We start from the raw sequence: 50,203 nt of genomic DNA on the forward strand, positions 1-50,203 counted from the left end.
AATAAGTATACCGTTAAGCAACTGGCTTATGATCTTGCTATTAGTGAGCGGCAGATGCGGCGGCGAGTGAAACAGCTATTAGGTGTCGGCCCAAGTCAATTTGTGCGGCAAGTGCGTTTGCATCATGCTCAACAATTGATTTTTAATCGCAAATACAAAACGATCACCCAGGTAGCACGCGAGGTAGGATATAAGGACGTCGATTCTTTTCGGAATAATTTTCTGTCTTTTTTTGGGGTTTGCCCCAAAGAATATCTACGGCGATAAACGCATAACAGTGTAATATTTTGAGGGTGTCCGTTTTACCGGTGTTTTTGTCTGTTTTACCGGGGNNTGGCAGTGTTTTTGTCTGTTTTGCCGAAAATGGTTGAATTATATTTGTTTTGATTGAAATTTGGTCAATTGTATATTATATATGATTGGGTTATTTATAATGTCTAAAATATTAAAATATGACACCTGAACAGGAAAAACAACTCCTAGAGAGTATCTATGATCGGCTATTTGATGCGATCACCTACACACCTACTACAGGGGCTGCAAGTAAAAACCCCTTTACGGCGGAGGAAACTTTCATCCATTTTATGAAAAATGGAGCAATCAATCCAGAGGACTTTGATGATGCACGTACCCCCTCAAATCCACAAGGTAGTCGTAGATCTACTGCTCAATTTTCTCTACTAGTTGACAAAGTATCTCCTATGTCGCTGGAGTGGGAAAATAGCGGCGCCAAACTCAGTGAGCATTATGCGAATGTATTAGAAGGGGCAAATTCAACTGCTGAGACTGACCCTAAGGCCGAGAAAATGTACGACAAGGCTTTCGATTTTCTCAATGTTTTAGTAAAAGACCCATTTGATGAGGATGCAGAACCAGAACCAGACCTTAGCCCTGCATACCAAAAGTACAAAGCAAACCTTCGCAAGTATACCGATGCGACTATGGCCTATACTGCGGCATATAATAGTTATCTTGAGGTTTTAGATTCTGGTGATGAAAAAGCGATTAAAGATGCTGAGCGTCAATGGCAGGTAAACTCCATGATGTTGAGTAACGCGATCAGTGGTGCACAAGATGATTTAGTGGCAGGAAATGGAAAACATGTGGAGCGTGCGCTTGAAATTCTTAGAACAACGACCAATTCTGGTATTCGCAAAGCTTTGACTCGTGCGCAGGATGCCTTGAAAAAGTCGAAGCAGATTGATAATGCAGATCTTGGCGATTACTATACTACTTATGCTGTGCCTTCTAACTGGGCAGAAGGCGGGCCTAATTTTACCGAATTGAAAATCAGTGGCAGTGATACCAAAAAACGTTCTAGCTATAGCAGCAATAGCTTTTCTGTTGGAGGAGGTGTTAATTATGGTCTCTGGAAAGTGAAAGCTAGTGCAGAGGGTAAATTTGAAAAGGAAAATAGCAGTACCGATAAGAATAGTGTAGAGATTACTGCAAATATTGCCAAAGTGGATATTATTCGCCCTTGGTTTTCCGAGTCTATTTTTAGATTAGGTAATTGGTCTAATAATATTTCTCCTGATAAAGGCTCCATATCTAATGGAAAGATAGACTCCAGTAACGCAGGTGGGTATATTCCAATGTATCCTGTGGCCTTTATTGTGGCAAAAGATATTAGGATAAAAGCAGATTGGAGTCATGAAGATAAGGAAATCATCAGTCGGGCAGTTTCGGGTAAAGCTTCTGTTAGCTACGGGCCGTTCGCCACTGGAACTGCTTCCTACGATCATAAGAGTGGTTCTTCTGCATTCAACGCTGATTTTCAGAATGGGGAAATAAAAATACCCGGAATGCAAATCATTGGTTGGGTGAGCCGCCTAACGCCGTCTTCACCTAAATAGGCTAAATGGATTTAAAAAACAACTAACTCTCTTTAAGAAATTTATTAATAGAGGGTTAGTTGTTTTAATTAGTGTCTCATGAACATTTTTGCTTATGGATTTCATTAAGGCTTTTAGCAACCAAGTTTCTGATCAACTCTTGGTCACCAAACAAAATAAGGAAAATGAGCCTAGGCCTAGAGGCATGGCTATGGATGCTAGTGAACGCTCTGCTGGTCCTGTTCAAAGAGTTGAAACTTTTGTACAGTTTAATACCATCCCCAAAATAATAGAGCTTGAAGATTATGCAGATGCACATTCTTCTTCGAATCCAGGAGGAGGCTATCAAGCGGCCTACAAATTATTCGAGTTATCTGACCCCATACCTCAACTCAAGCCGACTTTTACAGATAGTAATGGAAGCTTAATGTCCCAATGGGATTTACTGGTAAATTCTGCATGGTCAGAAAATGAATTTACGACTAGAATGATCAGTAATGCTCAAAATAAGTTTGGAGTAGCAAAGCTTCAAGGAATGGGAGGTGTGCCTCAGGATTGGTATTTAATCAATGCAGTGCCTCAGAGTTGGACTGACTTGATTCAGGATTCCAGTAATTTAACAGAGATCACATTGGAAAAAGATGAGGAGTCAGAAAATGCATTTTTGACAATGGAGGGCGGTGGCCTAAATTGGGTTACTCTAGATGATAGAGGGCGCCCTATATTGGCGTCTAATTCTTCTGAAGAAAATAATTTGCAAAAAGTTACAATGCACTTGTTTAAATTAGATTTAGAGCGGCCGTGGTTAGATTTTGACCTTCTAAAACGGAAAGATTGGAAAATAAATGGGGTAGGCAGAACATATTTCAGTAATGGTAAACTTAAAAACAATCGGGGGGTACTGCCACTTATTATAACAAGCCTACTAATTACAGCTAAGACAAAGGTTATAGGAGCATTTGAGAAAGAAAAGATTGAACAATTAAAAAAAGATGAATACCAATCTGTTAACCTAGGACCAATTGCTTTGCGACATGGTGAAAATAGACCTGAAATTGAGCAAGAAGATAAGCATGGAAAAACAGCTATTACAAGTTCAGTGATTCAATTAGTAGGGTATATAAGTCATTTAACTCCCTTATCTCCGAGTTTGCCAAAAAAGAACCGACGAGATCAAGAAGTATAGGGTTATCGAAAAGAAACTTCCATAGCCTTTAGAATACAGTAATATTTTTTCTGCTATTGTAGAATAGTTTGCATTATCAGTTAAGCCCAAGTACAATAATTCTTTTGATATACGTCAGGCTAGCCACATACAATATTTAATATATTCGTTAATTTAAAGAAAACACACAAATTATTCCAGATCGTAATACGAAACGCCAACCCATTGACGTTATCCTCCCGAATCAGCTGCCCTTGCTGAATTCTTCACAACCCAAGCTTTGTTTTGCCTTCGTAGGCAGAAAACTACCCCACAGTTATTCTTTTTTCCCACTGAACGATCCTGGTCGGTACCACCGATTAGCAACTATTGCGTGAGATTTGTTTTAACGTCTTATTAGCAGCAACGTAAGCCGTATCATCGCGAAGCAGCTACGAAGTAAAATCTCACTTTACTAGGTAAAAGGTATATAGTACTTGGTAACACCACGCTAGGTTTATCAAAGCCCTTATACCCTGTACGAAATACCCAGTACGGTGAGGTATGCATAGGAGACGCATTACTTTTAGGTAATACATAAAAGCATAGCTCACGCATTTTCCCAAAAACGAGTGGATAAGCAATCTCCCCTGCTTGTCCCGTAAAAACCATTGCCCATGGATCGTAATACCGCGCTAGCTGGCCGCAGGGGGCGTCAGCAGCATTCAACGATCAACACTTTTTCTGCCGTCACGACGGATTTGGAGCCATACACTGGCGTTTGGGAGCAAGCTCAGGCTGCTCACCTGCTACGCCGGACTACCTTTGGTCCCAATAAAGCCACCCTTCAACAAGCCCAGGACCAGGGGCTGGATGCTACCATCCTCCAATTGTTTACCGATTTGCCCTTGCCGGAACCACCCCGCTATTATGATACAGAGGAAGGTGACGACCCCAATGTGCTACCGGAAGAAAGCTGGATAGATACGCCCTTGCCTGAGGAAGGCAACGTGCTGCCCAACCGCAGCCGCAGCCTGCAAGCCTGGACAATAGGATTGCTGCTGAACGAAGAAATATCGATCCGGGAGCAGTTGTGTTTGTTTTGGCACAATCACTTTGCGATCAATAATTCCGTTAATGATCCGCGCTTTTGGTACCGCTATATCACGACGATAAGAGGCCAGGCCTGGGGCAATTTTCGGCAACTGTGCAAAGACATCACCATCGACCCTTGCATGTTACGTTTCCTGAACGGCAACCAAAATGAAGCAGGGTCGCCCAACGAAAATTATGCTCGCGAGCTACTGGAATTGTACACGGTAGGGAAAGGCCCGTTTGCTGGCCCCGGTGATTATACCACCTTCACCGAGCAAGATGTAGAAGCGATGGCGCGCGTACTCACCGGCTGGACGGATACGGCTTACCAAACCACCGACCCGGAAGAGGAGTTGACTGCCGTTTTTCAGCCTGAACTCCATGATGTGCTGCCCAAGCAGCTTTCTGCGCGTTTTGGCGGGACAGTCATTACCGATTTGGGCGAGGAGGAATATGCTCACCTTATCGACATCATCTTTGCGCAAGCCGAGGTGGCTCGGCATATCTGCCGCAAGCTTTACCGCTGGTTTGTGTACTACAAGATTGATGAAATGACGGAGGCGCAGGTCATCTTGCCTTTGGCGCAGATGCTGATCGACAATGATTACGAGATCGCTCCGGTTTTGCAGGTCTTGCTGTGCAGCAACCACTTCTACAGCATTCTCAATCAGGGGCCAATGATCAAGCATCCCATCCAGTTTGTGCTCGGCCCGATTCGGCAGTGTGGCGTAGCCTTTCCGGAAGAATGGCAAGAACAGTACGTGCTCTGGCAGCAGCTGCATGAATTGACGGATAGGATGGATATGGCCTACTACGACATACCAGAAGTAGCGGGCTGGAAGGCTTATTATCAGCAACCCTTGTTTTACCGCAATTGGATCAACTCCATCAGCTTGCAACAACGCAGCGGCTACGTTCGCAACCTGGTTGTCAATGGCTACACACCAGGAGAGGTAACCTTGAGAATGGACCCACTGGCGTTTATCGCTACTCTGGAAGACCCGCTGGAGCCCAACGTGATGATCGCTGAAATAGCCACGTTGCTATTGCCCCAGCCTCTGGAACCTAGTCAACTGACGGCACTCAAGGAAATTTTGATCCCCGGTCTGCCCGATTTTGAATGGACGCTAGAGTACGGCAACTACCTCGGAAGTCCGGATGATGAAACCATTCGCCAAGCGGTAGAAAGCAAGCTCCAAGATTTATTCGTGGGGCTGTTTAATATGGCGGAGTTTCATTTATCCTAAAAACTATCTACAAAATGAAAAGGAGAAATTTCCTTCAAACAGCGGCAGCGGGTACTGCTGCCAGCTTGCCTTTTTTTCTGAATGGCATGCCTTTGCAGACAATGGCCAAGTCGGCTTTGTTTAGCAATGTTAATCCTGATAATGATAAAGTTTTGGTGTTGATTCAGCTCATTGGTGGCAATGATGGCTTGAATACGATTATCCCGCTCGACCAATATGCGGGGCTGGCCCAAGTGCGGGGCAATATTATGATTCCAGAGCAGAATGTGTTGTCGCTCACCGATACAGTAGGCGTACATCCGGGGCTGAGTGTCTTGCGCTCACTTTACGAAGAAGGCAAGGCCGGCGTAGTGCAAGCGGTGGGTTACCCCAACCAAAATCGCAGCCATTTTCGGAGTATGGATATCTGGAATTCGGGCTCGGGAGCCGAAGAAACGTGGTCGACAGGCTGGCTGGGCCGCTACCTCGATAGTTATTTTGATGGTTACCCGGAAGGTTACCCCAACGAAGAAAATCCGCATCCTTTTGCCATCACAATGGGCGGCAATGTATCCGAAACCTGCCAAGGTTGGGCGGCCAACTACAGCCTGACAGTCTTTGATCCATTCTCATTGAATCCACTGCTGGAAGGGGAAGGAGGCGCTTTACCCGATACGCCCTACGGTGATGAGTTGTCCTTTTTGCGGCATTCCATCGCGCAGACCAACGCCTATGGAGAGGTGATTACCGAGGCGGCTAATTTGGGCGCAAATACGGTGGTGTATCCAGAAACGAGCCGTTTAGCTCGGCAGCTAAAAAATGTGGCCTTACTCATCAGTGGAGGAATACAAACCAAGGTCTTTGTGGTAAGTATGGGTGGTTTTGATACCCATGCAAATCAGGTGTTGGAAGACGGCCCACTGGGTGGTGAGCATGCACAACTGCTCAAAGCGGTATCACAGGCTATGACTTCGTTTCAATTGGATCTGGCCAATCTAGGCTTGGAAGACCGCGTGCTGAGTATGACTTTTAGTGAGTTTGGCCGCCGGATTCGTTCCAATGCCAGCTTTGGTACTGACCACGGAACAGCTGCACCGCTGATGCTTTTTGGTGCCTGTGTGAACCCTCAGGTTTTGGGCGAAAATCCTGAAATTGATGGTCAGATCGGTAATTCAGAAGGTATCCCGATGCAGTATGATTTTCGCGATGTCTACGGCTCTATCCTGCTCGACTGGTTTGAGGTAGAGGAAAGCCAGGTGCGCAATTTGCTGTATGACGACTTTACCTATCTGCCTATTTTAAACAACTGTGAATCGGTGGTGAGTGCCGAAGAGCAGGACGTTCCCGGCTTGAACGTAGGGACGTTTCCCAATCCTTGCCAGGCAGGTTTCACACTGAGCTTTCAGTGCCAGCGGGAGCATGTTCGCATTACGTTATTTGATGCCGTTGGGGCGGTAGTCCGTCAGTTGGCGGCTCGAACACTACCGCCTGGCAGGCACCGAATGGAAGTAGATATGAGCAAGCAACCGTCCGGTGCCTACTTCGTGCGCCTGCAAATTGGGCAGCAAATACAGACGAAGCGGGTGGTGAAATTGGGGTAGTGTAGCTTATGATTTTGAACCATGTAAGGTCATTTAAGAGATTATAAGAAAAAACTTATATGTCCTTAATCTTATATGGTTCCCCCCACTTTCTCCTCTATATCAAACCCAGCGTCATCTATCGCCTCGATGATCGCTTCGCTGGTGGCTTGCCCTTCGACGGTCAGGATTTTCTCAGGATTATCCGTGTCAACGGTCCATTTTTCTATACCTGGCACTTCATTGAGGAAATTAGTCACGGAGCGCACACAGTTGCTACAGTTGATATTGGTCTTAAACTGTTTGGTCATCTTATCTTTGTTTTTTATTAGCTTAGCCAGAATGGCCCTCTTGAATAGAATTAAGAACAGCACGAAAATAAATGCAATTTGGCTACGCCGCTACTACGTGGTTAGTTTCCAAGTAGTTGACTAAAATGGTTCACTTTAAGTGTATCAACTATTTGGAAGGCTAAAGAAATCGCTATTTATTTTCTGCGCAATAATAACGCATGCAAAGGTACCTTCGTTTAATACTGTTACCGATTTTCGGAACAATGATCTTGATCACCCTTCAAGGACAAGAAGATTCGGTAATCTTGTTGGAGGGAAAGGTGATAGAGTATGAAACAGGAGAGGCCTTGCCTTTTGCGACTTTGGTGTTGGTCAAGGATACTCAGCAAGGTGTTGTAACGGATATTGACGGTAATTTTAGCTGGGAAGTACCTGCAAATACGCGTGCTGAAGTAGACGTTAAGTATCTCGGATTTGTTTCGCAGAGGCTTACGGTAGGAAGTATTCAGGAAAACAGTACGATAGCGTTATCTTCTGATGTTGCTCCTATTAATCCAATAATTGTACGTGCCAAAATCAACTATGATGAACTGTACTCGCCGACGGTGCAGCGTCTGGAGCAAGATGCGCTATGGGGAGAGGATGCCATTAATATTGCTCGCGCTTTTGATGGCTTACCTGGAGTGCAGATTCAGCAGGGTGCACTCAATACCCAACGGCTGAGCTTGCGTGGCATTGGTGCTCGGACGCCTTTTGCTACGGATCAAGTACGTCTCTACTGGAATGATATACCGCTTACCAACGGTGCAGGAGAGAGTGTCCTTGAGGATATCGAAAGCGGCTTTTTGGAGATGGCTTACGTGCAAACCGGCCCTGCCCCCGCCGCGCTGGGGGCCAACTTGGGTGGGAGTATCCAGCTGGTGAGCAAGCAATGGAATTTACTCAATTGGGCAACGAGCTTTGGCGTCTCCGCCGGTGACTTTGGACGCAACCGCGAATGGGTGAATTTACACAATAGAGCAGGAAAATGGGAGCAAGATCTCAGCGTTGTACGTAGCGCCAGCGACGGCTATCGGGACAATAATGATTATGAAAGAGTTTCGGGGACGATCATTGGGCGAGTGAGCAACTATACCAATGAAACCCTGTATTTGGTACATCTGCGGCAGTTGCAAGCGGAAATTCCTAGCTCTCTTAATGCCAATGACTTTGCTGAAAAGCCTACGGCTGCGGCCTTCAATTGGGCATCCGTCAATGGACGTGAAGATCAATTGACCTACCTGCTGGGACTACAACATACCCATGAAATCGGTAGCCTAAAAGGACTGGGCAGATTGATCAATCGCTCGTCGGTTTTCGGTGGTCGACGTACCAATGATGAGGTGCGCCCTTTCGATATCATCAACGAAGACAGCTATCAATATGGCCTACGTACCAATTTTATCTTTCGCGATGCTCCTGCCCTCAAAGGCAGTTTTCAGGTCGGGGGCGAGTTGTTTTTGGAAAATTACGATATCACGACTTTCCAGGTACTCGATGGCGGTGCCAAGGGCGATGAACTCGGTTCCCAAAATGAAAACCGCTTCTATTATTTTGCTTTCAGCCAGTGGACGGCCCTTTGGGGAAACAATTGGAAGACCGTGGTAGAGGGAAACCTCCGCCAGACCTTGTACAGTTGGCAAGCGGTTAATCTGGATCGTGAGTTTAATTTTGACCCTGTTTTTCTGCCTAGCCTGAGTGTCTTTTATCAGCCAGCGGATAAACGTTGGAGTATGCACGCCCGTGTAAATAGGGGCATCTCTCAACCCGATCCTTCTTCATCCATCGAAAACTCCTTCCTGAATGGTGAACCGTTAAGCCCTGCTACGGGCTGGAACCGGGAAGTTGGCGTGAAATGGTATGCCAATAATTTTTACCTGGAAATCACCGCGTTTCAAATGGATTTGGAAGATGCGCTGGTACAGCGACAGGATGGGATAGGGCGAGTACTGTTTTTTAATGGCGGTTCGGCGCGGCACCAAGGCATCGAGTTTCGTCTTGCCAAAGGTTGGTGGCTGAATGATCATTTCCTGCATTTTAAAACCAATTATACTTTGGCGGATTACCGATTTCGAGATTTTCAGGAATTAGATGGCGATTACTCCGGCAACGATATCCCCGGCGTGCATCCGCACCGCTGGCGCAGCGACTTTAGCTGGAAAGCCAACCGTTGGGGCGCTTCCCTCAGCTTGGATGTTGCTGCTAAACAATGGGTGGACGATGCCAATACGACTTCGGCAGATGGCTTTTCGGTGGTACATACTCGACTGTCCCATGATTTTCCTAACCTGGGACGTGGACTGAAAATATACGCAGGTTGTAATAATATTTTCGATCAGGCTTACGCCGGAATGGTACAAGTCAACGCCAGTGGATTTGGTAGTAATTTACCAAGGTATTTCTATCCGGCTTTGCCGAGGTACTTTTATCTTGGAGTGGATTATGGATTGTAATACAGCATAGCTGTTGGAAAGAATCTTACAGATGCCTTTCAACTTGGTTGTCATAAAAAACCGTGTCAATCTTGTTAAACCCGCTTGATCCGTGTTCTATCTTGTTAGACAGGATGGAACACGGATTATCACGGCCTTCTTTTTTTGGAAAATCTGCGTTGATCCGTCTGATCCGTTTAATCCGTGTTCCATCACGTAGACTTAGAGTTTGAAGTTTTGCTGCGTTTAAGCTATTGTTGAGTAGACTTCAAAACCTGAACGGTGTTTGAGTGTTATGAAGGATGAAAATGAATAATTATGGAGATTCGCCGGATACCTCGCGAAGAGATTGATAAAACCAAATGGAACAGTTGTGTTCACTATGCTACCAACGGTAACGTCTTTGGTTACATGTGGTACTTGGATGCGATGGCCCGTCAATGGGACGGCCTGGTAGAGGGCGATTACGAATCGGTGATGCCTTTGACTTATAAAGATATGAATTGGGGGCAGCAAGGTTTGGTGCAGCCACCGCTTGTGCGAGAATTAGCGATCTACAGTGTCAATCCTCCATCAACTAAGCGCAATGAGGCCTTTTGGGCTGCCTTGCCAGAGGAGTACAAGCAAGTAGATTTACAGCTGGATGCGTTTAGCCAACCCAGGGATGCTGGTTGGGTGACGGAAGAGACGAGTAATTATTTTCTCCCTTTGTCTGATGCCTACGAGGTACTCCGCGAACGCTATTCCCAAACCTTAATCGACCAATTAGAGACCGCTAGAGAAGCCGACCTCTATCCTGTTTCAAGCATCAAGCCCGAGAAGATAGCAGAATTGTTTCGCAAGATGAAAGGTAACCTCACGGAGCCTGAGTTTCATGGCCTCCAGCGGATCATGTACAATATCCTCCACCGTGGCTGGGGTTTTGCCTCCGGCATCATGAACCGCGAACAGGAAGTGCTGGCCGCTGAGTTTTTTATCTATAGCCACGGCCGTGTTATGAGTCTCGCTCCTGTAGAAACCGCCGCCGGTAGCAAAGTTTTTGCCAAAGCCTATCTCTACGACTTGATGATTCGCCAACAAGCCAATAAACCCCAGTCGCTAGACTTTAATACCAGTACCCAAGATGCTGATTTCGCTAGCCACTTCGGTGCTCTCAATTACGAATACTACCGCGTACAGCGCGAACGCCCCAAAGGCTGGCGTGGCTTGTTTTAAAGGCAGGAGGTCTTTCACCACATAAGTGTGGTATTAAAGAAAAACTATGTGTCTATGTGATGAAGAGTACTTGGTTTTTATCACATAGTCATATAGATGGGGTTAGGGGATTATAAATCTCTATGTCTATGTGTTAAAAATCATTGATGTCCTTTGGTGGTCCGAAACCCTACCGTCCAAATTCATCATAATACTCATCGTAGTACGTCTCGTATTCGTAGATCAGCTCAATGTTTGCAATTTCAGTGGTGGTAAGCTCCCGACGGATATCTGTTGTCACAGGCATATACCAATCCTGTTCTTCAAAGTAATAGCGCATATCTTTTATCTTAAAACTGTACCCGTGGCGCGCGTAAATCTCGTTGCGCATGAGGCGTAGTTCATCCGAGTTGTAATTCCATACATCTTCTTCGGTCAGTAGTCGTTGGGAAGCTTCCGGCCACTCGCCAACAGTGGGCTGGTAGCGGAAGTTCTTGGTTGTCAGTGTGTAGGTACGCGCCGTGTTGCCTTTAGCACGGAAGGGCTTCCACTCGCCTTGAAGTTGCTGCTTGGCCGGATAGATGGTAAAGGTGAAGGTGCCATCATAGGGATCATTTCCGGGTTCGGCGAGTTCACAGACGTAATATTCTCCTGACTTTTGTTCGGTGATGCGGCCAGTGAGTGGGCGATAGTTGCCTGCACATACACTGTAGCCTCGGAGTTCCTGTCCTTGCTGTTCAGCAAGAATAAGTGTGATTTGGTTGGGGCCAAAGGTGCCGGTGTAATAGCCCAGAAACTCGTTGTTGGTAATGGCTTGCCCTAGTTGCTGTAGGTCTTTCTGCATAAGCTCCTGGTTGGCCGTCATGGCAGGCCCGATGGCTTGGACATTGCTGGCAAAATGAGCGGAAGCAGAATTACTGGGTCGTTCTTTAGCCGGACGGGTCGCCTCGGGTGCGGCTGATTCTGTCTGTGGCGCAGTAGCAGTTGTATCCGCAGGTGGATTAGAAGGGCCTCCGCAGGAAAGTAGGGCGAGGCACAGTAATGCGAATAGAATTCTTAGGGTCATGATGGTGGGCGTTTTGCTGGTTTTACGAATAAAGCGGGTTGTTAAATCGTAAATATATGCGCTATGCTTTGAAAATTGTGAGCTACCGCATTAATTTAACGGATATGCCCCTTTTTTGAAGGAGCTAAATTGCGTAAGCGATGTGAAAGGGTGGCACGGTGACAACAGTGCCAGACAGCGATCCGATTTAATCGGGAGAGCTGGCCGAACGAACAGAGAGCCCTGTAACGTAGCGCCCCTGTAACGCAGAGAAAGGGGGACGCCCGAAATAGCTAAAACAAACAATGGCCAATAATAAAAATAGGACTCTTCTTAGAGGAGGAAAATACCTCCTCCTTGCTATTTTACTCTTCTTTACCTACCGGATGGCCTTGCTCAGTTGGCCCTACCTCGGGTTTGATGATCGGGTAGCATTTTTACGGATCAAGCAGTCGGTGATACATATCTCGTGGTGGAAGGTGGCTTTCTATGTGCATGTGTTTACGAGTATTTTACTGCTGCTTGCGGGCTTTACACAGTTTAGTGGCGAACTACTAAAACGGTATCCCGGCGTACATCGGGGTGCGGGTAAACTGTACGTTTTTGTGCTGCTTTTTCTTTCTGGGCCAGCAGGCTTATTGTTGGCTATTAAAGCAAATGGGGGCGTGTGGTCGCAGTTGGCTTTTACCACGCTAGCCGTGTTATGGTGGTGGTTTACCTGGCAGGCCTGGCGAAGCATTATTAAAGGCCAACTAAAAGCACATCAAGACTTTATGTGGCGAAGTTTTGCACTGACGCTTTCTGCCGTGACATTACGATCCTGGAAGTGGTTGGTTGTGTTGGTTTGGGCGCCGCCACCGATGGATACCTACCGATTGGTAGCCTGGCTAGGCTGGGTACCAAATCTATTATTGGTCGAATGGTGGATCAGAAGAAAAAAAACGTATTGAGTCATTTTCTCTGTAATAAGTACTGAAAATCAGTAAATCACTTCTTTTAAGGACTTTAAGTGAGGTTTTTTTTGAAAGTCGAACTTTTCTTTGAGTTAAATGTGTTATAATGGGAATAGTTTTACTATAAAAATATTCCTCTTGGCAATATCAAAAATTTTTAAACTCGATTTCTCTAATATCCGTGGCGACTTCTTTGGTGGCCTTACTGCGGGTATTGTCGCATTACCTCTGGCATTGGCTTTTGGTGCCCAAACAGAATTGGGGGCTATTGCAGGTCTCTATGGTGCGATAGCCTTGGCTGTTTTGGCAGCGTTTTTTGGCGGCACAGCGACCCAGGTAAGTGGCCCTACTGCTCCAATGACGGTTGTGTCGGCGGCGGTAATCGCAAGTTGTATCACTGAGTCAGGTGCTACGTCGGTAGCAGAGGCGATGCCACTGATCATAGCTACGTTCTTTTTGGCAGGAGCTTTGGAGGTTCTTTTCGGTGTCATTCGATTGGGGCGCTATATCCGTTATATACCCTATCCTGTGGTTTCGGGGTTTATGAGTGGTATTGGAGTAATCATTATCATCACGCAGATTTTTCCGTTGATAGGTTACAATCCTACACAAGACCTGCAGCTCGTTGAGCAACGTTTACCTCATGCGGAAGAGATTATTCTGGAGAAAATCTTACAGGAAGAAGAAGCTGAAGGCGTACTTAGTGGAGTGATGAGCAAGGAGGATCTGGAGGAAACGACCCGTCGAGCGCAAGAGGTAAGTGTGGAGGACATTCGCACTGAGGCAGTGAAGCAGGCCAAGAGAGAAGCTAGTGGCACAGTAGGCACCATTCAATACCTAAGCCGCCCCTTCAAAATTCCTAATGGAATCAACTGGATAAACTTTATAGTAGGGCTGTGTACTATTGTGATTATTTATGGGTTTAAACGAATAACCAAAGCGGTACCATCGTCATTAGTTGCACTGATATTGATGACACTGGTCGTCTATTTCTTTTTCCCAGGGCAAGTACCTGTAATTGGCGAAGTGGAGTCGGGCTTACCTTCCTTGCAGCTTGGCTTTTTAGGAGCATTTGGGAATTTAGGGATGCTCGGCACGATTTTTAAATTCGCCCTTACCCTAGCGGCATTGGGGGCTATCGATTCGCTGCTCACATCAGTAGTGGCGGACAATATTACCAAAACCAAGCACGATAGTGATCAGGAGTTGATCGGGCAAGGAATCGGTAATATGGGGGCTGCTTTGATTGGTGGACTTCCTGGTGCGGGAGCTACGATGCGGACGGTTATCAATGTAGATTCTGGTGGTAAGACCAAGCTTTCTGGAATGATTGCAGGCGTTTTTCTGCTGGCAGTTTTGCTGGGAGTAGGCCCAGTGGTATCTTATGTGCCCAATGCAGTTTTGGCAGGAATATTATTTACAGTAGGCGTAGGAATCATAGATTACAAAGCGTTACGTCACATCAAAACACTACCATTACCTGATACGATAATAATGGTAGTAGTATTATTATTGACCGTTTTTGTTGACTTGCTTACGGCGGTCGGTGTTGGTATGGTATTGGCTGCACTGTTATTTATGAAGAGCATTTCCGATGTAGTTGAACATAAAACACAAACGGCTTCTTCTTCTTTACGTGATTTCTCGAGGGAACAAGCTTGGGACGATGATGCAGAATTGATTGAGGAATATGGCGATCGTGTGTATATAAAGCACTTGGATGGACCTCTTTTCTTTGGTTTTGCCAGTCGTTTTCAGGAGATGGTACAAGCATTGCCCAATGTGTCTATTGTCATTATGCGTATGCAAAGGGTACCCTATGTGGATCAGTCCGGCCTATACGCAATGGAAGAAGCGGTAATGGAGCTTCATAACCAGGGGATTGCTGTTGTATTTACAGGGTTACACGGGCAACCATTAGATATGTTTAAGCGAATCAACCTTATCCCCGGATTGATTGATGAAAAGTACCTCTTTAAGAGTTTTCGCACTTGTTCCGCGTGGTTAATTGAAATCATGAAGGATGATCAAACACTTAATAATATTATAGCTGACCAGCTCGCTGATTCTATTAGAATAAGCGATGAAGTTGACGAAGTTTAAAAAAAGTTGAACAAGTCTTTGGGCTAAATGCTTTACAAAAAGTAAAGTGAAGCTATTTTTGTGGATAGGGATACTGCGAGAGGCGGTCACTCCCGCCAAAAAGAGACAACATGGCGATTAGAATACAGATGCAGTTGAACGAGAAATTATTTCTCCGAGACCCACAGGATACTAAACTTGGTCGGAATATTATTCGCTATAGTATTTTGTTAATTGATGATATCGGTTTTGAACAATTTACATTCAAGAAACTGGCGGAAAGGATTGAATCCACAGAAGCTTCCGTATACCGATATTTTGAAAACAAGCACCTCCTGTTGGTCTATTTGCTGTGTTGGTACTGGGAGTGGACAAAGTTTCAGCTGGATTTTAATACCAATAATATCGAAGATCCATGCCAGAAACTACGTATCGCTATTGCTACGATCGTCAATACCGCTAAGCGTAACGCAACGATTGAGTTTGTAGACGAAGACATCCTCCACAAAGTAGTGGTTGCCGAAGGCGTAAAAGGCTACCACAGCAAATCAGTAGATCAGGAAAACAAAGAAGGCTTCTTTGCTACATACAAGTCCCTGGCGGCTAAAATTGGGGGCTTTATTACCGAAATCAATCCCGGTTTTTCTTACCCACGTGCACTGGCGAGTACCCTCTTAGAAATGGCCAAAGACCACACCTACTTTGCCGAACACCTCCCTCGCCTGACAGACGTTGAGGTGGAAAACGGCGACCTTAGCCAGGTAGAGGAACTATTGCTTGACTTTGCTTTCCGGCTCATCAAACCGGAGGTGGTGAATGCCTGTTAACGTATTAACAATGCAGTAGGTGTTTTGAAATCATTGGGGTAAAGTGTATGTTTACTGGCACGCTAAAACCAATAACCGGTGATCCACAAAACCTTCCTCTTACTACTGTCTCTTCTCCTCATCAATTCTTGGTCGTGTAAAACCCAGCAGTTGGTGCAGCCTCCACTGCCTGATAATTATACCCAGCAAATCGAAGAATGGCGCTCAGCAAGAATGGCCGGTTTGTTAGCCCCCACCGGCTGGCTGAGCCTTATTGGTTTGCACTGGTTGCAGGAAGGCGTAAATGAATGTGGGAGCAAAGAGGGCGTCCGGGTGCCTTTGCCCGGCAATGCTCCGGCAGTAGCTGTCACTTATACTTTGAATGATGGGCAGGTGAGCTGCGACCCCAACACTTCAGCAGGCGTAACCATGCTGTCGGCTAATAACTGCCAGTTGGAATACCAATCCTTACAGTGGCAGCTCCTGGAGCGGGGAGGTCGGCATGGCGTACGTATCCGAGATACTTTACTCCCTTCCAGAATCAGGCTGGCACCTATCGAATATTTCCCCATCAACCCTGCTTATCGCGTTTACGCTGCCTGGGAACCCAGTAATGGCCCCGATTCCGTACTGATGCGCAATGTGCTGGACATGGAATATTATGTGCCCGTGGTCGGAAAGCTACGCTTCACCCTCGACGACCGCCTGCATGAACTAACAGCTCTGGATGGTGGCCCCAATGACCTGTTCCTGATTTTTGCCGATAAAACGACGGGCGAAACAACCTATGGTGGCGGTCGCTACCTTTATTGTTCACGCGCTGGAGCAGATGGCCGCACCATCATCGATTTCAACAAAGCCTACAATCCACCCTGTGCTTTCACCGAATTTGCGACCTGCTTGCTGCCGCGTGTCGAAAATACCTTGCCAATAACCATTCTGGCCGGAGAGAAGAATTACGGGGGTCATTAGCAAGACTTTTTTGGGCCCCGCCCACTGGTACCCAGGGGCGCCAGGCTATCCGCAAGCTCCTATCCTTGGTCCTTGCGGCCTCCGGCCCCCGAGCTACAGGCTCCGCCTTTCGCGCTGACTTAGTGGCTTGGGCTGAAGCCCTACGATTTGGGACACATTTATGTGTCTTGACCTCAGTAGAGGTCAAATATTGGTAAAACCATGTTTGTTGGAGTTAAAACGACCTCGGATGAGGTCGAATATCAATACGAATTGGAGGGCTCGTTAGGAAGAATCAAAATAGAGGGCGATATTTATCATGTGCGACCTCATCCGAGGTCGTTTCGTTATTTGTTTATCTTTTCTACCAATATTCCACCTCTCCGAGGTGTTTTGGGGTAGAAAAAGTGTTATTAGTACCGCGCTTGATCTTCTTTAAGTAGGCCTTCTGTCTGAGCGTTAAAAACAAAAAAAATGAATATTCCAAAAATAACCCTGGCCCTGTTTTTTGTTCTGATCACCGCACCATGCATCGGGCAAACTACCCAGAACACAGAGCGCACCACCACCTACCCTAAAGCCAAGGTGAGTTATGATGATTTTAAAGAACTGGTGGCAGAAGTAGAAAGCATCAGGTCAGAACGATTGGTCAGCCTGGATCAATTTTTAGCGTTACAGCAGGATACGAATACCGTTGTGTTAGATACGCGTTCCCGAGACAAGTACTTGGCTAAACACTTGAAAGGAGCCATAAATCTACCATTCACCGAATTTACCCAGGCAACACTCAGGAGGCTAATTCCTGATACGAGCACCACCATATTGATCTATTGTAACAATAATTTCTCTGGTGATGAGATACTTTTTCCGACTAAGAATTTCGTACCCGGCAGGGCCGGAGATAGACGTTTTTTGGCCGAGCGAAGACCCATTTCCCTCGCACTAAATGTCCCCACCTACATAAATCTCTATGGCTACGGTTACCGCAATATCTATGAACTAGACGAACTCGTCGATATCAAAGACCCTCGCGTTGAATTTGAAGGGGACAGCTTCTTTAAAGCCTTGATACCTGTAGATGAAAATTGATCGTCAAAACAACCCCCAAACCATCAAACCCCCAAACCTTTTCAAAGTGGAAGTGGGAAGTCAGCATTCGGAAGTATTAGATTGCCCTAATGGCTACGCGTTACTTCCGATTTCCCACTTCCGATTTTCGACTTCCTAACATCCTCCACCCTTGCACAGCCACTCAGCCGCATAGTCAGCTCAAAGTCAGCCCACAGGTTTTGCAGAACGGTACTTACACCAGCTTCACCGGCAATGGCCAGACCGTAGGTGTAAGGGCGACCAATACAAACGGCATTGGCCCCAAGCGCCAGGGCTTTAAACACATCGGCACCCGTTCGCACCCCACTGTCAAGCAGCAAGGGAAAATGATCACCTACGACCTGCTTAATGGCAGGCATCATCTCAATGGTACTCACGGCACCATCTACCTGGCGGCCACCGTGGTTACTGATGATGAGTCCGTCCACCCCGGCATCCATTGCGCGGCGGGCATCCTCCGGATGGTGAATGCCTTTCAGGATGATGGGTAGCTTGGTATGCTCCCGCAAGAAAGGCAGATCGTCCCAGTTTAGCGAAGGCTTGGTGTAAAGGTTGATAAACTGTCGAACAGCCCGCAATGGCCGTCCGGAACGTAAGTTGCCGAAAAAACTACCAGGGTAATTGTTCATCAATTGATAAACGGCCTGCAATGTCTTCAAGGTAATCCGCCGCTTTGGCGAAACCAGTCCTTCTTCTTCCGGCATGTCCAGCATTTGTTGAAAAACAGGATCACTGGTATACTGGGCAATCCCCTTGCCTCGTAAAAAAGGTAAATAGGCCATGTCCAAATCTCGCAAACGCCAACCTAGCATCGTGGTATCTAGTGTGACCACAATGGCTTCGCAACCGCTGGCTTCTGCGCGTTGTACCAAGCTGGCCACCAAGTCGTAAGATTTGCTCCAATACAACTGAAAGAAGCGTGGTCCAGCGCCCATCACTTTGCTCACCTCCTCCATCGGCACGCTAGCCTGATTACTGAAGATGAAGGGCAAGCCTAATTGAGCAGTAGCCCGCCCTACGGCCAAGTCTGCCTCTCGGTGACAAAGATCAAGCACACCCACAGGGGCCAGTAGAATAGGAGCGGGTAAACGTCGGCCAAATAGCTCAATGCTGGTGTCAAAGGAACTCACATCACGCAACATCCGTGGCTGAATATGCCATTTTTTGAAGGCCTCCCGGTTGCGTTGCACTGTCAGCTCGCGACCGGCACCGCCAGCTACGTAGGCGTAAGCTTCGGGGCTCATGCACTTTTGGGCAGCTCGTTCCAGGGCCAGTGGGTCACTAGGTACCAATGGCATCTGACCGCTAAGGCCCTGAAGGTAAATGTCGCGTTGGCGTTCTACGGCGGATACAGTGGGCATGGTTACGAATTGAGGGTGCTAAAAGAGGTGTGTCTGACTAAAAATAGTCAAAATGTATCTACTTGATAACCGCAATAAAAAATCTCTGCGGGCTCTGCGGCTTTGCGCGAACACTTAAATTTGAACATTCGCTAATTTTCTGCACTCCACCCCTGATAGCCACCTACCAGGTTGTAGACACTCTTAAAGCCCATCCCTTCCATCATGCTGCAAGCAGAAGAGCTACGCCCTCCACTGCGGCAATAAACCAGGTAGGTTTTGTCAGGATCAAGTTTTCCAAGCTGTTCTTGGAAATCGGGCGCACGAAAATCAAGTTCTTGCGCACCGGTAATCATCCCTTCGGCTGTTTCCTCTGGTGTGCGGACATCGAGAACTACAACGCCCCTTGTCTCCATCTTTTGCTTAAACTCAGCAACATTAAGATCCTGAAACCCTTCGTTGTTGGAGTCTGTGTTTGACGAAGACTGACAACTGGCCGTCATTAAGGCGAGAAGTAGATAGCTCAGTAAGCTTAGGTTTTTCCAGCTTGTTATCATTGCGTTAAAATTTGCGTTAAGACAAACGGTGGGGTCTTTTCCTCCGTCTATGCAGGGGTGGATTTATTGCGTACTTATCTAAATACTCAAAAATCCTGGGAATTTTCCATAAAACCAACTCTGTTGGGTAAAAATTGGAAATAGACAATTACTCATTAAAACTAAAACCTTTTTTATGCCTACACGCTACTTGACGGGGCTTGCCCTTCTGCTTTCCTTTTTTGCGAGGGGCCAGTCTTATACCATTAGCGGCTACCTGGAGGACGAAGCGACTGGCGAAAAGCTCATCGCTGCCAATGTCTACGACAGCTTCTCCGGGGCTGGTGCCGTTACCAATACGTATGGCTTTTTTAGCCTCACCTTGCCAGCCGATTCTGTGGGCCTTTCTTTTAGTTATATCGGTTATCAAAGCCAGGAAGAACGCTTTGTCCTTTCGGAAAACCGCACCCTCAATATCAGTTTGTCGCCTTACGTAGAACTGGCCACCGTGGAGGTAACCGCCGAACGTGGTGATCGCATTGAAGAACGAACCCAGATGAGTAGGGTAGAGGTGCCAATTGAACAGATTAAACGAATCCCGGCCCTCCTCGGCGAGGTCGATGTCCTCAAAGCTTTGCAGCTTCTGCCCGGAGTGCAATCTGGCGGTGAGGGACAAAATGGCCTCTATGTCCGCGGTGGAAGCCCTGACCAAAACCTGGTGTTGCTGGACGGTGTGCCGGTTTACAATGTGAGTCACCTGCTGGGGATTTTCTCGGTATTTAACGCGGATGCCATCAAGAATGTCACGCTTACCAAAGGCGGTTTTCCAGCTCGTTATGGCGGGCGCTTGTCCAGTGTACTGGAAATAAATATGAAGGAAGGCAACCTGCAAGAATGGCATGGCGAAGGGTCTATTGGCCTTATTTCCTCGAAACTTACCCTCCAGGGGCCTATCCAAAAAGGAAAAACAAGCTTCCTGATCTCAGGCCGACGCACTTATGCCGATTTGATATTCAAACCCATTATTAAAGCCAATACGCCTCCGGATGAGACGATTGATGTGGGGCTCTATTTCTACGACCTCAATGCCAAGATACAGCACAAAATCAACGACAAACACCGGGTATTCCTCAGTGCCTACACAGGTGCGGATGTGTTTACCAATCGCTATGCTGACGAATATGGCGCGTTCTCTGGTGGTATCGACTGGGGAAACCTGATTTCTGCGGCTCGTTGGAACTGGCAAATAAGCCCTAAAATGTTCGCCAATACCACGCTTACTTACAGCAAGTATGAGATCGATATCAGCGCAGGGAGCGAAAACTTCAATGAGAATGGCCCTGATGATAAATTTTCAGCCCTCTACGTTTCAGGTATCGAAGATATTGGTGGTAAAATCGACTTTGATTTTATTCCCAACCCCAATCATTACCTCCGTTTTGGTGCGGGTTGGACCAACCATACCTACCGCCCGGGTGCCCTCAATTTTGAGTTGACAGATGGCGAGGATTTTAACCTGGATACGCTGATCGGTTCACAAAATAGCTACAGCAACGAGTTGTTCCTTTATGTCGAAGATGATTTCACGTTGGGCCCGCTGAAAATCAACGCAGGTATTCACGCTTCAGCTTTTGCGGTAGAAGACGAGTTTTATACTTCCATACAGCCGCGTGTGGGACTTCGCTATCTGCTAGACAATGATTTGGCCATCAAGGCAGGCTTTAGTACCATGACCCAATACATTAACCTGCTCACCAGCGAAGCGCTTTCCCTGCCTTCGGATTTGTGGGTGCCCAGTACGGCAAAAATAAAACCGCAACAAAGCTGGCAGGTCGCTTTAGGCGTAGCCAAAACCATTAACGAAGACTATGAACTGAGTGTAGAGGGCTACTACAAAGAAATGCAAAACGTGATCTCCTTTAAAGAAGGCGCGAGTTTCTTGTTTGGCCTCGAAAATGATTGGCAAAGTAAAGTGACACAGGGCGACGGCGAGTCTTACGGGCTAGAGCTTTTCTTTCAAAAGAAACGTGGCCGTACCACAGGATGGATCGGATACACGCTGAGCTGGAATTACCGCCAATTCGATGAAATCAATAGCGGTCGGAAATTCCCGTTCCGTTATGATCGTCGCCATGATGTTTCTGTCGTAGTGAACCATGATTTTTCAGAAAAAATTGGTATTTCAGCGGCTTGGGTTTACGGAACAGGCAATGCCATTACGCTGAATACGATCACTTATCCCAATAATGTTTACGGTGGTGGCGGTGGTGGATCTCCTTTCTTCAGTGAGATTGAAACGGGTGGCGAAAAAAATGCCTTCCGCATGAGTGATTTTCACCGGCTGGACCTCAGCGTTGAGTTTCGTAAGCAAAAGCCTAAATGGGAGCGCAAATGGGTCATTGGTGTTTACAATGCTTATTACCACCGCAACCCCTACTACGTTATTGCTGATACGCAGTATGTGCGTGATGCGCAAGGCAATATCATTGATGAAAAGCGAGTGTTTAAGGAAATCAGCATTCTGCCCATTATTCCATCTGTTTCTTACCAGTTTAAATTTTAGAAGATGAAAAATATAAGCTACCTTTTTACAATAGCCGCCTTGGCGCTATTTCTCAATAGTTGCGATGGAGATTCTTTCTCCCAAGTTGTAGCCATCGATGTGCCAGAACATGATCCTCGGCCAGTACTTAACCTCCAGGTTGAAGCAGGGCAGGAGGGTATACTCAATACATTGGTGACCAATAGCAAAGGGATACTTGACCCTGAAAGCACCTACGAGCTACCCCCTGATGCTACGGTCACGCTTTACCGCAATGGGGATGTTTTTGCGACTTTCGATTTTTCAGAATTTGATCAGCGTTATTTGGCGGGCTTAAGCGATCCTTTTCCCAGTCAGGCTGGCGATACTTATCTCCTGGAAGCCAATATTCCTGGTTTCGAACTGGTGCAAGTTAGTCAGGAAATGCCAGTCATCCCCAAAGTTAAAAACGCCACTTACGAGGTAGAAGGAACCATTGATCCGGAAGGCTACAGGGTGGATGAGTTGATCGTAGATGTCATAGATCAAGAACCAGGAAAGACCAATTTTTATGGCCTGGATCTGTTTGAACTTTACTATGAAGTAGATCCTTTGACGGGAGATACGACGAATGTTTACCGCAGTAAAGTTGGTATCGACACCAATGACCCTTTGCTTTCTTACGGATCACGCTACAGCTTGATTTTTAATGATGAAAGTTTCTCTGGCGGCGAGTACCAGGCGCGTTGTTACACGTACTACAGCATTGGTGAAGGGGTTGGTTTAGAAGTTCACCTTTACCAACTTACGGAAGACGCCTTTCTGTATGCCCGTTCGTATGAGCAATACCAAAACGCGATAGACAACCCCTTCGCAGAACCGGTGACGGTACACAGCAACATCCCCAATGGCTACGGGATCTTTAGCCTCACGAATAAGGATGTGTATTTGATTGAGGATTAAGTTCTCAAATCTTGTCCCGTAACCAACTTAAAAAAAGTGGAGATTGAAACATTCCCTCACTATTATGACCAATGCCGGGTACGACGATCTTCTCCGATTGATGCGTAGCCGCGTAATTGGTTTCCATGAGTAAAAAGATGTTTTCTCCGCGGCGGAAACGATTTTCGCCCAGCAAAACGGCTTCACAATCGCTGGTGTTGAGGCTACCTGTAGTGACTACATCCTGGTCGCCTAGGAAATAGCTAATCTTTCGTTCGACGACCTGTTGGTCAACCGTCGTTTCAGGTACAGTGCTCAGGTAGGGCGGAGGAGAAACAAAACCAAGGGGCCACCGATTATAGGCTGCGCAGCCACTTACGGCTACAAATTCACCTGTCCCTTGATCATAACGCAGATCATCCGGATAGTAGAAGTACTGGCTATTGGCCACAACGTAGCGAAAGTTTAGCTCTGGATAAGTGTTTTCGCTCGTATTGGCGGCTGCATAGGCTTGGGTAAATAATGCACCCGAAGAGTGCCCGGCAATAATGATGGTCTCCAACACCGGAAAGCGATCCTGGTCTGCAAGTTGATCAATGATTTGATCAATTACTGTAAAGGAACTGATATTAACGGCCCCATCCGAATTTTGGCCTTCGCGCCAACCGGAATCTGACCAATAGATTTCTCCATTTTGAGCCGCTGAGGCATTCTTGAAGTAAGGAGCAATCAGAATGCTTTTGTCATCAAAATCTTCCTGGCGTAAGCTGCTCATCATGTAAGAGAAGTAATTGTCGGCATCCCTGTTGAGGCCGTGTACGACAATTACAGCACTAGTGAGTGCCTCCCAACGGGCGTTGGCCAAATCCAGTGGGTAACTATTATAAAAAGTAAACGTTCCTGATTGCCCGCCAGGGCCATTGATGATTTTGCTGCCTAGGCAATCATCACTGGCCGTAATACAAGGTGGTAAAGTGGTGATGACGCCTCCATCACGCGTGGTAAAGTTGCGTACCAGCGGCTGAGCGAGAGCCTCTTCGTTTTGGCCCAAAGCCGAAGTATTTACTTTTAACTCGTAAGTGGTAGATGAGGCAAGTGTTGTGCTAATAATCGCTTTTGAGGAAGCATTGGTATAGTTGATGTCTAGGTTGTTCACCACTCCTGATGCACTGCTCAGTGAAAAAGCAGCCGCAAATTTTGTAGGTGTCACCGCACTGGAAAAACTGATTTCAAAGGTGGCGTCTGTAGCTACGTTGATCGTTCCGTCTACCAGCGGAATGCCGTTGGCCGTGATGTTGAGTACCGATAAATTCGGGACGGTCATTTCTTCTTTGTCACAACTGCTTTGTAAGAGGACACTGAAAATCAGTATTAGTCCCAGGAAGTGGTATTTAGAGAAGGGAGTAGTCATTATATTCTGCTTAACAGTTTGATGAAATTGGTAGAAACCCCGATGGACGCATTTGGGCACAAACCCCAAACACGTCCATCTCGATAGTTGTTGTTTAAACTTTTCATATAGTTTGCCAATTTACCAACTTTGGGTTGGCAGACTATATTGAGGTGTTTGGGAGGTAGTAGCATCTAAAATTTACGATAATCGAAGTCCTTCTACCCTGTACCAAATACCTTGTGCCGTGAGGGTGCCTGGTTGAAAGATTGCTTTTAGGTAATCAACAATGGCAACTCACCTTAGAAAGAAGATCCATCCGTCTTCGTCCCAGGAGAAAACAGCAAGGCTGGGTTTGCAGTTGTGTGCAGCATGAAATCGCCGCTGATATCCGGCGAACGACTCACCGATTGGTCGGCTCCGAAATCAATACCTGCGCCTTCTCCTTGCGTATCAAAGGTAAGGAAGACTTCCCCCAGTAAATCTAGAATAGTAATGACATCGTCGCCATTGGAGAGGTTCATGTTGCCAGTCGTAGAAACCCCCACCTGAGCACCCCCAAATCCACCGCTTGGTATACCACCACCGAAGAGCACATAAACTCCTCCTGGAGGAATAATGGTGCCGGCAGGGAAGGTGTGCCGTGGTTCATTCAAATCGAGGTTGGTAGCATCAAAAAGGGTGAAGCCACTAAGGTCAACGGGCAAGTTTGAATCGTTGACGAATTCAATAAATTCATCCTCAGAAGCACTTCTTACACCGTCGCCATTGGCATCGCCAGGAAGGTCTGCTGGTGGATCAAACAAGACTTCATTGATGCGGAAGCCCAGGCCTGGTGTATCTCCTTCTGTACCCAGGTTCGTTCCGTCGGCTTGCTTGCCGGGAGAGAACAGCAGCGCCGCATTTGCCGTCGTATGCAAAGTGAAATCACCATTGATGTCTGGCGAACGGGTGACCGACTGATCGGCACCAAAGTCAATCCCTGCGCCTTCGCCCTGTGTGTCAAAAGTAAGGACAGTGTTGCCATCAGCATCCTGAAGGGTAATTACATCGTCACCATTAGTGAGGTTCATGTTGCCACTGGTGCTTACGCCCACCAGTGCGTTGCCAAAGTCACCTGATGGAGACCCGCCACCAAAGAGTACATAGACGCCACCAGCTGGTATAACAGTACCGTCCGGGAAGGTGTGGTTAGGTTCGCCACTTGCCAGATTGGTTGCATCATATAAGGTATAACCGCTAAGGTCAATCTCCTGGTCTGAATCGTTAACAAACTCTATGAACTCATCTTCGGAAGCACTACGGGTACCGTCGCCATTAGCGTCGCCTGGGTCGCCGCCGGGTGGATCAAATAGCACTTCGTTGATGATAAAGCCCTGGTCGGGAAATCCGTCTCCATTACTGTCTAGGTCGGCGTCCAAGAGGGTAATGGTCACAAGCTGAGGCGTAAGTTCTTCGGCATTGTCGACAGTAGCGATACTCACTTCAATAGTTTCAGTTCCTTCTAACACTCCGTCTGTTATTGCGGTAAGTACCACTTCGGTGGTTGTTTGGCCAGTGGCTATTACAAAAAGGCTGGCATTGGTTGTATAGTCAGTGCCTAGGGTAGCGGTGCCGTCAAATCGCAGCTCTACGGTTACACCTGATTCCGCTTCTTCGCTCAGGTTAATCGAAATAATTGCAGTTCCGTCGGTTTCACTCATAGCACCGACATTACTTGCCAAACTAACGTTGATCGGAATAAACGGTGCAGTCGTGAAGGTCAGGGAATAGCTTTCCTTGAGGGAGTTACTGTCTTCGCCGTAAATGCCTGCGGGTAATGCGAGCGTATAGGTCGTCTCATAATCCAAGGCCGTGCTGGGCGTAAGGGTGAGCGTGGAGTTGGTATTGCTGTAGGCCGCATCAAAAGCTACCGCCCCACCACTGCTGGATAAGCTTAATGCGGAAGTAACTTCTGATGTTTTGAGCGTATGTGAAAAAATGATCTCAATGCTGGGGTTTTGAGTAATGCCGTCTACGCCATTAATGGCGGCTTCCCCGTCGATCTTTTGCGAAAGAATTTGTAAACTGTCATCAAAAATGATGTCCTCGTCATTGCTACAGGCATTGGTCAGCATGATTGTGCAAACCAGTAACAGTGAGGGTATATATTTGAAAAGGTAGGAATTTCCCATTATGGTGATTTTTTAAAAATAAGAAATTTTATGAGGCTCCTATTTAAGGAACACAAGAAGGTATCTCACTTTTATTTATTGATATCAGTTGCTTCAAATAAGCCAGGAATAGGGTTGGGGACGTTGGCATTCCGGTCTATTTCTGTTTGTGGATACAGGAACCTGCCCGGAATTTCATTACCCGTATTTGGGGGGACTTGAACCTTTACGGTCGTTTCTCCCGCTGTACGCCTTACATCATTAAAGCCTTCTATTTGGCCAAAAAAGGTAACATAGCGTTCTTCCAGGATTTCCTTCAGTAAAGCATCGTCAGGGGATAGACCAGCAGGGTTTTCGAGGCCTCCATTGTTGAAGTCTTCACTGACGTAAGCATCATAACGAACTTGGTCAGGGTTGGCATTGACCAGGTAGCCGCCGTTGTTCATAAATGCGCGGTAGTCATTCAAATGCCCTAAGCCGGTATCAAAACCTTGGCTACGAAGTCCAGCTTCGGCCAGTATGAGCAGGTTCTCCTCGTAGGTAATGATCGGTGCATTAGCCGTTTGTGCGGCAAAGCCATCGGTCGTATTGGGTTGTACGCCCAAGCTATTGGTGCTGAAGTAAAAATTGAAGCGACCCGTCTCGTCGGTCTTGTCGTTGCCTCGGTAATTTTCAGGAATAGGGTTGGCGGCAGGGTTTGCCTGCAAAAGGCTGGTAATATAATCTGCCGTAATCACATCTGAACCTCGTACTTCTACCGCAAAGAAGAGATAGGTGAGGTTTGATTCTTCGATACCGGTACCATGGGGAGCGTAGAGGGCATTGGCCATACTGCTGATTCCATTACTAGCGGCGGCATAGGCGGCGGCATAATTCTTGGTCTGTAAGAACAAGCGCGCCTTTAACGAATAAGCAACTTCTATCCAGGGTGCAGCCGCACCGTCAAAATAGATGTCTGCACCACCAGCCGGACGATCGGTACCAGTTTGAAGATTGATGATCGCTTCGTCGAGCAAGGATTGTATACCTGCATAAACGCTGACCTGGTCCTCATAAACGGGATTTTCAACCTCAATTTGTCCGGCTTCTTTGAAGGGGATATCACCGTAGAGCGAGGCACCCACTCCGATGGAGAGCGCCTGCAAAATTTGGGTAATCCCCTTGGTGATGCCTGTAATCCCTTCTTCCGCAGCAGCGGATTCTGCTTCCACCGCATTTCGGTAGGTGTCTACATAAAGGTCATACCAGAGGCTGTTGAAATCACTCGTAGTCAGGGTGTAATTGTAAAAACCCTGATGTTGGCGATCAATGCCTTCGTAGTAGCCGCAGAAAATGCCAGCTCGGCGAGCAGTCTCACCAGTATTGAGAATGATATTGCCTACTTCTGATCCAGTCAAAATATTTTGATAAGAAGCAGATGTAGGGTTGTTGGGGTCTTGATTGATACCGTCGACGAGATCGCCGCAGGCTGTCAATAGTACCGCTATGGTTGTGAATAATAGTAATCGTTTCATTAGTACCTTTTTTAGGTTGCTGAAAAGTGAGTGTTATTAAAAATCAAGCAGGAGGCTAAAGACGTACGACTTGGTGCCTGGATTATTGAAGTACTCAATTCCCCGAGCAGCACTGATACCAGACAAGTTGGTGTCTGGATCGTTGCCTTCAAATTCTGTCCAAAGCACAAGGTTTCTACCAGTAGCGGATAGCTCCAATGAGCTGATGCCGATTTTTTGGTCAAGCCAGTTGGAGGTCAAACGGTAAGACAAAGTCAGTTCGCGCAGGCGGGTCCATGACCCATCTTCTATGTACAGTTCGTCATTACCATTGCTGAAAAATCCTCCGTCTCCATTGTACCAGGACTCCGTAAGGGCAACGGGACCAGCACCGAAATCTTGAACGTTCCCCCGGAAAGTTTCGCCAATATTGATAATGTTGCCATTGTATTCTACCAGGTTGCGGGTTGCCGTCACTTCGTTGCCGGTAGACTCCCAGAGACCTAAATCAGCGAGTACTGACTTTGTACCTGCGTAGATGTCAGCCCCTTGGTAGGTTTCAAAAAGGGCAGAAAGGCGGAAATTTTTAAAACGAATACCTGTAGATACCGCCCCCTGCCAATCTGGATTGGGATCACCAATGATTCCTTCGAGTTCATCTTGTACCGGGAAGCCGTTTTCGTCAAAGATGATATTGCCATTTTCATCACGTAGGCTGCGTGAGCCCCACAATACACCGAGCGGCTGGCCTTCAACAGCGCGAGAGTTAACCGCAGCAAGACCACCGAGTTCGATAGATTCTACACCGCGAAGGTCCAAAACCTTGTTTTTCACTTGCGTGAAATTGGCGGTGACATTCCACGAGAAATTTTTGCGTTCGATTAGCTCAATACCTAAGTCCAATTCGTAGCCGGTGTTTTCAATCTCTGCACCGTTGGTATAAACCTGGCTGTAACCACGCGAGTTGGCAACCGGGAAATCAAGCAATACATCTACTGTTTTATTAGAGAAGTAAGTACCACTAAGCGAGACTTTGTCTTCGAAGAAACGCAGGTCTGCTCCGATCTCCAGCTCTTTCTTACGCTCAGGCAAGAGCGAGGCGTTTCCCCGATTTGCACTGGGTACAAAACCACCATTGCCATAGAGTCCTAAATTGAGACTGCCTCCGTATTGGTCACCAATACTTGGCGATACAAAAACATTGGAAGTGTTGTATCGGGCAGGTTGCACACCTACTTCACCATACGATAAGCGAAGCTTACCAAACGAAAGGGTATTGCCATTCAGACCATCAATTTCTGTAAACTGCCAAGCCAAAGAAGCAGATGGAAACAGGAAGGTATTGTCAGCATCATCGCCAAAGGTAGAGGCAGATTCCGCCCGGATCGTTCCTGTAAAGTACAGCATGTCCCAGCCATTAAGCGAAAGCGCAGAATAGACACCAGCGGTACGCTCCTGTCCTTGAGAACTTTGCGTAGTAATGTTCTCAAGCAAGGCATTGTCTTTGTCGCGTACCACGCTGGCCACATCTACAAACTGGATGAAATTGACGGTGTTCACGCCGTTCACATCCCGAGTGCGGGCATTGTAGTTAAAACCTACCAGTAAGCTACCTCCAAAATTACGGTTGAATTTATGGTTGGCTTTAGCAATATAATCCATGTTGAAAATCGTATTCGCAGCGATGGATTGCTCGTACAAACCTGCCCGGTATTCCCCCGCTGCAGAACCAGGTGTGAAAAATTCGTTACGCTTTTCACTATAGTGATCAATACCTACTCGGCCAATTAAATTTAGCCAGGTTTTAGGCGTCGCTGTCAATTCCATGGAGGTGATGAAGCGGTCCACTTTAGCTAGGTTTTCCTGTTCGTAAATAGTCCACTGAGCATTGTTGTAAACAGGGCTGTCATCGGCACCTAGTGGTTCTCGGTAGGAACGGTGGCGGTTGGGGATAGGCGAACTGGTGCCACTGGCGTAGTAGTCTCCTCGGTAGCCGGAATTGTCAAAATCAACGGGGGTACGGAGTAAGCCAAGGTAAAGACCTGAAGAGGTGGCTCCTTTTTGGATTCGATTGGAGGCCGTACGAGAGTAATTCGTAGTAAGCTTCAACTTGAGCTGGTCCGAAAAAAGGTGGTTCACATTGAAACGTGCCGTCGTCCGGCGATAGTCAGAGCTGTTTTTGATAATCCCTTCCTGATTCATGTCGCCGAGACTAAAGAAAACAGCAGTGCTATTGTTACCTCCGGTAATACTCAGGTTGTTTTCCAAGAAATAACCATCCTGAAAAATCTGGTCAAAATTGGAATCATCGTAGAGCGTTTGTGAGTTCTTGTTCAGAATAGGATAGTAGGTACGGCCATCCTGATCAACGAAGAATTCGCCAGAGGTATCATACTCGTCAGGGCCACCAGGGCGATCAGCAATGCGGTCTCCCCACGAGTCACGGGCACGGGCATCAAAAATGCCATTGTCTCCCTGCCCGTAGCGGGTTTGCAACGGATAGCGCCGATTGATAATGTCCAGCGAATAGGTCGAACGTAGCGACACCTTGGTTTTGGTCGCAAATTTGCCACTCTTGGTTGTTATAAGGATCACGCCACCCAGGGCTTGTGTGCCATAAAGCGCAGCGGCAGAAGCTCCTTTCAAAACAGAAACACTCTCAATGTCATTGGGGTTGATGTCATTTAGGCGTGACTCCTGGCTTACGCCGGAACGGTCGCTGTTGCCGCGAACATCATTGCTAATGGGAATCCCATCTACAATAATCAGGGGCTGATTATCACGCGTAATGGTAGATAAGCCTCGGATTTGGATGTAAGCACCAGCTCCCGGATCACCAGAGTTGCGCGAAATTCTCACCCCCGAAGACTTGCCCGACAAGGAGTTGAGCACGGTGGCTTCACCGGATTTTACGAGGTCTTCTCCGCCAACATTGGAGCTGGCATAGCCAAGCTGATCCTTGTTTTCGGCAAAACCCAGGGCTGTGACGACCACTTCGTCGAGTAAGCCAGCTTCTTCCTCCAACACGAGGTTGAGTTCGGAAACCGCGCCTACAGGAACCGTCTTACTGGCAAAACCAATATAACGGAAGGTGAGTAGTGCGTTTTGATCCTTTACGGTAATCTCGTAAGTGCCGTCAAAAGAAGTGATGGTGCCATTGGTAGTACCATCTTCCATGATGGTTACCCCGATCAGTGGACCTCCTTCAGTGTCGGATACCAATCCGGTAACCGTTTTTTGGGCATAGCCACTTGTGCTAAAGAGGCAAAACAAGGCAAAGAGCAATAAATGTATTCGTTTTCCCATGATTGAAAATTATTAGTTGTTATTAATTTTTAGATAAATTGGCCGGAAAGCTGAATGGATCAAAATTCCATAAATAGGGGAGGAGTAAATAAACCATCACTGTGATAATGAGTATTGAAATGATATTCATCCAAATACCAGCCTTGGCCATGTCGATGATTTTTAGATAGCCGGAACCAAATACCACCGCGTTGGGTGGCGTAGCTACGGGAAGCATAAAAGCACAAGAGGCAGCTGTTGTAGCACCTACCATCAAGATGTAGGGATGAACGTTGATACCCAGTGCCAGTGGTGCCAAAATGGGCAGCATCATCGCAGTAGTCGCCAGGTTGGACGTGATTTCGGTCAGGAAATTAACTGCCGCAATAAGGATTAGTAAGAGGAATAACAGAGCGACCCCATCAAGCAAGGTCATTTGGCTCCCAATCCAATCTGCTAAACCGCTGAATTTAAACCCTTGCGCAAGTGCTAGCCCGCCGCCGAAAAGTAGCAGAATGCCCCAGGGGAGTTTCACCGCTTCTTCCCAGGTAATCAGCATACGTTTTTTATCTTTGGCAGCAGGTAGAAGAAACAGTACCAAGCCCGCAATCATTGCAATAATAGTATCGTCAAGGTCTGGAATAAAGCGCTGAAGTAGAAAAGAGCGACTGATCCAGGCAAAAGCCGTTAAGGCAAAAACAATCAGGACGCTTCTTTCTTCAAAACTGATCTTACCCATGGCTTGCAAGCGTTGCTGGATGGCTGGTCGCCCGCCTGGAAATGCCGTTACCTTGATTTTGAAAGCGTAGTTGGTGAGGTATTTCCAACAGATAAAGAGCAGGATAAGGGAAACAGGTAGCCCAAAACTGATCCACTGTGAGAAAGTGATTTCTACTCCATATTGCTCCTGAATGATCCCTGCTAATACCAAATTGGGCGGCGTACCTATCAAGGTGGCCATTCCGCCGATAGAGGCACTATAAGCGATAGCCAGCATCAGCATTTTTCCGAAAAGGGTGTTTTCGTTCTCCTCTGTGCTGGGGTCATCTTTGAGTTGAGAAACGATGGCCATGCCTATGGGAATCATCATTACCGCAGTAGCGGTATTGGAGATCCACATCGAAAGGAAAGCCGTTGCCACCATAAAGCCCAGCACGATCCGCTTCATATCAGTACCAATAAAGTTGATAATATTCAGCGCTATCCGGCGGTGTAGATTCCATCTTTCTATAGCAATAGCCAGAATAAACCCTCCAATATAAAGGAAGATGTACTTATGCCCGAACGAGGCCGTTGTTTCTGATAAACTCAGTGCTCCAGTGAGCGGAAAGAGAACAATGGTGAGCAACGAAGTCATCGCAATCGGAATGGCCTCGGTGATCCACCAAATCGCAATCCAGAAGGTGCAGGCCAGTACGGCATGCCCCTCTGTACTCAGCCCCTTCAGGTGCATGAAGTTATAGCTCAGTAGAAAAATAAGCGGGCCGGCAATCAGCCCAATACGTTGTGCATTCCAGGTAGAATTTTTCAAAATGGACCTATTTTTCTGGTGATTCAAAGGGTAGGCCCAAGATGTCGGCAGCTACTTTCTGACAAAAGAGGGCATCTTCTTTGGACTGAATATTGAGGTAGAGTTTTTCTCCCGCGTGATCGGTGCTGAGCAGGCGAATGGGCAGTCCTACGGGCGACTGTCCTGTGAAAACGCCATAAAAAACACAGGCGGTCAGGTAAGTACCTGTAGGAGAGGGATGACTCTGGTCAGGGTCGTACAACTCAATATCAGGGCGTAAGCTACGGGCGCGCTCCCAAGCAGGCCCAACGGGGACTACCGTTGCGCCGCACATGCGAGCCAGTTCTTCGTATTTGGAAGTGATAGTTGCCTGCATATAGGGGTCGAATGCTCTGGCCCAAGTCATGTACAAGAATACGCGAGCTCCTTTAGCTTTGGCTTCGTTGGCAAACTGTTGGCCATAGTGAAGCAAAGTGTCTGGTGCATTGAGGGCCTGCATGCTGAAATCCTGCAAAACGACGGCGTCGTATTCCCCTTCTCTGAGCAATTGCAGTGATTGGAGCTTCTTTTCTCCTCGCCAGTGCTGGGCCAGGGAAGTTCCCCCGCTGGTAGATTGTCGAGTAGTGATATTTATCTTCTGGCTTTCAGCCATTGCTGCGACCTGATGAGGTAGGTTCCAGAAGTAAGTGTAACTATTGCCAATAAAGAGAACCTTCTCCGGCGTTTGGGCGGATGCGCTTAAGCTAAATAAGAGAAATCCAACAGTGAGTAAGGTAGTGTGAAAGGCTTTTGTCATGATTAGAGATATTCGTTAGGGGGTTCTTTTATTACCAAATAAGAAGTTATCTTTAAGGAAGACGCCCAAAGTGTGCCCGCAAGATAGCAGGTGAAACCGGGTTTAAAAAGAATAATATTTTGTTTTATAAACTTTTTACAGTATTTTATACCATTTTACACTTTTTTACACACGTTTGAGCCTGCATGGAACAAAGTTTAAAGGATAAATTCATCACCAAACTGGAAGAGAAATATGGGGCTTGGAATAAGTCGACTTCCAAGTTCGGAGCCACGTCATTTGGTGTCATTTCACAGGATTTAAGTATTAGTGCTAGCCAGTTTACCAAACTTATTTATGGTACAGCCACAGAAGGAATGTACCAACGGTCGATAGAAAATATTAACCGATTACTCCAACGGGAATCGATTCGCATTGAATTAGCAGCAACCTTAGAGGAAAAGGAGGAATTGGAGCGCGCCTTGCTCAAAAGACAACAGCAGATGGCTGCCAACCGGAAAAAGCGCATCCCTTACGTCCTGGTTTCACTTTTGACAGGTGCTTTATTGGCTTATTTGGTGCTGCCTCAGCTAGGAGGCGATGAGGAGGTAATGGTTGCTGGTGACCACCCCCTGAGCATCTATTTTGACCAAGATTTTAATGCCAGCTTCAATTCTCCTTATCTGGATATTGCCGAGGTGCAGGATTTTTGCCCTTGCAGTGCTTACGAAGGTGAGTGGGGTTTGAGTAATCAGTATAAACTGCCGCTGCCAGGGTCTCGCAGACCAGGGCTTTATTATTTGGCAAAAAGTGCCGATGTGCGGATGAAGTGTTCTCGTTATGATACCACAGCCTTGGGGCAGGGTTATGTGTTGTCGGCCTATGAATACTTAATTAATGAAATTTGGTTGGATACCAAAATGACCCCACTAAGCCCTACTTACTTCAACCAGGAAATCTTATCCTTTACCCAGGAATTTGAAGAATTACAGTTTGAGGGCAATCCTCAGTTCCAAAAGGTCGCGACGATTCATTCTTTCTTTACCGACAAATTTGAAATTTACCAGGACTCCATCGTACGCAAAGGAGAACCCTGCGGCCGCTACGCATCGGATGTAAACCAGGAGCTAGCAGCTGAATACGAGATTGATATCAAATACATTCTCAAAAACGTCCTCGGCAACATGACGACTACCCGCTGCTCTTCCACCGTAAATCCTTTCTGTGATCCCAATGACCTGAAGGAAAAAGAGAGCACCATATTATTTGACTGTATCTACACCATTAATAATGAAAACTTGGGCATTGGTGGTGGCTATCCTTACCAAAAAGGCTACCTTCTGAAGAAGCAGAACTATGCCGATAACCTGATCTGTGCTTGCGAGTGAGTACTGTTTCCCTGATTGATGGTTTGGGGCCATGCCGGTAGGGGAGTTGCGTTGCAAACGCCCCTACGGCACCGGGCTGTTCGCTCTTACCTTCGGTACCGCTGCCATCCCCTTGTCCTTAGTCCCTCCGGGCCTCGCGCTTCAGCCCCCGGCTTGCGCACTTAACCCATTAGCAGTAGCAAATGTACCCTGCTGGCGGGGTCGATTCACAGAATCGGGGGTGGATTCTCTCCAGTCATAGTTGGGTTTGCCTGAGTCGAGGGGGATAACTCACGGCGAGTACAGCGAGCAATGTGCGACCTCTGCCGAGGTCAGGGCTAAAGATAAAAATGAGTCTCGCTCCTGTTAGTTTCCAAACTAACAGGTAGTATCCCGCTGGCCTCCGGACTAGCACTACCAGTACTCCTCACTAAACCCCACCACCTATTTTTACGTTTCATAGTCTCTATACCGATCTTAAAGCGGTTTGGGCTTTTGCCCAAACTACTTAGTTGTCGGAATATCTCCATTTGCGGATAGAATTCTGCTAAAAATCACCCCCTCTTTGGAATACCGATACAATCCCGAGCTCCCCATCATTCGCCCCAACTGGCAGGGCAACCCCTTTAAAGATGGCGCTTTTCAATACCTGCAAGATCCTTTCTTTCCGGAATGGAAGACCGTCCTGCGGATGCTCATGACCCCCAACCCGCAGCGCCGCGAAAAGAAGGCCGACCAGTGGCGACCAGCCATACTGCCATCTACAGATTGGATAGCCGATAAAGACCGCGACTTTTTGGTGTGGCTGGGCCATGCCTGCTTCGTGATACAACTGGGCGGCATTCGCTACATCACCGACCCTGTGCTGAATGGAATGCCCATGGTGCCGCGCCTCGTGCATCCGCCTTTCCCAACGCCGCAGATAACGGGCGTGGATTATATCCTGATTTCGCACGACCACCGCGATCATTGTGACCAAAAATCGGTACAGCAGCTCCTAAGCGCGAACCCACAGGCGAAAATCTTCACTTCCCTCGGCATGGAGCGCACCATCAGTAAGTGGATAGGCGATACTCCGATGCAAACGGCAGGCTGGTACCAGCAATTCAAAAGCCCCAGCCACGAACCCCAACTGACGTTCTTGCCCACCCGGCACTGGAGCCGCCGAGGCTTGTTTGACTTCAACCAAGTACTGTGGGGCGCATTCCTATTCGAGTACCAGGGCAAACGCCACTATTTTGGCGGCGACAGCGCCTACCACTGGCCCTTTGCTGATACCGGCGAGCACTTTCCCGATATCGACATCGCCATGCTGGGCATCGGCGCCTACGCCCCCGATTACATGATGCAAGGCGCCCACATGAACCCGGAAGAAGCCGTGCAAGCCTGGCAAGACCTTGGCGCCAAACGCTTGCTCCCCATGCACTACGGCACCTACGACCTGAGCAATGAACCCGCCAGCGAGCCCTACCGCCGCATCCAAAAAGCAATGGCCGAGCAAGAGCGGAGCCATGATTTGATCTTGCCAGGGGTGAATGAGGTGGTGTATTTGTAGGGTACTGTTAATCTATAGGTTAATAGCCCCTCCTTCAAAAGGGAGGGGTTGGGGTGGGTCGTGAATTCAAGCTGAAAAGCGTCACGCATATATCGCCTGTACCTTTTGTCTTAAGGGCGCGAAGCAGCCCGTATCTTTCTAGTGCCTTTTGCCGATGCCCCCAAAGGCACACCTCCAGCAAAATCCAGCCTACTTGATCTTTTGATACGTTTGCCCTATTTATCAACAGCACGCCCCTCGTATTCAGATTTAATTTTTATTTTCACGATCAGTCCCCGTATACTTCGGCAAGCTTAGATTTGTGAAAAATTGACAATGCTATTTTTTTGGCTAGTAAGGCAAAAAACGTAGCCATAGCCTGAGCTAAGGCGAGGCTTTTTAACGCAGCTAGCCGAGAAAAGAGCAAGACAAAATTCACAAATTTAGGGTTGCCGAAGTATATATCGAGCTTCAGCTCAATGATTATGTCTGCTTGCACGAAACTCCAAGCTACAGTCCTACGCTTACGATCAAAAACATCACCCCTACAAAAAAAACACCATGCAAAAAGCCTTTCTCACCCTGAATACGGAAATACACACGACAAGGATCAATCGGATAGCGACGGATGCTCAGGGTAAATACGTATTGACAGCTAGTTTAGATAAAACCGCCAAACTGTGGGACAATGCCAGCGGGCGCTTGCTCCAAACGTATCGTCCCCCTGTTGGGGAAGGAAATGAGGGTATGCTGAACGCTTGTGCCCTATCGCCCGATGGGCAGGAGGTTGCTATTAGTGGTTGGACAAGCAAAGGTGGATTCAATAATAGCATTTACATTTTCAATGCCTCTACCGGTATTTTAGAGCAGCGGCTCTCAGGCCTCCCTAATGTGATCCATTCTTTAGCCTTCTCCCCAAACGGACGTTATTTAGCAGCTTCTTTAGGAGGACAAAATGGGGTTCGTATTTTTCGGCGAGGTACCTACCGGGAAATTTTCAGTGACCCTGCTTATGATAATTCCAGCTTTAACCTGGTCTTCTCGGCTACGGGCCAGTTGGCGAGTGTGGCCAACGATGGATACCTTCGTTTGTACGATAGTGATTTCACCCTCCTTCAAAAAACAAAAACCACAGGTGGCTCCCAACCTTTTTCGGTCGCCTTTTCCCCTGGCGGAATTTTGCTCGCACTCGGTTATGATGACAGCCCTAAAGTACAAGTACTTGACAGGAAGACCTTACAGCTAGCCTACGAACCCGATATTACTGACGCTGATGATGTAAGTAATAGGTTTCATTGTGTTGCTTTCTCTCAAGATGGGAAAAAGCTGATTGCTGGTGGAATGCTATCAAAATACAAGGATGGTAAATGGTGGCATCAGCTACGCTGCTGGGAAGATGCTGGAAAAGGAAGTTATCAGGATTTTACTGTAGCCCAGACTACCATCATGGATGTTAAGTCGCTGCCCAATGGTAATGTTTTGTATGGAAGTGCTGCTCCAGATTGGGGTATTATCAATCCTATTAACGGAGAAAAACTCGTTTACAAGCCCGCAGAACTGTTTGATTATGGGCTTAAGAACAAATCTCACTTTAAAGCGAGTAGGGCTGGTTTTGAAATAGGGTTTACGGCTGTCAATCATCCAGCATTCACTTTTGATGTGGGAACACGTATTTTAGAAGAGGCAAGTTCTAATATGCCTACCTTTCAAACAAGCCGGGGGAATATTGACATTACGGAATGGGGGGGTACGTACCACCCAGCCCTTAATAGTAAGCCTTTATCCTTCCTGAAAAAATACGAAAAATGCTATGCTGTAGATATTGCTAATAATGAACAAAGTATCATTTTCGGTGCAGGTTTTGGCCTTTACAAACTAGACAGTCAAGGTAATAAAATTTGGAACACCCCAACCCAGTCAGTAGCTTGGGCCGTGAAAATAACAGGGAACAACGAACTGGTCGTCACCGCTTTTGGCAACGGCCGCATCTGCTGGTACCGCATGAGTGACGGGGCGCTTCTCCTATCTCTTTACCTTCACCCAGATCAAGAGCGCTGGGTACTCTGGACGCCCTCTGGCTACTATGATGCGTCAGCGGGCGCAGAAGAACTCATCGGCTGGCACGTCAACCAAGGGGCGGATCAAGAGGGGCTTTTTTATCCAATCTCCCGCTTCCGTAGCCAGTTTTATCGGCCGGATGTGATTGATATTATCTTGGAGGAACTGGATGAGGAAAAAGCACTAGAGCGCGCCAATACCGAAGGGAAACGTAAGGCAAACACCCGCTCCGTTTTGCAAGAGCTGCCCCCCAAGGTGAGAATTCTCTCTCCCGCCAAGGGCGAGACGGTCGACAGTACCAGCATCAAACTCAAATACAGCATGGAATCGCCCGATGGCACTCCCATCCAGGCGGTGAAAATCCTGGTAGATGGCCGCCCGGTAGGAAATACCGTCAGGGCTGGACTCCCCAGCGGCACCACCGAAGAAATAACGGTTGATATCCCCTCCAAGGATTGTACCGTGGCAGTAATTGCCGAAAACGAGCACGGTAGCAGCGAGGCTACCAGTACCTACCTCACCTGGCGCGGTAAAACGCCCGTGTATGTGGCCAAGCCCAAGCTTTACTTGCTGGCGGTAGGCGTTAGTACTTACCAGCATCTCCCTCCATTGCAATACGCGGCGAAGGATGCCCAGGATTTTGCGGCAGCATTCGCGCAGCAGAAAGGAGTGATGTACAGCGAAGTGGTCACTAAAATCCTCACCAATGACGAGGCCACCAAAGATGATATTCTCGACGGCCTCGACTGGATCGTACACGAAACGACTAGTAAGGATCTGGCAGTACTCTTCTTTTCAGGGCATGGACTTGATAACAATGCAGGTACTTTCTTTTTTATGCCCCAGGCCGCGAGGACAGAATCCCTCCGCCGTACGGGCGTCATGAAGGAGGCCATCAAAGAGGCGATTGCGACCATACCCGGCAAAGTGATCACTTTTATGGATGCTTGTCACGCGGGTGGTCTCATGAAAGATACTCGCCGAGGCGGTAGTCCGGATATCAGTCGTATCCTCAACGAGTTTGCCTCGGCAGAGAATGGATCAATCACTTACTCCTCCTCTACAGGCCGGCAGTATTCTTTGGAAAATACGGAATGGCAAAATGGTGCATTTACCAAGGCGCTGGTGGAAGGCCTCGAAGGCAAAGCCAAAGCCTCCGACGGGCGCGTCACCTGCAAATCACTAGACGGCTACGTTACTGAACGGGTGAAGACCCTCACCAAAGGCAAGCAATCACCCGTGACTAATTTTCCGCCCGACACGCCGGACTTTACCATTGCCGTGTTTTAGGTCTGTATTTATGACCGCTTCAACCACCCTGCAATACTGATCCGTGGCCTATCGGGCGCAGCGTGTACCTCATGCTCCGTTTCGTCACTTTTGAAAAAAACGAGACGACCGCCCATAGGGTAAACACTCAGGGTGTCATCACCGATGTAGAGACTCAATGAGCCACCGTCTTCTTGCTGCCAGTTTTCGTTGAGGTAAAGCACCATCGAGTAACGACGGCCTCGATTGGATTTGAATTGGTCAAGGTGGCGTTTGTAAAAGCTGTTAGGCTCATAGTAGGCGTAGTGGAACTCAAAGTCATTGATCCCGGTATAGCAGGTAGCATTGAGGTAGGCAATGAAACGTTCTATTTTGGCAATGAATAAAGCTTCCAGTGGATTTTTGGAATTTTCGTTGATCCAATAAATGACGTCGCCCCGGATTTCTGCGTTTTTTTGATAGTCAAAATTTCTTCCAACACCAGCAGGATACATGAGTCCATCTTGGTGGTAGGCCTGAAGATTCTCCCGCAAGCCATTGATTTCTTCCGGTGTGAAAAAGTTGTCACACACGCCATATTCGTTGTTGACAAGTGCATCAATCAATAATTCAAATTGCTGTTCTTCAGCTACTAAAAGCGTCTCGTTGACCATGTTTTTTTGTTTTAAGCACAAAAAAAAGCCACCAGCCCTGACGGGTTGATAACTCACGCAATTAATCGGAGATGGACGCCCCTGTTTGTAGGGCATACGTCGCTCAAAATATGGGACAAAGATACACGCTTTTGAAATGCGATGCTGAGGAATTTTTGCAAAATTAGTATCTTCTGGTGTTGTCGGAACTTTTCTTTCCCTTGAAGTATTCTTCACAGTGCTAATACCACAAAAATCTATGTCTACGACCATACCTCCACGTCTGTGGATCGTTCACCGTCCGGAAACACACCATGCACTAATTATCCGGCGCGGGCCAGGGAAAGTTACGGGCTTCTTTGGCTGGAATCGGCGCACCAATGAGGTGGTGGTAGGGCAGTGGATGAAGAGTAAAGTGTACCCTTTTCGGTCGGATATTTCCCCGAAAGGGAACTACGTTATTTACTTTTCGTTGAATGGTCGCTGGACTTCAGAAGCAAAGGGGGCCTACACAGCGGTGTCTCGTTATCCCTACCTAAAGGCACTGGACTTGTGGCCGAAAGGCGATGCCTGGCATGGTGGAGGATTGTTTGCAAATGAAAAGGAATATTTGCTCAATGGTATTTATATCGATAAGCCATTGCATCAATCTGGAAAATTTAAGGTTAAAAGAGGGGTGCTATCATCTCCGGTTCGTAGCGGCGAAGATCCGGGGATTTATTTCCCGAAACTGCTACGCGATGGTTGGGCGTTCAACGAAACCAGGAAGGAAGGGAAAGATACAATTCATCATTTTACGAAAGCTGTAAATAAGCGATTGACGCTGGAGAAGTCGTTCCATGTATCACTGAACTCGCCAGTAGGAAAAGGGGTTTATTATGAGAGCCACAAGATCAAAGGACTTGAAGGCCCCACATTGAATACAATTGGTCTTGAAAACCTGGATGCTTACCGTAGTCACCTGTTTTGGACAAATGCCGGGCAATTGTTTATGGCTCGTTTTAAACATGACCAGGTTTCTACACCGGTATTGGTACACGATTTTAATAATTACGAATTTTCGGCGATACCTGCGCCATACTAATAGAAAATAATGAATACTCAGCTCCTCCTTCATGAAGTTACCTACAAGGCCACACGCAGCAGTGGCCCGGGCGGGCAGCACGTCAATAAGACGAGCACCCGGGTAGAACTGTATTGGAACCTGGAGGAGTCACAAGCGGTGAGTGATGCCGAAAAGGCCCTCTTGCGCACTGCGCTTGAGAGTAGGATGAATAGGGAAGGGCAGATTGTACTCAGCGCCAGCCGCACCCGTAGCCAACTGAAAAACAAACGGGAGGTAACCGATAAATTTATCAAGTTGCTGGAGCGAAAAGTACAGCCTCCCAGGGTGCGCAAGAAAACCCGTACCCCCGCAAGTGTGAAGCGAAAGCGGTTGAAGAATAAACGATTCACTTCCGAGAAAAAAGCCAATCGTCGTCGGCCAGATTATTAGGAGCAGGTACTGGATATAGGCCCGGATTTTCCAAACCAAAAGATTGGTTAACTGGTTAAAACGTCCAATATCCTTCCAAACCAAAAGATTGGTTAACTGGTTAAAAAGTTGAAGAGAGCCCGAGGTCGTATTAATTCCGATAAATATTGTTCTACTAATCTATGACTTGGATTGTTTCGATGGGATGAATTTCCCGAAAATGAACACGCGCATTATTTTACAGGCGTGATGCGCGTGTCTGCTCCGTTATAGCAGTGTCATCAAAACTTACTGCTTGACAAACTTCCTGGTTAGTACGCCCTCTGGATAGTGCAACACCACATTGTAGGTGCCTGGCGCGAGATTGTTAAGTTCAAATAGGGTATTGGAAGAGGCTTTGGGCTTGGCTAGCACAAGGCGACCTAAAGCATCGTAGATTTCAATTGGTATACTTCCTTGTTCTGAATGCTTAATGGTAATACTGTTTTGAGTGGGGTTGGGGAAAACTTCTACTTCCTTGGGGACTAATGGCAATTCCGTACTGACTGGCGTGTTTAAAACAATTCTTCTCAGCCGACCTATATTTTGGCCATAACCCGAATCGCAGACATATAAGGTATCCTCACTTGGTGAAAAATGTATACCTAGTAGTGCCTTGAATTTTGCAGATGCGAGTGGGCCATCCTCGTAGCCTGATAGCCCTCCTGTAAGTGTGCTGATTGTGCCCTCCTGGGTGACTTTAAGTACCCTGGAACCTGCCGTTACGTAAATACAAGCGTCCTGTTGTCTGAGAGCCAAGTGGCCAGCGGTTGCTCCAATATTTACCCATAATTGAAGGGTGCTATCGGCAGGGTTTACGCGGTAGAGACGCTCGTTGGAGTGGACGATCAAGGCTCCGTCGGCTCCGATAGTCATGGCTTGTGGGCGGTAAAGCAGCGGTGAGTCGATGTATAAACTCACCTGCCCGGTTGGCGATATTTTATGAATCTGATGCCCCGCGTAGGCCGGAGCATTACCCCAACTGGCCACATAAATATTTTCATCTGCATCGATTGCAATGCCTGAAGGGCCGTCTAAGCCAGTAGCAATGATATTGTTTTGGCCTGTGTTCAGGTTGTGTGCAGTTACAGTGTTGTTATCGTAGTTGGTAACAATCAGTAGGCTGTCACGGTATTGGTCTACATCTACTGGTCCGAAAAAACCTGTTGCGAAATTGGGATTGTAGGTTTCTTGCTGAATATCATAACGGCCTACTTCAAAGCCAGCAAACCCTCCGGAGGCAATGTAAATGTTGCCGGTTGGGTCAACGTGTAGACCATCTCTGAGTTCCGAATTAGAAATGACGGTTTCTACGTATTGTGCTTCTGCACAGGGGGGAAATATTAAGAACAAAGAAAAAAGGAAAAGAGCAGTGAGCATTTTGATTGGTTTAGTGGGGTGAAACAGCAACTGTTGCGTAGAGATAAGGTGCTGTACTTTGATCAATATTAGCTCTTGCAAAGATATTCTGCCTACTAGGCCAGTGATTGTAGAAATGTAAGGTGCCCTTAATAAAGATTCATAGATCCCAATAAATAAATTGTTTCTGTTTAAAGAAAGCAGAAGGCGGTTGGTGTAAAATAGATTTAAAGTCATGTATGAAATGTGCTTGGTCAAAATAGCCTCCTTCCAGTGCTATTTGTGTTAGAGACAAGTCATTATTTTTGTAAATATTATCTACTGTTTTCCGGAGGCGTATGATCTTGGCATAGGACTTGGGAGAGAGCCCTATCTTATCTTTGAAATACTGATGGAAGTATTGTCGACTGACATTCATTTTATTACAAAGTTCGGAAATCTGCACTTGCCCATGGCTACTTAGGATTGAATTGAAAGCATGAACCAAAAATGGCTTTACAGTTCTGCTGGTATGTAATTGTTGGATGGCAAACTGTTCAAATAAATGAATAACCTGAGCTGCATTTTGCACGGTATTGATTTGCTCGGAAATAGGTGCTAGTGCTTTAGTGATATCCCTAGTTGCGGTTGCACAAGAAGATAAGCTGTTGGCCGAATGCCCGAAGAGCAACTCAAAGGCCCAAGGGTAGATTTTGATTTCAATCCAAACACCCTTGCCAATCACTGCTACCTGATTACCTTGTTTTGTTTGTCCCCAAATAAATGATTGAGGAAGTTTTTTTAGAGGCTGGTTAATTGTTGCTTCATAAACGTGTAAATCTTTTAGGAAAATTAACTCTATGAAGCCATTAGGTACAAAGAATTGGGCATTAGAAAGACTTTGGCCTAATGGAAAATCCAGGTCGAAATAGTCCCAGGAATGAATCATCGTATTGAGGATATCATTTTGTATTTCACCCTTGGGTTGAGTAATCAGCTTCATCGGTCATCAGTAAATAAAGAGGTAGCCCCTATTGAAGTAGAGTGCTTCGTTTAAAGAAAATAAACGAATAGAAAACCTCCTGTGCTCCTTGCAGTCTTGTTTCATTGTGTGGAGCGCAGCTATGACCTTGTAAACGGGGCTTTATCTTCCGCAGGTGATCAGCCGACTTTGCGAAGGCAGCGTAAACCATTTTTTATCAAACTGACCTGTTGCTTATTAAGCGAGCAAACTCCTTAGAGCTTGCTCGCTGTAATTGAACCGTTTTTGAAATTAGTACTTGTACAGAATTTCGATAACGCTCATTACACCTTCGGTGATGGTTTTCCATTGGCCAGTGAATTCTGCACCGTAAGAGGCCGCAATAGCTGGGCCAATCTTTTGCGCTTCGTCATTACTCCAAAGAGGGCCAGCTAATACGAGTGTTTTAAACTCGTTTTTGCCATTGTTTTTAGTGTTGAGCTCCACTTCAATAACACTCATTTCACTTTCAACGACGGTCGTCCACTGGCCAGTCCAAGTGCCTTGGTGAGCTGCTGCTACTTTTGGCGCTTTTTCTTTGGCATCGTCATTGCTCCATAAAGGACCTGCAGGGATGTTTACTTTGTAAGTTGACATAATTAAATATGGGTTGTAATTGCCTACTCTGATAAAATGGATTTTCGGCATTCTCCATTGTTCCAAAATTAAAAGTATAATACTATTTTGGAAGCACTACAAAGTTAAGGAGAATGCAGTTTTTGCGATAGGGTATTTCTACTTGTATTTTAATTTCAGGTATAAGTACTTGTATGTTTTTTTGATATTTATTAATATTTTAATATTGAAATTAAGATTGGGTTGAATAGCGGAAAAGGCCATGAGTAAAAAAACATGAATCATCCCTGATTTTGGCTGAGGCCAAAGTCCGGTCTGGTTTTAATTTAACGATAGGTTTTGCGGTTGGTTAGCACGGATTTTTATGACAATCAAAATTCGGGATGACTCATGTTTACTTTGATGAAAAGTAAAAGAGGGAGAGCTACATCAATTGCTCAACACCAGTTCCACTCGGCGGTTCTTTTCCCGCCCAATGTCTGATTCATTGCTGGTACGCGGTGCCAAGGGGCCTACACCTTGTGCTTCCAGCCGTTCTTTGGCGATGCCATAGTCATTGACCAGCTTGTTGACAACCGCAGCAGCACGCTCTTTGGATAAACTGAGGTTGTAGGCTAGATTTCCTTTGTAGTCTGTATGCCCAACGACGAAGAATTTCGAGTCGGCGTTTTGTTTGAGGTAGGTAGCGATGACCGCTAAAGCATCCGCAGATTCTGGCTTGACAACGGCAAGATCAAAATCAAAGAAGATGCCGGAAAGGGTAACAGTACCTTTGGTGGCAATTTCCCGTGCCAGGTAGTCAGGATCAATAGTGATTTTGCCATCATCCAATGGCTTTTCTTCAATTACATCCACTTGTATGACTACGATATCAGAGCGGTATTGGTAAGCAGAGACGGTAACAAAGACGTTGCCCTCCGGTTTTTCTAGCTTCCCTGCTGCGAAACCGTACCCGCCAGAAGAGGAGGAGCCAGTGTTCAGTCTACTCATACTTGTTGTTGGTAGGGGGTTCTTGCGGCTAGCAACGGGCATCCAACTTTTGCCACCAACATCATTAGCCTTCATGCGATCGCGGTTAGGGTCGCTACCTTCGGCGAGCATTTGAAAACCTGCTTTCTGTAGTGCGTTACGGTAATTTTGGTAGACCTCGTTCATCGTGTTGGTCGTATTCCGTAACTCATAGTTATAACGGTATACTTTTCCCTCTAGGTCAATCCACTCGTCAATGTGTTGGTATCCGGTCACGGGGCCGGTGGGAATGTGGTACTCTGCAAAGTCTTCCGCGTTGCACCAGATGATTTGGGCATCCGGATAACGGGAAATAAGCGGATGATCAGTACACCCGTCTACATCTTGGGCTGTCATCAGGAAAGGAAGTAGTAATAGCAGAATTGTTAAATAGGAGTTTTTCATGATAGGTGGTTGTTTAGTAATTGGTTGACTACTAAAGTAATAAAGTGTTTTTTTATAAAAACATTATAAGCACATTTTTTGCTGTTTTTAAACTATACCCGGTACTAAGTGGAAATGTTTCAAACCATTTACTAACAGGTATACATAAGGTAGGTAAGAAAATCAATGCTCCTGTTAGTTTCCAAACTACCCCGACCTTCTTGGTTGGGATCATATCCCGCTGGTCTCTCGACCAGCTCCAGGCACTATAGACCTGTCTACAAAAATCTCTCTACCCTTTGTTTAATGTGGAAGGGCATACAAAAGTCGTCAGCGGTAAATCAGCATCGCCGAAATCCGAGAAAGCTGCCTGAACATTTACGACATCCTGAAAACCACGAGCTTTCAGGATAGATGCTGCAACAGTAGAACGGTAGCCGCTACGACAATGCAGGTGGTAGGACTGGTCGCGCTGGATTTCATGCATGTGCGCATTGATAAAATCGAGTGGGAAATTTTGACTGTTTTCCAAGTGCTCTGCCTCCCATTCGGAAGGTTTGCGGACATCCAGGATCGCTAATTCAGGGTTAGCTTTAAATCTTTTCGCAAAGGTTTTTAATTGAATGGTATCAATGGTGTCTATCTCTTGTCCGGCGGCTGTCCAGGCAGGGATACCACCCCGGAGATAACCCAAGGCATTGTCATAGCCTACACGTGCCAAGCGGGTTACCGTTTCCTCTTCGCGCCCTTCAGGGGCTACAATAAGAATGGGTTGCTGAAGGTCGGTAATCAGAGCGCCCACCCAAGGAGCAAAGCTGCCGTCGAGGCCAATGAAAACAGAATTTGGAACAAACCCTTTTACAAATTTCTCCTTACTGCGAACGTCAAGAATCAGTGCGCCGTGTTCATTAGCAACAGCTTCGAAAGCTGCTGGAGGCAAGGCTTGAGCACCGCGCTCCATCACTTCGTCGATATCGGCATAGCCTGTTTTGTTGAGCTGCGCATTCTTCGCGAAATATTGTGGAGGAGGTAATAGCCCGTCGGTTACTTCACGGATGAATTCCTCTCTGCTCATGTCTGCCCGTAAGGCATAATTGGATTGCTTCTGCTCGCCCAGCGTACTCCAAGTTTCTGAACTCATATTTTTGCCACAAGCCGAGCCTGCACCATGAGCAGGATAAACAATGACATCGTCTGGAAGTGGCATGATTTTGTTGCGCAGACTATCAAATAGCCAACCGGCAAGGTCTTCTTTTGTAAGACTCCCCTTTTTCTGCGCTAGGTCTGGGCGGCCAACGTCGCCAATGAAAAGGGTGTCGCCGGTGAAAATAGCGTGTTCTTTACCGTTTTCGTCAAGGAGTAAGTAAGTCGTGCTTTCTGGTGTATGGCCTGGTGTATGTAATACGCGAATGGTGAGCTTGCCCACCTGGAACGTCTCTCCGTCTTTCGCCAGGTGCTTTTCGTACGATGTTTGAGCTTCCGGGCCGTAGACGATAGTAGCCCCTGTTTTCTGAGCCAAATCAAGGTGGCCGGAAACAAAGTCAGCATGGAAGTGTGTTTCCAAAATGTACTTAATATTAGCACCTCGTTCCTGGGCTCTTTGTAAGTAAGGTTTTGTTTCCCGTAAAGGGTCGATAACGACAGCTTCGCCTTCGCTTTCAATATAGTAAGCACCTTGTGCCAAACAGCCGGTATAGATTTGTTCGATGTACATTGACGTAGTATTTTTTGTGCTGTCTTTATTTTCTTCTGTTGACAAAAACACAGTATCTCCGCAGAAGGTTGGCATTATTGACCTGGCGGTGCTTAATCCAGTTCTATTTCCCGATAAGGCACCTTTCGGAATTGAAAGTATTGCAAAGGTAAATCATCGTTCTTAATGAAATCTGGTGCGAAGGGAACATTCAAATAAAGATTGGGTTCATCAAAACGCCCGTCCAAATCACCACGCTTGTCAGCTAGGTAGATACTGCGACTAAAATCCGGACCTTCCAAAGAGGAAAGCATGGTCGTTTCACAACTCAATGCCCAGCCTATCCACAATTTCTCATAGTTGAAGTCTTCAAGATAAGCAACGGCTTTGGGATGTTCCGGGCTGGTATGTTGTGCTAGGGCATTTTCTAGATAAGCTAGCCTTTCCTGAAAGAATACTTTGCTGTCATTGATCCTGGCCAAGCTGAAAATCAATAAAAGTGTTATTGTCGGAACCATCCATCGTTGTCGTTCCCTGCCCCAGTGAAAGGCTAATGGAAGCGCCCAAATGACACCTAAATGCACCATGTAGCCATCAAGCATGATGAGGATTTTAGAACTCAAGTAGGCATGCATAACGATAATTATGCCAAGCAGGATCAAGAAACTTAAGCTGAGATAGAGTGCGGAGAAAAAACGCTTGCTGAAGAGGAGTAAAATAAGGCTGACCAAGAAAACAACAAAAGGAAGTACATACTGGGCATCAAAATACGAATAGATAACCTCTGAAATGTAATAGTCATTGTAGTTTTCTAGGACTTCCCATGCTTCACTCAATCGATCTGCACGGTCTGCCTCGTAGGCATTTCGTTCCACGAGAACAAAAGAGAAAAGCAAAAGTACCCCCGTATAAATGCTGGTGGCCCAAAAGCGCAGATTTCTCCATTCTTTCTGGAAAATCAGAACAAAGCCTAAGCTTATCGTTGTTGTGATAGTGATGAAAGGGTGGGCGGTATGAAGTAAGCTGGCAATCGCTATGCCTACAAGGACATCCAGCCACATATTTAGATGGGAAAACTTATCCTTGGGCTTGGTTAACCAACCAAGTAATAAAGCCATGTAGACGATAGAAAGAACAACTTCGCCTACCGGGCCATAAAATTTATAGCGCATACTTAACCCCAACGAGAGCGCTAGGAATAGTCCTGCTTGCGGGTTTTTAAACAGGTATACAATGATGTTGTAAGCAGCGTAATAAAACAAGATGAAACCCGCAGAATAGGCCATCAAAACCGCTTTCAGTGACCATCCGAGCTTGATCCCCAGCAGCGGGAAAAGCTGAGGGAGATAACTGATTGAACGATGATGCCCCGTGAAAAAACCCTCGTGAACAATAACCTTAAACGCATAATAGGCGCTATCCATGGCCAGCATCCGCTCTTTGTAGAGAACAAGGCTCATGATGAACATTATCCCGAAGAATAAATGCCCCATCAAATGCCACGGCCAGTCGGTCGAAGTTTTTTGCAACAGTGGGCGGAAAAAAGATAATTTGTGCATTGAAATGTAAGTCGTGAATATGGGCGCAAAGTTAGTTTTTCTTAACTTTTTACAGCCTTCTTTAACGATACGGTAAAGAAAAGGGAGCCTATAGAGGGTTACCTTTGCCTCGATTTATTTAGATAACTTCAGTACTTAAAACCAAAACTAATCATGAAGAAACTATTTATTTTACTCGCTATTGCTAGCTTGTTTACCATTGATCTTAGTGCTCAAACCCAGTACAAAATCGTCACCGTTGTCGAGTCGATTGTTCCTGCTGGACTTGGCCGCTCAAGAATAATTGAAGAGAAAGATGATGCAGATTCCGCAGCTGCAACTACTAGTCGAACTGATGGTAAAGAGAGTAATATGGACGATGTGCGCCGGCGTGATTTGAAAATCGACAATTTTGAAGAAACGAAACTTCTAAATTTCTTCAGCTTGGGAGGTATCAATTTTCAAAATGTAGCGTCTAATGATGCCATGATTACCGATAAGCTTAACGTGCTTACCGCCGAAGGTTGGGAACTTGCTTTTGT

General features: G+C 46.7%; 37 protein-coding genes. 20 read left to right on the plus strand and 17 right to left on the minus strand.

Going from position 1 to position 50,203, the window contains the following annotated elements:
• The 5 genes from ACRBG0_RS02540 to ACRBG0_RS02560 form a co-directional block, all read left to right on the plus strand.
• On the plus strand, positions 1–267 hold a 267-nt coding region (locus ACRBG0_RS02540), incomplete at its 5' end, for a helix-turn-helix domain-containing protein (protein WP_431485357.1).
• 185 nt (positions 268–452) lie between these two features.
• Positions 453–1,856, plus strand: a complete 1,404-nt coding sequence (locus ACRBG0_RS02545; protein WP_431485358.1) for a hypothetical protein — start codon at positions 453–455, stop codon at positions 1,854–1,856.
• 94 nt (positions 1,857–1,950) lie between these two features.
• A complete protein-coding gene (locus ACRBG0_RS02550) occupies positions 1,951–3,021 on the plus strand; it encodes a hypothetical protein (RefSeq protein ID WP_431485359.1) in 1,071 nt (356 codons plus the stop codon).
• Positions 3,022–3,656: 635 nt separating this feature from the next.
• Complete coding sequence (locus tag ACRBG0_RS02555; RefSeq protein WP_431485360.1) at positions 3,657–5,321, plus strand: DUF1800 domain-containing protein; 1,665 nt, start codon at positions 3,657–3,659, stop codon at positions 5,319–5,321.
• Between the two features lie 14 nt (positions 5,322–5,335).
• Positions 5,336–6,901: a DUF1501 domain-containing protein gene (locus ACRBG0_RS02560; RefSeq protein WP_431485361.1), complete on the plus strand. Its 1,566-nt coding sequence runs from the start codon at positions 5,336–5,338 to the stop codon at positions 6,899–6,901.
• Positions 6,902–6,972: 71 nt separating this feature from the next.
• Here ACRBG0_RS02560 and ACRBG0_RS02565 read toward each other — a convergent pair whose 3' ends face one another.
• Positions 6,973–7,191, minus strand: coding sequence for a heavy-metal-associated domain-containing protein (locus ACRBG0_RS02565; protein ID WP_431485362.1), 219 nt, complete (start codon positions 7,189–7,191; stop codon positions 6,973–6,975).
• Positions 7,192–7,391: 200 nt separating this feature from the next.
• Between ACRBG0_RS02565 and ACRBG0_RS02570 the strand changes: the two genes are divergently transcribed.
• Entirely contained in the window at positions 7,392–9,665 is a 2,274-nt protein-coding gene (locus ACRBG0_RS02570) for a TonB-dependent receptor domain-containing protein (RefSeq protein ID WP_431485363.1), read from the plus strand.
• Positions 9,666–9,962: 297 nt separating this feature from the next.
• Complete coding sequence (locus ACRBG0_RS02575; RefSeq protein WP_431485364.1) at positions 9,963–10,859, plus strand: hypothetical protein; 897 nt, start codon at positions 9,963–9,965, stop codon at positions 10,857–10,859.
• Between the two features lie 169 nt (positions 10,860–11,028).
• Here the strand turns inward: ACRBG0_RS02575 and ACRBG0_RS02580 are convergent, their stop codons facing one another.
• Positions 11,029–11,904 carry a YARHG domain-containing protein gene (locus ACRBG0_RS02580; protein ID WP_431485365.1) on the minus strand — a complete coding sequence of 292 codons (876 nt, stop codon included), beginning with the start codon at positions 11,902–11,904 and terminating at the stop codon, positions 11,029–11,031.
• A 284-nt stretch (positions 11,905–12,188) separates the two neighbouring features.
• Here ACRBG0_RS02580 and ACRBG0_RS02585 point away from each other — a divergent pair, with 284 nt between their 5' ends.
• The 5 genes from ACRBG0_RS02585 (at position 12,189) to ACRBG0_RS02605 (ending at position 17,764) form a co-directional block, all read left to right on the plus strand.
• Positions 12,189–12,833 (plus strand): DUF2306 domain-containing protein, encoded by a 645-nt coding sequence (locus ACRBG0_RS02585; RefSeq protein WP_431485366.1) that lies wholly within the window; start codon positions 12,189–12,191, stop codon positions 12,831–12,833.
• A 141-nt stretch (positions 12,834–12,974) separates the two neighbouring features.
• Positions 12,975–14,939: a SulP family inorganic anion transporter gene (locus ACRBG0_RS02590; RefSeq protein WP_431485367.1), complete on the plus strand. Its 1,965-nt coding sequence runs from the start codon at positions 12,975–12,977 to the stop codon at positions 14,937–14,939.
• A gap of 110 nt (positions 14,940–15,049) precedes the next feature.
• Positions 15,050–15,745 carry a TetR/AcrR family transcriptional regulator gene (locus tag ACRBG0_RS02595; RefSeq protein WP_431485368.1) on the plus strand — a complete coding sequence of 232 codons (696 nt, stop codon included), beginning with the start codon at positions 15,050–15,052 and terminating at the stop codon, positions 15,743–15,745.
• Between the two features lie 78 nt (positions 15,746–15,823).
• On the plus strand, positions 15,824–16,696 hold the full coding sequence (locus tag ACRBG0_RS02600; RefSeq protein ID WP_431485369.1) for a DUF1684 domain-containing protein: 873 nt from the start codon (positions 15,824–15,826) through the stop codon (positions 16,694–16,696).
• A gap of 453 nt (positions 16,697–17,149) precedes the next feature.
• Complete coding sequence (locus tag ACRBG0_RS02605) at positions 17,150–17,764, plus strand: rhodanese-like domain-containing protein (protein WP_431485370.1); 615 nt, start codon at positions 17,150–17,152, stop codon at positions 17,762–17,764.
• 86 nt (positions 17,765–17,850) lie between these two features.
• On the opposite strand, the gene ACRBG0_RS02610 is transcribed toward ACRBG0_RS02605, so the two are convergent.
• Together ACRBG0_RS02610 and ACRBG0_RS02615 are read right to left on the minus strand one after the other, a co-directional pair.
• Entirely contained in the window at positions 17,851–19,146 is a 1,296-nt protein-coding gene (locus ACRBG0_RS02610; protein WP_431485371.1) for a lactate 2-monooxygenase, read from the minus strand.
• Between the two features lie 131 nt (positions 19,147–19,277).
• Entirely contained in the window at positions 19,278–19,682 is a 405-nt protein-coding gene (locus ACRBG0_RS02615; protein WP_431485372.1) for a rhodanese-like domain-containing protein, read from the minus strand.
• 175 nt (positions 19,683–19,857) lie between these two features.
• On the opposite strand from ACRBG0_RS02615, the gene ACRBG0_RS02620 reads away from it, so the two are divergent.
• Positions 19,858–22,224 carry a TonB-dependent receptor gene (locus ACRBG0_RS02620; RefSeq protein ID WP_431485373.1) on the plus strand — a complete coding sequence of 789 codons (2,367 nt, stop codon included), beginning with the start codon at positions 19,858–19,860 and terminating at the stop codon, positions 22,222–22,224.
• Between the two features lie 3 nt (positions 22,225–22,227).
• Positions 22,228–23,145 carry a DUF4249 domain-containing protein gene (locus ACRBG0_RS02625; protein WP_431485374.1) on the plus strand — a complete coding sequence of 306 codons (918 nt, stop codon included), beginning with the start codon at positions 22,228–22,230 and terminating at the stop codon, positions 23,143–23,145.
• 4 nt (positions 23,146–23,149) lie between these two features.
• Here ACRBG0_RS02625 and ACRBG0_RS02630 read toward each other — a convergent pair whose 3' ends face one another.
• The 6 genes from ACRBG0_RS02630 to ACRBG0_RS02655 all read right to left on the minus strand — a co-directional run bounded on the left by ACRBG0_RS02630 (position 23,150) and on the right by ACRBG0_RS02655 (position 33,751).
• A complete protein-coding gene (locus ACRBG0_RS02630) occupies positions 23,150–24,535 on the minus strand; it encodes an Ig-like domain-containing protein (RefSeq protein ID WP_431485375.1) in 1,386 nt (461 codons plus the stop codon).
• A 281-nt stretch (positions 24,536–24,816) separates the two neighbouring features.
• Positions 24,817–26,688 carry a lamin tail domain-containing protein gene (locus ACRBG0_RS02635; protein WP_431485376.1) on the minus strand — a complete coding sequence of 624 codons (1,872 nt, stop codon included), beginning with the start codon at positions 26,686–26,688 and terminating at the stop codon, positions 24,817–24,819.
• A gap of 71 nt (positions 26,689–26,759) precedes the next feature.
• Positions 26,760–28,181 carry a SusD/RagB family nutrient-binding outer membrane lipoprotein gene (locus tag ACRBG0_RS02640; RefSeq protein ID WP_431485377.1) on the minus strand — a complete coding sequence of 474 codons (1,422 nt, stop codon included), beginning with the start codon at positions 28,179–28,181 and terminating at the stop codon, positions 26,760–26,762.
• Positions 28,182–28,217: 36 nt separating this feature from the next.
• Positions 28,218–31,466 (minus strand): SusC/RagA family TonB-linked outer membrane protein, encoded by a 3,249-nt coding sequence (locus ACRBG0_RS02645; protein WP_431485378.1) that lies wholly within the window; start codon positions 31,464–31,466, stop codon positions 28,218–28,220.
• A gap of 22 nt (positions 31,467–31,488) precedes the next feature.
• The gene (locus tag ACRBG0_RS02650) at positions 31,489–32,976 is read right to left on the minus strand and encodes an SLC13 family permease (RefSeq protein WP_431485379.1); all 1,488 of its coding nucleotides are present in this window, start codon (positions 32,974–32,976) and stop codon (positions 31,489–31,491) included.
• A 7-nt stretch (positions 32,977–32,983) separates the two neighbouring features.
• Complete coding sequence (locus ACRBG0_RS02655; RefSeq protein ID WP_431485380.1) at positions 32,984–33,751, minus strand: SGNH/GDSL hydrolase family protein; 768 nt, start codon at positions 33,749–33,751, stop codon at positions 32,984–32,986.
• A gap of 185 nt (positions 33,752–33,936) precedes the next feature.
• On the opposite strand from ACRBG0_RS02655, the gene ACRBG0_RS02660 reads away from it, so the two are divergent.
• From ACRBG0_RS02660 to ACRBG0_RS02670, 3 genes are all read left to right on the plus strand, one after another.
• Positions 33,937–35,118: a hypothetical protein gene (locus tag ACRBG0_RS02660; protein ID WP_431485381.1), complete on the plus strand. Its 1,182-nt coding sequence runs from the start codon at positions 33,937–33,939 to the stop codon at positions 35,116–35,118.
• Between the two features lie 544 nt (positions 35,119–35,662).
• Positions 35,663–36,652: an MBL fold metallo-hydrolase gene (locus tag ACRBG0_RS02665; protein ID WP_431485382.1), complete on the plus strand. Its 990-nt coding sequence runs from the start codon at positions 35,663–35,665 to the stop codon at positions 36,650–36,652.
• A gap of 540 nt (positions 36,653–37,192) precedes the next feature.
• Positions 37,193–39,979 carry a caspase family protein gene (locus tag ACRBG0_RS02670; RefSeq protein WP_431485383.1) on the plus strand — a complete coding sequence of 929 codons (2,787 nt, stop codon included), beginning with the start codon at positions 37,193–37,195 and terminating at the stop codon, positions 39,977–39,979.
• Between the two features lie 8 nt (positions 39,980–39,987).
• Here ACRBG0_RS02670 and ACRBG0_RS02675 read toward each other — a convergent pair whose 3' ends face one another.
• Positions 39,988–40,611, minus strand: coding sequence for a 2OG-Fe(II) oxygenase (locus tag ACRBG0_RS02675; protein WP_431485384.1), 624 nt, complete (start codon positions 40,609–40,611; stop codon positions 39,988–39,990).
• Between the two features lie 238 nt (positions 40,612–40,849).
• Here ACRBG0_RS02675 and ACRBG0_RS02680 point away from each other — a divergent pair, with 238 nt between their 5' ends.
• Positions 40,850–41,674, plus strand: coding sequence for a hypothetical protein (locus ACRBG0_RS02680; protein ID WP_431485385.1), 825 nt, complete (start codon positions 40,850–40,852; stop codon positions 41,672–41,674).
• A gap of 9 nt (positions 41,675–41,683) precedes the next feature.
• The gene (arfB, locus tag ACRBG0_RS02685) at positions 41,684–42,085 is read left to right on the plus strand and encodes an alternative ribosome rescue aminoacyl-tRNA hydrolase ArfB (RefSeq protein WP_431485386.1); all 402 of its coding nucleotides are present in this window, start codon (positions 41,684–41,686) and stop codon (positions 42,083–42,085) included.
• A 267-nt stretch (positions 42,086–42,352) separates the two neighbouring features.
• On the opposite strand, the gene ACRBG0_RS02690 is transcribed toward arfB, so the two are convergent.
• The 6 genes from ACRBG0_RS02690 to ACRBG0_RS02715 all read right to left on the minus strand — a co-directional run bounded on the left by ACRBG0_RS02690 (position 42,353) and on the right by ACRBG0_RS02715 (position 49,682).
• Positions 42,353–43,483 (minus strand): T9SS type A sorting domain-containing protein, encoded by a 1,131-nt coding sequence (locus ACRBG0_RS02690; protein WP_431485387.1) that lies wholly within the window; start codon positions 43,481–43,483, stop codon positions 42,353–42,355.
• A gap of 139 nt (positions 43,484–43,622) precedes the next feature.
• Positions 43,623–44,444, minus strand: coding sequence for a helix-turn-helix domain-containing protein (locus ACRBG0_RS02695; protein ID WP_431485388.1), 822 nt, complete (start codon positions 44,442–44,444; stop codon positions 43,623–43,625).
• 270 nt (positions 44,445–44,714) lie between these two features.
• Complete coding sequence (locus ACRBG0_RS02700) at positions 44,715–45,059, minus strand: mannan-binding lectin (RefSeq protein ID WP_431485389.1); 345 nt, start codon at positions 45,057–45,059, stop codon at positions 44,715–44,717.
• Positions 45,060–45,467: 408 nt separating this feature from the next.
• Positions 45,468–46,451, minus strand: coding sequence for an OmpA family protein (locus tag ACRBG0_RS02705; protein ID WP_431485390.1), 984 nt, complete (start codon positions 46,449–46,451; stop codon positions 45,468–45,470).
• A 271-nt stretch (positions 46,452–46,722) separates the two neighbouring features.
• Entirely contained in the window at positions 46,723–48,144 is a 1,422-nt protein-coding gene (locus tag ACRBG0_RS02710) for an MBL fold metallo-hydrolase (protein ID WP_431485391.1), read from the minus strand.
• A 92-nt stretch (positions 48,145–48,236) separates the two neighbouring features.
• Positions 48,237–49,682, minus strand: coding sequence for a hypothetical protein (locus tag ACRBG0_RS02715; RefSeq protein ID WP_431485392.1), 1,446 nt, complete (start codon positions 49,680–49,682; stop codon positions 48,237–48,239).
• A 153-nt stretch (positions 49,683–49,835) separates the two neighbouring features.
• Here ACRBG0_RS02715 and ACRBG0_RS02720 point away from each other — a divergent pair.
• The coding region (locus ACRBG0_RS02720) for a hypothetical protein (protein ID WP_431485393.1) at positions 49,836–50,203 on the plus strand (368 nt) is incomplete at its 3' end.

The sequence above is a fragment of the Lewinella sp. genome (genome assembly GCF_050633125.1).
Classification (GTDB): Bacteria; Bacteroidota; Bacteroidia; order Chitinophagales; family Saprospiraceae; genus Lewinella.

Coding starts and splice junctions, on each gene's coding strand:
- ACRBG0_RS02545 (WP_431485358.1), top strand. CDS start 453: ATGACACCTGAACAGGAAAAACAACTCCTAGAGAGTATCTATGATCGG.
- ACRBG0_RS02550 (WP_431485359.1), top strand. CDS start 1,951: ATGGATTTCATTAAGGCTTTTAGCAACCAAGTTTCTGATCAACTCTTG.
- ACRBG0_RS02555 (WP_431485360.1), top strand. CDS start 3,657: ATGGATCGTAATACCGCGCTAGCTGGCCGCAGGGGGCGTCAGCAGCAT.
- ACRBG0_RS02560 (WP_431485361.1), top strand. CDS start 5,336: ATGAAAAGGAGAAATTTCCTTCAAACAGCGGCAGCGGGTACTGCTGCC.
- ACRBG0_RS02565 (WP_431485362.1), bottom strand. CDS start 7,191: ATGACCAAACAGTTTAAGACCAATATCAACTGTAGCAACTGTGTGCGC.
- ACRBG0_RS02570 (WP_431485363.1), top strand. CDS start 7,392: ATGCAAAGGTACCTTCGTTTAATACTGTTACCGATTTTCGGAACAATG.
- ACRBG0_RS02575 (WP_431485364.1), top strand. CDS start 9,963: ATGGAGATTCGCCGGATACCTCGCGAAGAGATTGATAAAACCAAATGG.
- ACRBG0_RS02580 (WP_431485365.1), bottom strand. CDS start 11,904: ATGACCCTAAGAATTCTATTCGCATTACTGTGCCTCGCCCTACTTTCC.
- ACRBG0_RS02585 (WP_431485366.1), top strand. CDS start 12,189: ATGGCCAATAATAAAAATAGGACTCTTCTTAGAGGAGGAAAATACCTC.
- ACRBG0_RS02595 (WP_431485368.1), top strand. CDS start 15,050: ATGGCGATTAGAATACAGATGCAGTTGAACGAGAAATTATTTCTCCGA.
- ACRBG0_RS02605 (WP_431485370.1), top strand. CDS start 17,150: ATGAATATTCCAAAAATAACCCTGGCCCTGTTTTTTGTTCTGATCACC.
- ACRBG0_RS02610 (WP_431485371.1), bottom strand. CDS start 19,146: ATGCCCACTGTATCCGCCGTAGAACGCCAACGCGACATTTACCTTCAG.
- ACRBG0_RS02615 (WP_431485372.1), bottom strand. CDS start 19,682: ATGATAACAAGCTGGAAAAACCTAAGCTTACTGAGCTATCTACTTCTC.
- ACRBG0_RS02620 (WP_431485373.1), top strand. CDS start 19,858: ATGCCTACACGCTACTTGACGGGGCTTGCCCTTCTGCTTTCCTTTTTT.
- ACRBG0_RS02625 (WP_431485374.1), top strand. CDS start 22,228: ATGAAAAATATAAGCTACCTTTTTACAATAGCCGCCTTGGCGCTATTT.
- ACRBG0_RS02630 (WP_431485375.1), bottom strand. CDS start 24,535: ATGACTACTCCCTTCTCTAAATACCACTTCCTGGGACTAATACTGATT.
- ACRBG0_RS02635 (WP_431485376.1), bottom strand. CDS start 26,688: ATGGGAAATTCCTACCTTTTCAAATATATACCCTCACTGTTACTGGTT.
- ACRBG0_RS02640 (WP_431485377.1), bottom strand. CDS start 28,181: ATGAAACGATTACTATTATTCACAACCATAGCGGTACTATTGACAGCC.
- ACRBG0_RS02645 (WP_431485378.1), bottom strand. CDS start 31,466: ATGGGAAAACGAATACATTTATTGCTCTTTGCCTTGTTTTGCCTCTTT.
- ACRBG0_RS02655 (WP_431485380.1), bottom strand. CDS start 33,751: ATGACAAAAGCCTTTCACACTACCTTACTCACTGTTGGATTTCTCTTA.
- ACRBG0_RS02660 (WP_431485381.1), top strand. CDS start 33,937: ATGGAACAAAGTTTAAAGGATAAATTCATCACCAAACTGGAAGAGAAA.
- ACRBG0_RS02670 (WP_431485383.1), top strand. CDS start 37,193: ATGCAAAAAGCCTTTCTCACCCTGAATACGGAAATACACACGACAAGG.
- ACRBG0_RS02675 (WP_431485384.1), bottom strand. CDS start 40,611: ATGGTCAACGAGACGCTTTTAGTAGCTGAAGAACAGCAATTTGAATTA.
- ACRBG0_RS02680 (WP_431485385.1), top strand. CDS start 40,850: ATGTCTACGACCATACCTCCACGTCTGTGGATCGTTCACCGTCCGGAA.
- arfB (WP_431485386.1), top strand. CDS start 41,684: ATGAATACTCAGCTCCTCCTTCATGAAGTTACCTACAAGGCCACACGC.
- ACRBG0_RS02690 (WP_431485387.1), bottom strand. CDS start 43,483: ATGCTCACTGCTCTTTTCCTTTTTTCTTTGTTCTTAATATTTCCCCCC.
- ACRBG0_RS02695 (WP_431485388.1), bottom strand. CDS start 44,444: ATGAAGCTGATTACTCAACCCAAGGGTGAAATACAAAATGATATCCTC.
- ACRBG0_RS02700 (WP_431485389.1), bottom strand. CDS start 45,059: ATGTCAACTTACAAAGTAAACATCCCTGCAGGTCCTTTATGGAGCAAT.
- ACRBG0_RS02705 (WP_431485390.1), bottom strand. CDS start 46,451: ATGAAAAACTCCTATTTAACAATTCTGCTATTACTACTTCCTTTCCTG.
- ACRBG0_RS02710 (WP_431485391.1), bottom strand. CDS start 48,144: ATGTACATCGAACAAATCTATACCGGCTGTTTGGCACAAGGTGCTTAC.
- ACRBG0_RS02715 (WP_431485392.1), bottom strand. CDS start 49,682: ATGCACAAATTATCTTTTTTCCGCCCACTGTTGCAAAAAACTTCGACC.